The sequence below is a fragment of the Psychrobacter sp. TB55-MNA-CIBAN-0194 genome (assembly GCF_040309505.1).
Taxonomy (GTDB): domain Bacteria; phylum Pseudomonadota; class Gammaproteobacteria; order Pseudomonadales; family Moraxellaceae; genus Psychrobacter; species Psychrobacter fozii.
On record NZ_JBEOOW010000010.1, the window covers coordinates 114,487 to 164,645 of the forward strand.

General features: G+C 42.2%; 48 protein-coding genes (1 of these 48 running past the window's edge). 35 read left to right on the top strand and 13 right to left on the bottom strand.

Annotation, left to right across the window (positions count from 1 at the left end; genetic code table 11):
• The 4 genes from rpsK to rplQ form a co-directional block, all read left to right on the top strand.
• Positions 1-358 carry the 3' portion of a 30S ribosomal protein S11 gene (gene rpsK / locus AAEY75_RS12250; protein WP_058368279.1) on the top strand. The gene continues 32 nt to the left of window position 1, outside the view, so the window shows 358 of its 390 coding nt (coding positions 33-390); its start codon lies beyond the left edge, outside the window; its stop codon occupies positions 356-358.
• Between the two features lie 48 nt (positions 359-406).
• Positions 407-1,048: a 30S ribosomal protein S4 gene (rpsD, locus tag AAEY75_RS12255; protein ID WP_110923954.1), complete on the top strand. Its 642-nt coding sequence runs from the start codon at positions 407-409 to the stop codon at positions 1,046-1,048.
• Positions 1,049-1,129: 81 nt separating this feature from the next.
• Positions 1,130-2,137, top strand: a complete 1,008-nt coding sequence (locus tag AAEY75_RS12260; protein ID WP_011279808.1) for a DNA-directed RNA polymerase subunit alpha — start codon at positions 1,130-1,132, stop codon at positions 2,135-2,137.
• A 19-nt stretch (positions 2,138-2,156) separates the two neighbouring features.
• The gene (gene rplQ / locus AAEY75_RS12265; RefSeq protein WP_010196736.1) at positions 2,157-2,516 is read left to right on the top strand and encodes a 50S ribosomal protein L17; all 360 of its coding nucleotides are present in this window, start codon (positions 2,157-2,159) and stop codon (positions 2,514-2,516) included.
• Positions 2,517-2,608: 92 nt separating this feature from the next.
• On the opposite strand, the gene AAEY75_RS12270 is transcribed toward rplQ, so the two are convergent.
• Both AAEY75_RS12270 and AAEY75_RS12275 read right to left on the bottom strand, forming a co-directional pair.
• Complete coding sequence (locus AAEY75_RS12270; RefSeq protein ID WP_197102320.1) at positions 2,609-3,229, bottom strand: L-threonylcarbamoyladenylate synthase; 621 nt, start codon at positions 3,227-3,229, stop codon at positions 2,609-2,611.
• A 249-nt stretch (positions 3,230-3,478) separates the two neighbouring features.
• Positions 3,479-4,225 carry an elongation factor P hydroxylase gene (locus AAEY75_RS12275; protein WP_352259714.1) on the bottom strand — a complete coding sequence of 249 codons (747 nt, stop codon included), beginning with the start codon at positions 4,223-4,225 and terminating at the stop codon, positions 3,479-3,481.
• Positions 4,226-4,410: 185 nt separating this feature from the next.
• On the opposite strand from AAEY75_RS12275, the gene AAEY75_RS12280 reads away from it, so the two are divergent.
• From AAEY75_RS12280 to lysM, 6 genes are all read left to right on the top strand, one after another.
• Positions 4,411-5,004, top strand: coding sequence for a YceD family protein (locus AAEY75_RS12280; protein WP_201592628.1), 594 nt, complete (start codon positions 4,411-4,413; stop codon positions 5,002-5,004).
• Between the two features lie 336 nt (positions 5,005-5,340).
• Positions 5,341-5,523, top strand: a complete 183-nt coding sequence (gene rpmF / locus AAEY75_RS12285) for a 50S ribosomal protein L32 (RefSeq protein ID WP_068408434.1) — start codon at positions 5,341-5,343, stop codon at positions 5,521-5,523.
• Between the two features lie 415 nt (positions 5,524-5,938).
• Positions 5,939-6,907: an ACP S-malonyltransferase gene (fabD, locus tag AAEY75_RS12290; RefSeq protein WP_197102314.1), complete on the top strand. Its 969-nt coding sequence runs from the start codon at positions 5,939-5,941 to the stop codon at positions 6,905-6,907.
• A complete protein-coding gene (gene fabG / locus AAEY75_RS12295) occupies positions 6,898-7,632 on the top strand; it encodes a 3-oxoacyl-ACP reductase FabG (RefSeq protein ID WP_245905717.1) in 735 nt (244 codons plus the stop codon). Before fabD ends, fabG begins: the two co-directional genes overlap by 10 nt.
• Before the next feature lie 269 nt (positions 7,633-7,901).
• Positions 7,902-8,138 (top strand): acyl carrier protein, encoded by a 237-nt coding sequence (gene acpP, locus AAEY75_RS12300; protein ID WP_010196746.1) that lies wholly within the window; start codon positions 7,902-7,904, stop codon positions 8,136-8,138.
• A 290-nt stretch (positions 8,139-8,428) separates the two neighbouring features.
• Positions 8,429-8,938 carry a peptidoglycan-binding protein LysM gene (lysM, locus tag AAEY75_RS12305; RefSeq protein WP_110923960.1) on the top strand — a complete coding sequence of 170 codons (510 nt, stop codon included), beginning with the start codon at positions 8,429-8,431 and terminating at the stop codon, positions 8,936-8,938.
• Positions 8,939-9,025: 87 nt separating this feature from the next.
• Here lysM and queG read toward each other — a convergent pair whose 3' ends face one another.
• Positions 9,026-10,264, bottom strand: a complete 1,239-nt coding sequence (gene queG / locus AAEY75_RS12310; RefSeq protein WP_201592626.1) for a tRNA epoxyqueuosine(34) reductase QueG — start codon at positions 10,262-10,264, stop codon at positions 9,026-9,028.
• A 207-nt stretch (positions 10,265-10,471) separates the two neighbouring features.
• Here queG and AAEY75_RS12315 point away from each other — a divergent pair, with 207 nt between their 5' ends.
• Positions 10,472-12,271 (top strand): NAD(P)H-hydrate dehydratase, encoded by a 1,800-nt coding sequence (locus AAEY75_RS12315; RefSeq protein ID WP_197217854.1) that lies wholly within the window; start codon positions 10,472-10,474, stop codon positions 12,269-12,271.
• A gap of 14 nt (positions 12,272-12,285) precedes the next feature.
• Here the strand turns inward: AAEY75_RS12315 and AAEY75_RS12320 are convergent, their stop codons facing one another.
• Positions 12,286-12,786 (bottom strand): DUF4124 domain-containing protein, encoded by a 501-nt coding sequence (locus AAEY75_RS12320; RefSeq protein ID WP_110923963.1) that lies wholly within the window; start codon positions 12,784-12,786, stop codon positions 12,286-12,288.
• Between the two features lie 990 nt (positions 12,787-13,776).
• On the opposite strand from AAEY75_RS12320, the gene AAEY75_RS12325 reads away from it, so the two are divergent.
• The 7 genes from AAEY75_RS12325 (at position 13,777) to AAEY75_RS12355 (ending at position 20,948) form a co-directional block, all read left to right on the top strand.
• Positions 13,777-15,489: an acetolactate synthase 3 large subunit gene (locus AAEY75_RS12325; protein ID WP_197217974.1), complete on the top strand. Its 1,713-nt coding sequence runs from the start codon at positions 13,777-13,779 to the stop codon at positions 15,487-15,489.
• Positions 15,489-15,986, top strand: coding sequence for an acetolactate synthase small subunit (gene ilvN / locus AAEY75_RS12330; protein ID WP_110923965.1), 498 nt, complete (start codon positions 15,489-15,491; stop codon positions 15,984-15,986). The genes AAEY75_RS12325 and ilvN overlap by 1 nt, the downstream gene beginning before the upstream one ends.
• 153 nt (positions 15,987-16,139) lie before the next feature.
• Positions 16,140-17,156, top strand: coding sequence for a ketol-acid reductoisomerase (gene ilvC / locus AAEY75_RS12335; protein WP_110923966.1), 1,017 nt, complete (start codon positions 16,140-16,142; stop codon positions 17,154-17,156).
• Positions 17,157-17,435: 279 nt separating this feature from the next.
• Positions 17,436-17,861, top strand: a complete 426-nt coding sequence (locus tag AAEY75_RS12340) for a hypothetical protein (RefSeq protein WP_197217852.1) — start codon at positions 17,436-17,438, stop codon at positions 17,859-17,861.
• A gap of 379 nt (positions 17,862-18,240) precedes the next feature.
• A complete protein-coding gene (locus AAEY75_RS12345; protein ID WP_010196799.1) occupies positions 18,241-18,453 on the top strand; it encodes a cold-shock protein in 213 nt (70 codons plus the stop codon).
• A gap of 677 nt (positions 18,454-19,130) precedes the next feature.
• Positions 19,131-19,880: an electron transfer flavoprotein subunit beta/FixA family protein gene (locus AAEY75_RS12350; RefSeq protein ID WP_110923967.1), complete on the top strand. Its 750-nt coding sequence runs from the start codon at positions 19,131-19,133 to the stop codon at positions 19,878-19,880.
• Between the two features lie 135 nt (positions 19,881-20,015).
• Entirely contained in the window at positions 20,016-20,948 is a 933-nt protein-coding gene (locus tag AAEY75_RS12355) for an electron transfer flavoprotein subunit alpha/FixB family protein (protein WP_201548754.1), read from the top strand.
• 205 nt (positions 20,949-21,153) lie between these two features.
• Here AAEY75_RS12355 and AAEY75_RS12360 read toward each other — a convergent pair whose 3' ends face one another.
• Both AAEY75_RS12360 and AAEY75_RS12365 read right to left on the bottom strand, forming a co-directional pair.
• A complete protein-coding gene (locus AAEY75_RS12360) occupies positions 21,154-21,948 on the bottom strand; it encodes a TrmH family RNA methyltransferase (RefSeq protein ID WP_197217850.1) in 795 nt (264 codons plus the stop codon).
• A 105-nt stretch (positions 21,949-22,053) separates the two neighbouring features.
• Positions 22,054-23,037 (bottom strand): class 1 fructose-bisphosphatase, encoded by a 984-nt coding sequence (locus tag AAEY75_RS12365; protein ID WP_197217849.1) that lies wholly within the window; start codon positions 23,035-23,037, stop codon positions 22,054-22,056.
• Positions 23,038-23,430: 393 nt separating this feature from the next.
• On the opposite strand from AAEY75_RS12365, the gene AAEY75_RS12370 reads away from it, so the two are divergent.
• The 3 genes from AAEY75_RS12370 (at position 23,431) to AAEY75_RS12380 (ending at position 26,316) form a co-directional block, all read left to right on the top strand.
• Positions 23,431-24,504, top strand: coding sequence for an aspartate carbamoyltransferase catalytic subunit (locus AAEY75_RS12370; protein WP_197217848.1), 1,074 nt, complete (start codon positions 23,431-23,433; stop codon positions 24,502-24,504).
• Positions 24,505-24,617: 113 nt separating this feature from the next.
• Positions 24,618-25,775 (top strand): dihydroorotase, encoded by a 1,158-nt coding sequence (locus AAEY75_RS12375; protein ID WP_197217972.1) that lies wholly within the window; start codon positions 24,618-24,620, stop codon positions 25,773-25,775.
• Complete coding sequence (locus AAEY75_RS12380) at positions 25,768-26,316, top strand: DUF2127 domain-containing protein (protein WP_197217847.1); 549 nt, start codon at positions 25,768-25,770, stop codon at positions 26,314-26,316. The genes AAEY75_RS12375 and AAEY75_RS12380 overlap by 8 nt, the downstream gene beginning before the upstream one ends.
• Positions 26,317-26,405: 89 nt before the next feature.
• On the opposite strand, the gene AAEY75_RS12385 is transcribed toward AAEY75_RS12380, so the two are convergent.
• The 3 genes from AAEY75_RS12385 to AAEY75_RS12395 form a co-directional block, all read right to left on the bottom strand.
• Entirely contained in the window at positions 26,406-27,674 is a 1,269-nt protein-coding gene (locus AAEY75_RS12385; RefSeq protein ID WP_197217846.1) for a cation:proton antiporter, read from the bottom strand.
• Positions 27,675-27,804: 130 nt separating this feature from the next.
• Entirely contained in the window at positions 27,805-29,424 is a 1,620-nt protein-coding gene (locus tag AAEY75_RS12390; RefSeq protein WP_197217845.1) for a DUF2254 domain-containing protein, read from the bottom strand.
• A gap of 278 nt (positions 29,425-29,702) precedes the next feature.
• Positions 29,703-31,244: a YihY/virulence factor BrkB family protein gene (locus tag AAEY75_RS12395; protein WP_197217843.1), complete on the bottom strand. Its 1,542-nt coding sequence runs from the start codon at positions 31,242-31,244 to the stop codon at positions 29,703-29,705.
• 246 nt (positions 31,245-31,490) lie between these two features.
• On the opposite strand from AAEY75_RS12395, the gene wrbA reads away from it, so the two are divergent.
• Together wrbA and AAEY75_RS12405 are read left to right on the top strand one after the other, a co-directional pair.
• On the top strand, positions 31,491-32,108 hold the full coding sequence (wrbA, locus tag AAEY75_RS12400; protein WP_197217841.1) for an NAD(P)H:quinone oxidoreductase: 618 nt from the start codon (positions 31,491-31,493) through the stop codon (positions 32,106-32,108).
• Positions 32,109-32,199: 91 nt separating this feature from the next.
• A complete protein-coding gene (locus tag AAEY75_RS12405) occupies positions 32,200-32,685 on the top strand; it encodes a hypothetical protein (protein WP_197217840.1) in 486 nt (161 codons plus the stop codon).
• Between the two features lie 152 nt (positions 32,686-32,837).
• Here AAEY75_RS12405 and AAEY75_RS12410 read toward each other — a convergent pair whose 3' ends face one another.
• Positions 32,838-33,593 (bottom strand): DUF3108 domain-containing protein, encoded by a 756-nt coding sequence (locus tag AAEY75_RS12410; protein WP_197217838.1) that lies wholly within the window; start codon positions 33,591-33,593, stop codon positions 32,838-32,840.
• A gap of 416 nt (positions 33,594-34,009) precedes the next feature.
• Between AAEY75_RS12410 and AAEY75_RS12415 the strand changes: the two genes are divergently transcribed.
• The 3 genes from AAEY75_RS12415 (at position 34,010) to AAEY75_RS12425 (ending at position 36,961) form a co-directional block, all read left to right on the top strand.
• Entirely contained in the window at positions 34,010-34,300 is a 291-nt protein-coding gene (locus AAEY75_RS12415; RefSeq protein WP_010196840.1) for a co-chaperone GroES, read from the top strand.
• Positions 34,301-34,409: 109 nt separating this feature from the next.
• On the top strand, positions 34,410-36,059 hold the full coding sequence (gene groL / locus AAEY75_RS12420) for a chaperonin GroEL (RefSeq protein ID WP_110923978.1): 1,650 nt from the start codon (positions 34,410-34,412) through the stop codon (positions 36,057-36,059).
• 389 nt (positions 36,060-36,448) lie between these two features.
• Complete coding sequence (locus AAEY75_RS12425) at positions 36,449-36,961, top strand: hypothetical protein (protein WP_352259715.1); 513 nt, start codon at positions 36,449-36,451, stop codon at positions 36,959-36,961.
• A 147-nt stretch (positions 36,962-37,108) separates the two neighbouring features.
• Here the strand turns inward: AAEY75_RS12425 and yaaA are convergent, their stop codons facing one another.
• Entirely contained in the window at positions 37,109-37,915 is an 807-nt protein-coding gene (gene yaaA, locus AAEY75_RS12430) for a peroxide stress protein YaaA (protein WP_352259716.1), read from the bottom strand.
• 620 nt (positions 37,916-38,535) lie between these two features.
• On the opposite strand from yaaA, the gene AAEY75_RS12435 reads away from it, so the two are divergent.
• The 6 genes from AAEY75_RS12435 (at position 38,536) to AAEY75_RS12460 (ending at position 43,204) form a co-directional block, all read left to right on the top strand.
• On the top strand, positions 38,536-39,702 hold the full coding sequence (locus tag AAEY75_RS12435) for an NAD(P) transhydrogenase subunit alpha (RefSeq protein WP_352259717.1): 1,167 nt from the start codon (positions 38,536-38,538) through the stop codon (positions 39,700-39,702).
• Positions 39,703-39,844: 142 nt separating this feature from the next.
• Entirely contained in the window at positions 39,845-40,183 is a 339-nt protein-coding gene (locus AAEY75_RS12440) for a proton-translocating transhydrogenase family protein (protein ID WP_352259723.1), read from the top strand.
• Complete coding sequence (locus tag AAEY75_RS12445; protein WP_502944406.1) at positions 40,180-41,580, top strand: NAD(P)(+) transhydrogenase (Re/Si-specific) subunit beta; 1,401 nt, start codon at positions 40,180-40,182, stop codon at positions 41,578-41,580. Before AAEY75_RS12440 ends, AAEY75_RS12445 begins: the two co-directional genes overlap by 4 nt.
• A 145-nt stretch (positions 41,581-41,725) precedes the next feature.
• Positions 41,726-42,262 (top strand): acyl-CoA thioesterase, encoded by a 537-nt coding sequence (locus AAEY75_RS12450; RefSeq protein WP_197217832.1) that lies wholly within the window; start codon positions 41,726-41,728, stop codon positions 42,260-42,262.
• A 136-nt stretch (positions 42,263-42,398) separates the two neighbouring features.
• On the top strand, positions 42,399-42,608 hold the full coding sequence (iscX, locus tag AAEY75_RS12455; protein WP_010196865.1) for a Fe-S cluster assembly protein IscX: 210 nt from the start codon (positions 42,399-42,401) through the stop codon (positions 42,606-42,608).
• Between the two features lie 95 nt (positions 42,609-42,703).
• Positions 42,704-43,204, top strand: a complete 501-nt coding sequence (locus tag AAEY75_RS12460) for a GyrI-like domain-containing protein (RefSeq protein ID WP_110923984.1) — start codon at positions 42,704-42,706, stop codon at positions 43,202-43,204.
• An 89-nt stretch (positions 43,205-43,293) separates the two neighbouring features.
• On the opposite strand, the gene dapE is transcribed toward AAEY75_RS12460, so the two are convergent.
• Positions 43,294-44,511, bottom strand: coding sequence for a succinyl-diaminopimelate desuccinylase (dapE, locus tag AAEY75_RS12465; protein ID WP_352259718.1), 1,218 nt, complete (start codon positions 44,509-44,511; stop codon positions 43,294-43,296).
• 126 nt (positions 44,512-44,637) lie between these two features.
• Entirely contained in the window at positions 44,638-45,393 is a 756-nt protein-coding gene (locus tag AAEY75_RS12470) for a 2OG-Fe(II) oxygenase (protein ID WP_201548707.1), read from the bottom strand.
• 141 nt (positions 45,394-45,534) lie between these two features.
• Between AAEY75_RS12470 and AAEY75_RS12475 the strand changes: the two genes are divergently transcribed.
• From AAEY75_RS12475 to AAEY75_RS12485, 3 genes are all read left to right on the top strand, one after another.
• Positions 45,535-46,410 (top strand): 23S rRNA (adenine(2030)-N(6))-methyltransferase RlmJ, encoded by an 876-nt coding sequence (locus AAEY75_RS12475; protein WP_110923987.1) that lies wholly within the window; start codon positions 45,535-45,537, stop codon positions 46,408-46,410.
• Positions 46,411-46,452: 42 nt separating this feature from the next.
• Complete coding sequence (gene pssA / locus AAEY75_RS12480; RefSeq protein WP_227680941.1) at positions 46,453-47,370, top strand: CDP-diacylglycerol--serine O-phosphatidyltransferase; 918 nt, start codon at positions 46,453-46,455, stop codon at positions 47,368-47,370.
• A 534-nt stretch (positions 47,371-47,904) separates the two neighbouring features.
• The coding region (locus AAEY75_RS12485) for an ESPR-type extended signal peptide-containing protein (RefSeq protein ID WP_352259720.1) at positions 47,905-50,159 on the top strand (2,255 nt) is incomplete at its 3' end.

The following is a 50,159-nucleotide window of genomic DNA, read 5'->3' on the forward strand; positions in this document are numbered from 1 at the left end:
GACTCGCCGTTCAGTATCGGAGGGCGTAGCCCATATCCATGCGTCTTTTAATAACACCATTGTTACGATTACCGATCGTCAGGGTAATGCATTGGCTTGGGCCACTTCAGGTGGACAAGGCTTCCGTGGTTCACGTAAATCTACACCATTTGCAGCTCAGGTTGCAGCTGAAGTCGCTGGTAAAGCGGCCCAAGAATATGGTGTTAAGAATATCGACGTTTTGGTCAAAGGACCAGGACCGGGTCGTGAGTCTGCGGTAAGAGCACTAGGTGCATTGGGTTATAAAGTCAACAGCATCTCTGATGTAACCCCAATCCCACACAATGGTTGCCGTGCGCCGAAAAAGCGCCGCGTCTAATATTAAAGACGAAGCTTTTTATATTGAAAGCTTATAGGAGACATAACAATGGCCCGCTATATTGGACCAAAACTAAAATTATCACGTCGTGAAGGTACGGATTTAGGCCTTAAGTCTGGCGTTAAACCATACGACGTAAAAACGAAAAAAGCTGGTCGTCCACCAGGTCAACATGGCGTAAGCCGTAACAAGACCTCTGAATATGCTCTACAGCTGCGTGAAAAGCAGAAAGTTAAGCGTATTTATGGTGTACTAGAGCGTCAATTCGCTAATTACTATAAAGAATCTGCTCGTAAGCGCGGTGCTACAGGTGAAAACCTACTAGCCATGCTTGAGAGCCGTCTAGATAACGTTGTATATCGCATGGGCTTTGGCTCAACTCGCGCAGAAGCACGTCAGCTAGTCAGTCATCGTACTGTTATGGTAAAAAAAGCTGGCCGTGATGAGTTTGTTCGTGTGAACATTCCATCAATTCAGCTTCAAGATGGTGATGTCATCGCTATCCAAGAGAAGTCTCGCGAACAACTACGTATTAAAAACGCTATTGAACTAGCGACACAACGTGGTATTCCAGAATGGCTAGATGTTGATCACAGCAAACTACAAGGCACGTTTAAACATGCGCCTGATCGTATTGATCTACCTGCTGAAATCAACGAAAGCTTGATCGTTGAGCTATACTCTAAGTAAATGACGTACTGCTCGATGTCATGAAAATGGCATTGAGCAATTAACGTTAATTAAACCAGTTTAATAAATCGAGGTGACATCATGATGCTAAATGCAACTGAGTTTCTAACGCCGAATGCCATTAACGTGGATACGGTTAACGAAACGATTGCGAAAGTCACGCTCGAACCGTTAGAACGCGGCTTTGGGCATACCCTAGGTAATGCCTTACGTCGTATCTTGTTATCTTCATTACCTGGTGCTGCAGTCATTGAAGCCGAGATTGATGGTGTTGACCATGAATACTCTACGCTTGAAGGGCTACAAGAAGATGTACTTGACTTGCTTTTGAACTTAAAAGGCTTGGCAATTACGCTTCATGACCAAAATGAAGTATTTTTGACCTTGGATAAACAAGGTCCAGGCACTATTACTGCTGCAGATATCACGTTACCGCACAATGTTGACATCATCAATCCAGAATTGGTATTGGGTACATTGAGTGATCGTGGTCATCTTAAGATGCGTTTGCGCGTAGTAATGGGTCGTGGATATGAGCCAGCAAACCAGCGCCGTGAAGATGGTGATACTAAAGCAATTGGACGCTTAAAGCTTGATGCAAGTTTTAGTCCTGTGCTTCGTGTTGCTTATCAGGTTGAGAACGCTCGTGTAGAGCAGCGTACTGATCTTGATCGTCTTATCATTGAGCTTGAAACTAATGGCACTATAGATCCAGAAGAAGCAATTCGTAAAGCAGCCACTATTTTACAACAACAGATTTCTATCTTTGTTGACCTAGAAGCTGAAGAAGCGCCTGAGCCTGTGAAAGAGAAAGAAGAGGTTGATCCGGTGCTATTACGCCCTGTGGACGATCTTGAACTAACGGTTCGCTCAGCCAACTGCTTGAAAGCTGAAAACATTTACTATATCGGTGATTTGGTACAACGTTCAGAGACTGAACTTCTAAAAACCCCAAATCTTGGTAAGAAATCATTAACTGAAATCAAAGACGTTTTAGCGTCTAAAGATTTAGAGCTCGGTATGCGCCTAGATAACTGGCCACCAGCTGATTTACGTGTTGATGATCGCTTTTCTTATCGTAGCCGTTAAACTTTAAGGATTTTTGACTATGCGCCATCGTAAGAGTGGAGTCAAGCTGGGTCGTACCGGCAGTCATCGTAAGGCAATGTTTCAGAACATGACTAACTCATTATTTGAGCATGAACTGATCAAAACAACTTTACCAAAAGCAAAAGAGTTACGTCGCGTTGCCGAGCCATTAATCACTATGGCTAAAGAAGACAGCGTTGCTAACCGTCGTTTAGCATTCAGCCGTATGCGTAGCAAAGCTATGGTAGGCAAATTATTTGGCACGTTAGGTCCTCGTTACCAGACTCGTCCAGGTGGTTATTTGCGTATCGTAAAATGCGGTCATCGTGATGGTGACAATGCGCCAATGGCATATGTAGAATTAGTTGATCGTGACTAGTTTTATACTGAATATATGATTCATAAAAAAGCTCCAATTAATTGGAGCTTTTTTTTATGTCTTGAATTTGGTTAATCACATTATTCATTTTATTAGAGCAGTAGTGAATCAACATCAGCAGCACCTTGCCTGACAATCTCAGGTTGGCTGCTAGTCATATCTACAATGGTGGTTAGCTTGGTTGTTTTTATACCTGCATTGATTAGACCATCAATTTGATTGCCTAAGATATCCTCAATCTCGAATGGATCGTCAAGTATGTCATCACGGTTAGGTAAGATTAGTGAGCTGGTCAATATTGGTTCATCCATAGCTTCTAAAAGTGCTTGAGCAATAGCGTTACTCGGTACTCGGATACCGATTGTTTTTTTCTTGGCATGAGACAGTTTCTTTGGTACATCTTTTGTTGCGTTTAGGATGAATGTAATAGGTGCTGGGGTATGTGCTTTTAGCTGTTTAAACTGCACATTATCTACTGTAGCGTAATTAGCAATCTCACTTAGGTCACGGCATAATAAGGTAAATTGGTGTTTATCATCAAGCTCGCGAATTTGTTTAAGTTTTTCTAACGCATCTTTGGCACCCAGACGACAACCAAAGGCATAGCTGGTATCGGTAGGGTAGATGATCAGTTGGTCTTTACGTAGCAGGTCAGCCACTTGCTCAATCAATCGAGGCTGTGGATTGTCTGGGTGAATATAGAATACTTGCATAGTGCTTCCTTATCTTATAATTATGAGGTTTTTCTTCATTTAAATAAGTGTTTCGGTGGCTGAGTTAAGTCTGTTTAATACAGAGGATAATTCATAAAGTACATTTTAAACGTTAATAAAGTTTATTGGTTTAAAATATGGATTTGATTATTAGTATAGCGCATAGTACATGTAACTTTAGTGGCAAGGCGTTATTGTTCGTATGAGATCCTTAACCATTCACGTTATAAAAAATCACATCATTGAAAGCTATATTGCCACTGCTTTAGTCGGATTTGGTGTAGAAACCTCAAGTAAAGTAAGTAATAAGGTTTTAGCATCACGTGGTAGTGTCTGAGGCTCAGCAATATACTTTTCTGCTTGTCGATAAACATCATGTTCGAAGGTGCTATCACTCGTATCAAACGATGCAAATAAATTGTCCTGTGATACTTGGAAAGGTCGCCCGCAAGCTAAAGTAAAAAGACACTCCAATGCCTGCGGCTTAATTTCAACGCGTTCAAAAGACTGCTGCTGAGCTGCTGATCGTCCATCTGGTGCATACCAGTAGCCAAAGTCAGGCAACCTTCTACGAGCTTCTCCGGCCACACACCAATGGCTGACTTCATGCAATGCACTGGCAAAAAACCCATGAGCAAATTCAATTCTTGCGGGTTCATTGTTTTGGGCAGGAAAGTATTCGGGTTCACCTTCACTACGAACCAATATAACCTTTTGATCGGCAAATAAAGTATTGAATAATTGAATGAGCCAGTCGGTAGCTACTCGCTCATTATTATCAGCTAATTGTTGGTCGTTATCGTCAGTTTCGGTAGTAGATAAGCATTGCCATTCATTTCTCAGGCGCTCTAACGCTCTATTCTTCTCAAGATTTGATGAATCGGTAGAAGTGGAGTTCATATCACTGGCCAACTCGGTAAGACATTTCAATAGTATTTTTGCTTTAGAGGATGAGAGTAAGTTAGCAAAGTCAATTTTATTGTTAAACGAATTCATAAGTGAAATACTGGTCAGATAAGTGGTAAAAATGAAAACTATCACCTTAGTATAAAGGCGAAGAACAGGTCATGTTAAATCGTGCCAATATCAAAAATATTAACATACTAGCGCTAGCGTCATTCAATGCTTTCCGTTAGTATGGCAGGCAATATTATACACCGTTTTGATGAATGAGGCCGCGCATGTCAAGCACTCCAGAAAGTAAACCGTCAGCAATGCATACTGATAACAAAAAAGTGCCGTTACCTACCAGCATGCCCGATTCTATTTCTTTAGATAAGTGGGCAGATACTGGTTATGAATGGTCAGGAGAAGTAGAGCCAAGTGCGTTCAAACGTCTGGCGCTTATTCTAGCTACCGAACACGAGCAAGAAAAAATACAGCTTAGTGCTAGCTTGTATCGCCGTAATAATGTCTTACATTTGGCATTTACATTGACTGGTCAGGTTTGGCTAACTTGTCAGCGCTGTCTGCAGCCAGTGGCTATCGATTTGTCTGATGATTTTAATATTGCTTTGCTTGAAAAAGAGAGCCAAGTACGCTTAGTGAATGAAGAGCAAGATTATTTATTACTTGATGAAATCATTACAGAGCAATCACCAGAGAAGCTATTGCCATTCAAGAAATTGGTTGAAGACGAGATACTACTCAAGACGCCAATGTCACCAAAGCATGATGACTGTGAGATGACGGTAGAGCAATTTGGTGAGATTCCAGAAGAAGAAGAAACAGAAAATCCTTTTGCCGCTTTAGCCTCGCTAAAAGGCAAGTTGTAGTTTCATTAAAAGCAATTCACATATAAATGTACTACTTAATGAATTTGTGATACCTTTCATCAGCTTTCTACAGAAGAGTGAGATGCAGGGCTTTATTAATCCATTAAACATGCGTATAATGTCCGGTTTATTGCATTCTAGCAACAAGTTGCTTGCTGATAGAAGCTGACTATGCAAATTTACTATAGATTTTAGACATAGTTAGCATTTTATGTGAGTGGCAATCTATTTAACTAATGATGCGTAAGACTTAGGTTGTTGTGATTATATGGCCTCTGTCAGTATCGATTAAAGCTGAATTTCAAGCTTATCCCTTTTAAGTATAGGAGCTATATCATGGCTGTTCAAAAAAGTCGTAAAAGCCGTTCTCGTCGTGACATGCGCCGTTCACACCATCGTATGGAAGTGGCTGAGCTGAGCATTGATGCTACTACTGGTGAAAAACATCGTCGTCATCACATGACTAAAGATGGTTTTTACCGTGGTCGTCAGTTGTTCAAGGTAAGTCAAGACGCCTAAGTTGTTTGTTAGCTAATGCAAAAGTAGTCATAGTACTGGTGACTATTATTGCTTTTGCATAGCTGTATCAAGCAATGAGTTTTGAGCTAAAGAAAGCCAAGTTATTTCGCTATCATATATTATGTGGCTAGATAACTTGGCTTTTTGCTATGGTTTTTTAAAATAAATATTTTATTTTTAGCCTTTAGTAAATATGAAAGTGAACTGATACAATCTATTATTACAATTTTAGTGATATTCTCTGCTACACCAGTTTAGGTGGCACTCACTATGATAATAGAGCCTGTCAGTGTATAGTTCACTAACAGCTAATTTTTCGAAAAATAACGAACGCAACGGCTCTGTGTCGTACCTAATAATATAACAACTCCCATTATTTTTAGGGATGTTTCCAATTGAATAAGGAATATTGGTTATGGCCTCTGTACCCGATATGGCAAAAAAGCAGCCTTCGCGGATCGCGGTAATTTTCCCTGGTCAAGGATCACAAGTCGTTGGTATGACGAGTGAGCTTGCTGAAACCTATCCAGAGATTCGTGATACTTTCGCTGAAGCAAGTGATGCACTTGGTGAAGACTTATGGGCAATCTGTCAGGATGAAGAAAAGCTCAATCAAACCCACTATACTCAGCCAGCATTATTGACGGCTAGCATAGCTATCTGGCGAATCTTGAAACAGAAAGTAGTCACAGAGCCTTGTTATTTAGCAGGGCACTCTCTAGGTGAGTATAGCGCGCTCTGTGCAGCTGATGTGATATCGCTTGCTGATGCAGTAAGACTGGTTCATAAACGTGGTCAGTTAATGCAAGAGGCTGTTGTAGGAATTGATACAGCGATGGCAGCAGTATTAGGTCTTGAAGACAATCGGGTCGAAAATTTATGTGAGCAAGCGACTGAACATGTTGATGGCGCGATTGTTGGTGCAGCCAACTTTAATAGCCCAGGCCAAGTCGTTATATCAGGTAATGCCGATGGCGTTAATGCTGTTATTGATAAAGTAAAAAATACCGGTAAGAAATCTGTTCCGCTAAAGGTTAGTGTTCCATCGCATTGCGCACTAATGGAGCCAGCGAGTAGTGCTTTGGCTGAAATTTTGGCAGACATCAAATTTGAGCAAGCCACGATTCCTGTTATTCAAAATCGTCATGCACGTGTCGAAACCAGTGCGTTGGGTATCAAGCAAGCATTGACTGAACAGCTAAGCCAACCTGTATTATGGTCAAAAACCATGCAAGAGCTGGCTGACAAGCAAATTAATATTTTAATCGAGTGTGGCAGTGGTAATGTATTGAGTAATTTGGCGAAGCGTCAAGCCCAGCCAATTGCCAGCTATCCTACTGACAAACCTGCCCGCCTTGAGAAATTAATGGAGTTATTATCATGAGCCGTACGATTACATTAGTAACAGGCGCGAGCCGTGGCATTGGCAAAGCTGTTGCCAAACGTTTTGCTAAAGAAGGTCATTTTGTCATTGGTACAGCGACGACTGAAAAAGGCGCTGAGCTTATCGATGACTATCTTCATGACAGTGGTGGTATTGGTCGAGTCTTAGATGTACGTGATACGGCGCAAATTGATAAATTGTTTGAAGAGATCGAAAGCGTCTATGGTGCGGTACAGGTACTGGTCAATAATGCTGGTATCACGCAAGACGGCTTGCTAATGCGCATGAAAGATGATGACTGGGGCAATGTCATAGACACTAACTTAACGTCAGTATATCGCATGAGCAAACGTGCTGTACGCGGCATGATGAAAGCCCGCCGTGGCCGCATCATTAATATTACCTCTGTAGTCGCGCAGATGGGTAATGCAGGTCAATCTAACTATGCTGCAACCAAAGCAGGTGTAGAAGGGTTTAGCCGTACCTTAGCGCGTGAAATTGGCTCACGTCAAGTGACTATTAACTGTGTCGCTCCGGGTTTGATTGAAACAGATATGACGGATGAGCTTGATGAGCGTCTGCTAAACTCGATGTTAGATGCTGTCCCTATTAGCCGTTTAGGGCAGCCAGAAGACATCGCCGCAGCAGTGCATTTCTTGGCCAGCGATGAGGCCAGCTATATCACAGGCGCTGTTATTCCTGTCAATGGCGGCATGTATATGTAAGTGACGCACAAGTGTTACATAGTGATAATAAAAAACTGTGTGAACGAGTGTAAACTATAATAAAGGGTGCTATAATGACGGACACTTTTAGGCCAAAGCACTGTATGATAGCAGAGCTTTACCAGACATTAGTCAAAACGTATAATCCGTTATAAAGCATTCAGATAGCTATACTAATCTGAAAGTCTCACTTATATACAATGCTATAGAATCTAATAATAGAACTATAGTGGTTTGTCAAAATAATAGATCAAAAAGGAGAAATCTACATGAGTAATGATACCGAGCTAAGAGTTAAAGCTGCAGTAGCTGAGCAATTGGGTATGAACGTTGAAGAAATCAGCAACGATGCTTCATTTATGGAAGACTTAGGTGCAGATTCATTGGATCTAGTTGAATTGGTTATGTCATTCGAAAGCGATTTTGGCATCACTATTCCTGATGAAGATTCAGCAGAACTAACGACTGTTCAAAAAGCAATTGATTACGTACAAGCACAGCTATAATTCTATATTAGCTTAGCAAGTTTTGTATTGCCGCTTATCTTAATTGATAAGCGGTTTTTTTATGTCTTGTAAAATGAGCTTTCCATATGAGTAAATTGTATTTATTAACATAAGCTACGTCGATTCAACATTATTCAACATACTATTACTAGCCAGTTCAACTACCTTTGTCTATACTCATCTTGGTAAGCAGTAATAAAGTATGACGAAAATTAGATATGTACCCCATTATCTGATTTTATACGTCATCGAAAATAATGATTAATAATAATATTTTAAGGAGCAGTTACATGGGTATGTTCAGTTTTGCAAAAGACATCGGTGATAAGATATTCAATCGTGATGAAGCCGAGCATGATGCTAAGTCAGAAACCAAAGCAGATGCTAACACACCAGTACAGAGTAGTGAGCCTTCAGCGCAGTCAGTCGCTAATATCTTGCTTCGTCGTGTTCAGCAGCAGAATCTAAATATTAGCGATCTAAAGATTAAATACAATGGCTCAACGGATACTGCTGAGATCAGTGGTAAAGCCAAAACACAAGCAGACCGCGAAAAAGCAATCATCGCAATTGGTAACGTACAGAACGTTGCGAAAGTTATTGATAATATTGATATCGAAGAAGATGCCCCTGAGTCAACCATGTACACAGTAAAGTCTGGTGACAATCTATCTAAAATCGCCAAAGATGTTTATGGTTCAGCCAGTGATTATATGAAGATTTTTGAAGCGAATAAGCCAATGCTTTCTGACCCTGATAAAATTTATCCAGGCCAAGTATTACGTATCCCTAAGCCATAATATTAGCAATGAATAGTACAAAAATATGCGCCAATAAAAATGCCTCTTATTCGTAAGAGGCATTTTTTTGTTTAGACAAATATAAGCCTAAGACTCAATTGTCTTCAACTTATCTTGTTGCTCAGCTATTGCCCAAAGGATATGCTCATCTAATATCTCATTGTGTACACCCAGTTTTGATTGTAATTGGGTAATAGTGTCTGTACTGGCGTTAGCGTTCCCAAGGCCAATAGCGATATTGCGTAAAAAGCTAACATAACCTGTGCGTCTGAGTGGGCTGCCTTCGGTCTTTTTCATAAAGTCAGCTTCTTGCCACTGCCATAGTTCAAGTAAGCTACTACTATCAAGGTTGTGCCGTGGTGCGAAGTCTTCCACAGGTGTGATATTAGCATAGCGATTCCAAGGACAGATAAGCTGACAGTCATCACAACCGAAGACGCGATTACCAATCGCCCGGCGGTACTTAGTATCAATGGTACCTTTATGCTCGATAGTGAGGTAGGAGATGCAGGCTGAAGCGTTGAGCTCATAGGGTGCAACAATCGCTTGGGTAGGGCAAATATCAATACAGGCACTACAGCTACCACAATGCTCTTTGATAGGTTGGTCATCTGGCAACTCAAGGCTAATAAATAGCTCGCCCAACACAAAAAACGAGCCTGCTTGTTTATTAATGAGTAGCGTGTGCTTACCTGTCCATCCAAGGCCAGCAGCATCAGCGATAGGGCGCTCAAAGATAGGTGCAGAGTCGCTAAATGGCCGAAAGATAAAATCTCGCTCTGACCCAATATTGAGGTGTTGCCACTCAGGAAGCATTGTTTCTATTTTTAATGCCAATTGCTTTAAACGACTACGCATTGTTTTGTGATAATCACGTCCTCTGGCATAACGCGCAATGATACCTTGGTTGGGAAGGTCATTGTCAGTGACAGCACGAGGTTTCGGTGCTTGAGTTAGGTAATCCATACGAACGCTGATGATAGTTCTTGCACCATCGACCAATTGCTCAGGGTTCGCCCGTAGTTCATGATTGCTGTGCATAAACTGTAGCTGTCCCTCGTAACCTTTCTCTAGCCATTGCTGCAGTTGTACAATTTGTTTAGCAAACAAAGGATGGTGCACGGATAGAAAGCCGCAGTCAGCAAACCCTAGCGCCTGTGCTTGAGTCTTGATCCACTGTTTGACGTCTGCTGTGGTGGCGAATGTTGAGGTATTATTAATTTCAATCTTGTTTGCGAGTGCATCATCAATAGTAGCGGTTCGTTGTTGGCTAGCTGCCTGCTTGGTAGAAGATATTGGTAGGCTTGGTGTAGATGAGTTATTCATGTGTAATAGTAAGCGTTGATGTGAGTACCGTTATGATAAGCGAGTGAGCCAATAGCGCAAGCATAAAAGAAAATAAACTCGCATTCATATTGATACACAAGTCAAAGCTGGCTTTTGCTAAGCTAGGATATGTCTTCATATCAATGAGGCAATATTAAGCGTCAGAATAATATAAAACAATCTAATAAAAACAGTTGAGGGCAAGTCATGCGAATACACGGTCATTCATTCATCAATAAGAAACACCCTGTAGCGCTATATAGTAGTAAACAGCTCTACGCAATGGAGCAAGCATGGTTTGATGAAGGTCATGATAGTTTCGGACTAATGCAACAAGCAGCTTGGCAAATGGCGAAGCATATCGAGCAGCTTTATGAGAAAAAATATTCAAACCATCATTCATCAGAATCTGCTAATTTTTTTCATCGTCATAACGTTCAGTATCGGGTGAGTATCTGGGTAGGAAAAGGCAACAATGGCGGTGATGGTTGGCTGATTGCATACTATCTCAAGCAAGCTGGCTGGCAGGTACAGGTAGTCACAGTGGGTTTTGAGGATAGTGATTTTAGCAATAGCGACTCTGATCAAGTTAGTTTTGATAAAAGTGATATAACGAAAAATTCTAATAGCAAAAATTCAATAACAGATGCCCAAAAGGCTTTACAGGTAGCACGATCTGCTAATTGCAAGTATGAGCGCTTTGAAGATAGCCAAAATGATTTGAGAGCAACAGCGCTACAAACTGATGTCTATATCGATGCACTATTTGGTATAGGGCTGGATCGTAAACCTGAAGGTATCTATAAGCAGGTAATTAGAGCTTTTAATGAATTAACGGAGCAAAATAATGGGCTGGCCATTGCGGTTGATATTCCAAGTGGTGTGGTTGCTTCGACTGGTGAAGTGTTCGACCGTATAGCGATACAGGCGGATGCAACTTTATGTTTGATTGCGCGGAAATTTGGATTGCATACTAAAGACGGGGTAGATTATAGCGGGCAGGTAACCGATATACCGCTGATACCTTATCAGGTAGGCAATGTAGCGTTTGAGCCAGTAGCCAAATTGATTACTACTGGATATGCTCTCAGTCCACGGCGTCAAAATAGCTACAAAGGGAGCTACGGCCACGTACTGGTCATCGGTGGTAATCGTGTTGATGGCTCACAAGGTATGGGCGGGGCAGCGATACTGTCTGCCTCAAGTTCGATGGCGGCAGGAGCGGGTAAAATCACTGTTGCCTGCCACGAAGCCTTTCATAACGCACTGTTGACGTCACTACCAGATGCCATGACTATCAATTTGCATGATACTCAAGGTGTGCAGCACTTAATCAAGGCAGCCAGTGTGGTAGCTATTGGTATGGGGTTGGGCCGTGACGATAAAGCACAGGCATTATTCGTAAATTATATACAAGCTGCTATGACAGCGAAAAAGCCAATAGTTATAGATGCTGACGGGCTTTATCACTTGGCATCGTTACAGTTGAAAAGTGATAAATTCATCACCCAATTGCGAGAGTATAGTACTGATAATGAGGTTTTTTTAACACCGCACAGTGGTGAAGCTGCTAAGTTGCTGAATAAAAAAATACATGAGATAGAGTCAGATAGATTATCAGCCATCAAACTATGTGCGAAGACGTATGGTGGCAATTGGGTGCTCAAAGGTGCAGGGTCTTTGGTTTTAGAGAGTGGCTTAGATCAACAGCAGATCTATGTTTGTGGTGTTGGTAATGCTGGCATGGCAACCGCTGGTATGGGCGATGTGTTGTCTGGTGTCATTGCTGGGTTGTTAGCACAACAGGATTTGGAGCCGGAGATGCGCAGTTTGCATCAAGCGGTTATCATACATGGGTTAGCAGGGGATATATTGGTTAGTCAGACGAATCAATATAATAGTGGCAAGAGTGATCGCGGTCATCTCTTGATAGGACAACGAGGGCTACAAGCTCAAGATATGCCAGTAGCCATTCGTCATGTTATGCAGTTGCTGGTTGATTCCTAAAACTAGCGTTGAGACTAGGTAGTAGGATTGCCACAATACTGGTCAATCGCTTGCTGTACGCGCTCACGCTTAAGCTCAATCTCGCGGCCATCTAGATACTGACGTTTGCCACTGGCATCCATTTCATAGATACGGCCGCCAACATTTAGATTGGTCAAGTTGCTGCGTAATGATTGGCAACGCTGTGCATTGGCTTGTGCCTCTTGCTCTTTAATACGTGTCTCAAGTGCTGCCACTCTTTGTTCTTCTGCACTAGGGGCATTACTCTGATTGGCATCTGTTTTGCCAGCTAAATTTCCTGCGTTGTTCTGTCTACCGTCACTACGGAACTCAATCAGTTCGATATTTTTGCCATTCTGTGGAGAATGTTGGCTATATTTTACTTCGCCGTGTGCACCAACAGACTTATAAACCTGAATAGCATGACTGGCATTCATGGACAGCATTAGCATACACGCCGTACTCATACTCACAAGCAGTTTGGCAGCAGTATTTATCTTAGATGCATATGCCATTGTAGCAATCCTCTTAATTGGTAAAAAAACAGATGTTTATATATGTGTCAATATAACATTTTAGTGTTTGAATGGTACTAAAAATGTACCAGCGTTTGATTTTAGCAAATAATTCTTATGAATGTATATTATTTAATAACTAATAGTTAGGGATGGGCTTTAGAAGTTTTTCTTGACAATGGCTCGTAAACCGCCGAATATAATAGGAGTTGATTGGTCAGTGAGCGGCTTTTATGATATTGCCGTGGCACTTGAAAACGAGAACTACGGGTTACTTATCAGTGGCTTATACCGTTCTTTTTTCTTTGTGATAATGATATAGCAACGGTAGTAGTCGTTATGAATGACAGCTATTGATAACTGTATACATTGTCTCCGGACTTATCTGTCTACAATGACTAAGATAAACTTGTTATTTGAAATGCGCTAAGTATCGTTTTAGCGATTGTATTAAACACGGCTCAAGATTTAGGGAAGAGATATCTTCAATCAGCCTATTGTAATATCTAATGATATTGCGATGTGTTACTGGCTATCAAAGTTATTTTTCCACCTATTCTAATGCCTACGTATATATCAATCGAGTATAGATACTGGTTCGTGTTAATGATCAATAATAAGCCTCTTTTATAGATGCATTCGCATCTTGTCACTGTACATCGATAAACTCCTATCACAGAGCTGACCCTACATATATTGCTGTGTTTAAGTACTATGTTGTCTTATAAAACAGCATGACTGAAATATAGCGGGCACACATTCTTGATATGGATAAGTATTAGCACTCATTTTTACGAGCTGAATAACCATGTGCAAACGTCGTTGTTTTCTTTTATAAAATACTGCTACTGCTTACCAAAAAAAAAGGTGATGACAGTGACGCAAACCACGCAAAGTCCGAATATGACTGGACATACCCAAACGGGTAATGCTGCCAAAAATTTTGAAGAAAAGCAACAACGCCTTGCTGAAGGTAGTGCACAGCCTGTAATGCTGTCTGGTGCTGAGATGCTGGTGCAATCGCTGACGGATGAAGGTGTCAAATATATCTTTGGCTATCCAGGCGGTGCAGTTCTTCATATCTATGATGCCTTGTTTCAACAAGAGAATATTGAGCACATCTTGGTGCGTCATGAGCAAGCAGCAGGCCACATGGCAGATGCTTATTCGCGAGTGACTGGTAATACTGGCGTCGTGCTGGCAACATCAGGCCCTGGTGCGACCAATACTGTGACCGCTATTGCTACTGCCTTTATGGACTCTGTACCAATGGTTGTCATCGCAGGTCAGGTGCCAAGCAGCCTCATCGGTGAAGATGCTTTCCAAGAAACAGATATGGTCGGTGTATCACGTCCTATCGTTAAGCATAGCTTCCAAGTACGCCATGCTAGCGAAATTCCAATGATTGTTAAAAAAGCCTTTCACATTGCACAGTCTGGACGTCCAGGCCCTGTCGTAATCGATGTGCCAAAAGACATGACGGCACCTAGCGAAAAGTTTGCTTATGAATATCCAAAAGAAGTATTTATACGCTCATATCAGCCATCTCTAAAAGGCCATAGTGGTCAAATTAAGAAAGCAGTAGAGACGCTACTAGCCGCACAGCGTCCTATCATCTACGCTGGTGGTGGTGTGATTTGGAGTAAGGCTCACGAAGAGCTGAGAGATATTGCTCATCGTCTAAACCTACCAGTGACCAATACATTGATGGGCCTTGGTACGTTCCCCGGTTCTGATAATCAGTTCTTGGGAATGCTTGGCATGCATGGTACCTACGAAGCCAACATGAGTATGCATCATGCTGATGTGATTTTGGCAGTGGGCGCGCGTTTCGATGATCGTGTGACCAACAATGTCAAAAAATTCTGCCCTAACGCGACTATTATCCATATTGATATCGATCCTGCGTCAATTTCAAAAACGATTCTTGCTCACATTCCAATCGTGGGTGATGTGAAGTCAGTATTGACTGATATGTTAGATATTATCGGTGAAGACAAACAACTTGAGCAACATGCATTGCTTGACTGGTGGTCGCAGATTAACGAATGGCGTAAGCGTCATGGTTTGCGTTATGACACCAGTACCGACAATGGCATCAAGCCACAGAGCGTCGTACAAGCTCTAGATAAAGTGACTAATAGTAACGCTATTATCACGAGTGACGTCGGTCAGCATCAGATGTTTGCCGCGCTTTACTATACCTATAATGAGCCACGTCAATGGCTGAACTCAGGTGGTCTTGGTACCATGGGTGTTGGTCTGCCGTATGCAATGGCTGCTAAACTTGCCAACCCTGAGCGTGATGTGGTTTGTATTACTGGCGAAGGCTCTATTCAGATGAATATCCAAGAGCTATCGACCTGCTTGCAATATAACTTACCAGTTAAAATTCTGAACATTAACAATGCTCAATTGGGTATGGTTAAGCAGTGGCAAGACATGCTATATGAAGGTCGTCACGCACAGTCATATATGAATTCACTGCCAGACTTCGTTAAATTGGCCGAAAGCTATGGTCACGTCGGTATCAAAATTACTGACCCTGCAACTATGGAAGCACAGATAGCAGAAGCGATGGCAATGAAAGACAAGCTAGTATTTATTGACGTTTATGTCGATCGTAATGAGCATGTATATCCGATGCAAATTGCTGGACAGACAATGCGTGATATGTGGTTAACAAAAGGGGAGCGTACCTAATGCAACAACAACATCTGATTTCGGTATTAATGGAAAACGAAGCGGGTTCGTTGTCGCGTTTAGTCGGTTTGTTCTCACAACGTGGTTATAATATCGAAACGCTAAACGTCGCACCAACTGATGACCCAAGTATTTCACGTCTGACTGTGACGACTATTACTTCACCTGAAAGAATTGAGCAGATCACCAAGCAATTGCATAAATTGATTGAAGTGGTTAAAGTGCTGAACCTATCAGAAAACGTACACGTTGAACGCGAATTAATGCTAGTAAAAGTTCGAGCGTCTGGTAGTGTACGTGAAGAGATTAAACGCAGTGCAGACATTTTCCGCGCACAAATCGTTGACGTCAATTCTAACTTATATACGATTCAAATCGTCGGTGATAAAGCCAAGCTTGATGGCTTTATTGATGTGATTGGTCGCGAACGTATCATGGAAGTGGTACGCTCGGGCGTCATCGGTATTTCACGCGGTGAAAAGACGCTTAGCCTTTAATCGGTTGAGTGTCTAATAACAGAATATTTTAGTTAAATCATATTGATTTAAAATCAACAAAACGCTTATCTTAGTGACCATTTTACGATAGTGGCTATTGCATAAGCGTTTACTATCCATGGCAAACCATGATTGAGAAAAAGGACTGTATTTATGAACGTTTATTATGACAAAGATTGTGATTTATCAATTATCCAAGGTAAGAAAGTTGCTATTATTGGTTACGGTTCACAAGGCCATGCCCATGCGCTTAATCTACAAGATTCAGACGTCGATGTGACTGTTGGCCTACGTGCCAATTCAGGTTCATGGAAAAAAGCTGAAAATGCGGGCCTAAAAGTTGCTGAAGTAGAAGAAGCGGTAAAAGCTGCTGACGTTATCATGATTTTGACGCCTGATGAGTTTCAAAAAGAGCTTTATAACGATGTAATCGAACCAAACATCAAAGAAGGCGCTACATTAGCTTTTGCTCATGGTTTTGCGATTCATTATAACCAAGTCGTGCCACGTGGCGATCTTGATGTCATCATGGTGGCACCAAAAGCACCAGGTCATACTGTACGTTCAGAGTTTGCTAAAGGCGGCGGTATTCCAGATTTGATCGCTATCTATCAAGACGCTTCAGGTCAAGCCAAAAACTTAGCACTATCGTATGCTGCTGGCGTTGGTGGTGGTCGTTCAGGTATCATCGAAACAACGTTTAAAGATGAAACTGAAACGGATCTATTTGGCGAGCAAGCAGTACTTTGTGGCGGCGCAGTAGAGCTGGTTAAAATGGGCTTTGAGACGCTAACGGAAGCGGGCTATGCACCAGAAATGGCTTACTTTGAGTGTTTGCATGAGCTTAAGCTTATCGTTGACTTGATGTATGAAGGCGGCATCGCTGACATGAACTACTCAATCAGTAACAACGCTGAGTACGGCGAATACGTTACAGGCCCTGAAGTCATCAACGAGCAATCACGTGAAGCGATGCGTAATGCGCTAAAACGCATCCAGTCTGGTGAATACGCGAAGATGTTTATCTCTGAAGGCGCAACCAACTATCCATCAATGACCGCGCGTCGTCGTAACAATGCTGAGCACGAGATCGAAATTACTGGTGCTAAGCTGCGTGGTATGATGCCATGGATCGGTGGTAATAAAATCATCGATAAAGAAAAGAACTAAAACAGTATTAAGTTATAGAAAGACTGTTTAGTTTTAAAGAATCCCATGTTATCGACTGATAGCATGGGTTTTTTAATGCACTCTGTTTGCTCAATGCTTTTATGGTAGGCTATCTACGGGTTGAAAACCCATGGTAGCCCCCAATATAGACAGGCATTATTACATTAACTAACGGTTTGTTCGGTTAGGCGATTATTGTTATTTCCGTTCGTCTTTGAGCTATCAAACAAATCAAATAATTTCCGTTCTTCTTTTCCTATAGATTACAGGTTGTATGTTGTGCAAATATCTTATTCTGACTGGCTAACGCCGCAATTCATATATGTTCTTCTTAGTGCTGTGATCGCTGTTTTAATTTGGATAGAAGGGGAGATGCTCAAAACAACAGATGGCAAATTGCCTCAATCTAAGTTTTTTAAAATCAGTTCACTTTTGGATACCTCATGGTTCTTTATTTCCGTGGTCATGTTATATGTGATTGATCTAACACCATTGGCAGTTGCGGTACCTGCAGCCTATGGTCTCTATACTACTTTTGGTTGGGTATACGGAACGCGTCTACTGAAACGTAAGGGTATTCCTGACTCTCCGAAAGACTTAGTAATACCAGCTAAATATATCGCTTATAGCCAGTCATTTTCATTGGTATTCTTTGCATTATGCTTGCTAGTATTAAGCTCACAGTGGCTACCAATAGCTCAGTAAAGGCCAGTCTAAATTATAGCTTGCTAACAATTTTTGACCTTGCGATTTATAAACTTATCTGGATTATTGCCTTTGATTGTAGATAGTATTGAATAAAAAATATTATTTATATCAATATGTTATGTGGTTAATGAGTGCTTGAACTAACTTCAAAAAATTGGTTTTAATTATTTACAAAAATCATCAATTTAAACTGTTGTCATTATGAAAAGCTGCTATAATCAAGCTGTACTTACAATATTTTAGGTAAAAAATTCAAGTCATCCGAGGATGATTTAGTAGATTTTACTGCCGCATTCTGCAAAAAAATATTTGGGTATATATCAATTAATCGGTGATGACACACGTCTCGCCAACAGTTAAAGAGTTAGGAAAATTTATGTCAGATAAAGTTGAAGGCACTGTAAAGTGGTTTAATGAAGCTAAAGGTTTTGGTTTTATCGCTCAAGACAATGGCGGACAAGACGTATTCGCTCACTACAGCGCTATCCAAGGTGGCGGTTTCAAAACCCTAGCTGAAGGCCAAAAAGTGTCTTTCATCTTAGGTGATGGCAAAAAAGGCCCACAAGCTGAGCAAATCGAAGCTATCTAATTTCTACTAGTGATTGAGTAGACTGCTTGTCAGTAAGCTTGATTGCAATGAAATTATCAATACGCATTGATTACTTTGTTTGTTAAAACAATAAAAATACTGTTTCAACTTTAAAAAAAAGCAACCTCTCATCAGGTTGCTTTTTTTATATAAATTTTTCTTGTCATCATATAGTATGAGGGAAGTATCTTTAGCTAAGCACTGTTAGCAGGGCTCATTTATCTTGTAAAGAAATGGGAAAATATTTACATTCATTATGAGATCTTCTTTTAAAGAAATAAGTAATAACAAAATGTTAAGTAATTAAAGTACCTACAATGCTATAAAGGTTGAAGATATTTAAAATATAGGTGAAAGCTAGCCGTAAACTTGTTCGCTTATAAACTATTTGTAATAGAATAGTGATAAATTTATGACGCATTATTCACGGCGTTGTCTTGACCTTATGCTCGTGCTCACGCAAGATACATAGGTCTGATAATAACGGTTGGCTTAGCTTTAACGGATTTTGTCGATAGAGAATATGATATAAATATATTTTTTAGTATTGTTTCATTTTTTCGATTATTGACTGTCTGTTGATGCACTAACAACCTTCAATGCTATTTTGAACAACAATGAACCTTTGGTTCTTAATTGATAATTTTTAATTCATAACATTAATAAACGAGGAACGTATGAAAGCATTAGTAGCGGTCAAGCGTGTCATTGATTATAACGTAAAAGTTCGTGTAAAAGCCGATAACTCTGGCGTTGATCTATCAAACACCAAAATGTCAATCAACCCTTTTGATGAAATCGCAGTAGAAGAAGCGGTTCGTCTAAAAGAAGCTGGTGTGATTGATGAAATCATTGTTGCGTCAATCGGTCCAAAAGAATCACAAGAGCAGATTCGTGCTGCACTAGCATTGGGTGCTGATCGTGGTGTGTTAGTTTTGACTGATGAAAAACCGTATCCACTACAAATCGCTAAGATACTAAAAAGTATCGCTGAGTCTGAAGCTACAGACATTATCCTATTGGGTAAGCAAGCGATTGATGATGACAACAACCAAACTGGTCAGATGCTAGCAGCATTGATGGGTATCGGTCAGGGTACGTTTGCATCAGAAGTAAAAGTTGAAGGCGATAAAGTAAATGTAACTCGTGAAATCGATGGTGGATTACAAACAGTTGCGCTTGATTTGCCAGCAGTCATCACGACTGATTTGCGTTTGAATGAGCCACGTTATGCAAAACTGCCTAACATCATGAAAGCGAAGAAAAAACCGCTTGATGAAAAGACACCAGCTGATTTCGGTGTTGATATGGCATCTAAGCAAGAGATTATTAAAGTTGTGCCACCTGCTGAACGCAAAGCTGGTATTACAGTAGGTTCAGTGGATGAGTTGGTTGATAAGCTAAAGAACGAAGCTAAAGTAATCTAAGACTTCGCTACGGCATATCATGTACAAAGTTACATGTTTAATTTGGCTGATTCAGTATTCGCCACACCAGTAACTTTGTACACAGACAACCTCATGACATGAATAGACGATACGAATAAATAAAGGATTAGAACCATGGCAATTTTGGTATATGCAGAACATGACAATGCCAGTCTAAAAAAGGCAACTTTGAATACTATCGCTGCTGCTAAGCAAATGGGCGATGATATTCATGTATTGGTCGCTGGTAGTGGTGCACAAGCAGTTGCTGATGAAGCCGCTAAAGCTGAAGGCGTATCTAAAGTATTGCTAGCAGACAACGCAGCTTATGAGCATCAATTGGCGGGTAACGTTGCGTTACTCGTTGCGGATGTCGCTAAAGACTACAGCCATATCATCGCACCAGCAACAACGACCGGTAAGAACTTTATGCCACGTGTTGCAGCATTACTTGATGTTAGCATGTTGTCAGAAGTTTCTGCTGTAGTAGATGCTCAAACGTTTGAGCGTCCTATCTATGCAGGTAACGCGACGGCAACAGTTAAAACTTCAGAAGACAAAGTAGTGTTGACTGTACGTACTACTGCATTTGATCCAGTGGCGAGTGAAGGTGGATCAGCAGCTGTTGAGACTATCGACAATGTACAAGAGACTGGTAAAGCAAGCTTCGTTAATGAAGAGATGGCCAAATCGGATCGTCCAGAGTTAACGTCAGCAAGTATCGTTGTATCTGGTGGTCGTGCATTAGCAAATGGTGAGAACTTCACTAAATATATTGAACCATTGGCTGACAAATTGGGCGCTGCTGTTGGTGCATCACGTGCTGCAGTAGATGCAGGCTATGTACCAAACGATATGCAGGTTGGTCAAACAGGTAAAATTGTTGCCCCAGACTTATATATCGCAGCAGGTATCTCAGGCGCGATTCAGCATTTAGCGGGTATGAAAGATTCTAAAGTTATCGTTGCTATCAACAATGACCCAGAAGCACCTATCGCTAGCGTTGCTGATTACTTCCTAGAAGCGGATTTGTTTGAAGCGCTACCTGAGTTAACCAGCAAGGTTTAATATATAGTCACAGAACTACTAAACGGCTACGGCGTTACCCTCCTTAGATGTACGACTTGTACAATCTGCAGTTGGCGGCCTTGTATCCGTTTTAGATTTCTTGGACTATATCAGTAGTAGATAGATAATAAAAAACCCACTATTAAATGATAGTGGGTTTTTTATGCTTTATAGATAAGCTTTTAATTGCAGTTATAAACCAAAGCTAAGAGTAATTTCTTTGACGCAAAGTCTCATATAGACATAATGAGCCTGCAATCGCTACATTTAGACTTTCTTGACCGTTCGGCTGTGGTAAGGCTATAGGCGTGGCACATTGCATCAATTCATCGCTGACACCTTGACCTTCATGACCCATAATCCAAGCCGTTGGAGTGGTTAGGTTGTGATCGTAAATTAAAGTGTCGGTATGTGAGCTGGTGGCTAAAAGTGGCACTTGTACATAATCTAAGATGTCTTGTGTGCTTAAACCCTCATAAATAGTGAGTGCAAACTGTGCACCCATACCTGCTCGTAGCGTCTTCGGAGACCAAGCTTGTGCAGTCGCACTGGTGCATAAGATGTTATTGATACCGACTGCTGCTGCCGTACGTAGTAACGTACCAACATTACCGCTATCTTGTACGTCATTGAGAATTAGGCAGTCCTCATTGATCATCGATAGACCCGGCATTGGTACTTTAATAACCGCCATAATGTCGATGCCTGTACCTAAGCTTCGAATGCTCTCATAGAGCGAATCTGAAAGCGTCATAATAGGTGTATAGGTCGGCAGGCGAGACAATACTTGCTGAACTTCAGGATGGTTGTGCGCTGACTCTGCTAGTAGCATTTGGGCGAACGGATAGTCACTACGTAGGGCAGCATCGATAAGATGTATGCCTTCAATGACCGTCTGACCATGCTTGTTACGCTGGCGAGACTGTGTCAACAGGGCTTTCACCAACTTGACCGTTGTATTTTTATCTGAAGTAATCAGCTCGGTGGGATTTGTTACCATAGTGGATCGCTTAGAGTAGACTGAAGGAATCGTTTGGACAATTAGCAGAATGCTTATTATTGATTTAGCATTCTACTGATTATCTTTAACATGTGCTCAAATCAATTATTTTTCAGAATAATTTTCGTGCAAGTCTTTAACGTAATTGACTTCGTTTTTGCTTCCCAGTACGACAGGGACACGTTGATGAATATCAGTCGGTTCGATATCTAAGATACGGTTGACAGCATCCGTGGCTCCGCCGCCAGCACGCTCAATCAATAAGCTCATTGGGTTGGCTTCATACATCAAACGTAACTTGCCCGCTTTGTGAGCGTATTTGGTATCAAACGGATAGGTAAATAGACCACCGCGGCATAAGATGCGATGCACATCACCAACCATGGCAGCGACCCAGCGTGTATTAAAATCGCGACCACGTATACCAGCTTCACCAGCGATCAGCTCGTCGATGTATTGTTGCATTGGTGCGCGCCAGTAGCGATAGTTTGAGCTATTGATAGCATATTCACTGGTATCAGCATCAATTTGTACATTGTCTTCTATGAGTACATAATCACCCGTATCTGGATCTAGGCTGAACATCACAACATTTTCAGTTATCGTTAGTGCAAGTACAGTAGAGGTGCCATATAACAAATAGCCTGCTGCCAATTGCTGATTGCCTGCTTGCAAGAAATCGCTGTTTTTGCTTGTTTGACCTTGGCGTTGGTACGGCAAGATAGAAAAAATAGTACCGACGGCCATATTGATATCGATGTTTGATGACCCATCCAGTGGATCAAACAATACCAGTAGACTGCCATCAGCGTTGGCAGGGGTAGCATTGTCTAACTCTTCTGACGCAACACCTGCACAATGCGTATTTTCTGCCAATGCATCTAACAATAAGTCATTAGCCAGTACATCCAATTTCTTCTGATCTTCGCCTTGCACATTTTGATTACCAGCTTCGCCTAGGATATCGGCTAAAGCACCTTTTCTAAGTAGCTGTGAAATGGTTTTGCCAACGTTAGTAACAGTAGTAATCACGTCGTTCAGTTCAGTGTTGGTTGAATGTTGGTCTAGATAACTGGTTAGAGTCGTCATAAAGCTTCCTAATAAATGGTATTGATAAGTCGTATTGAGAGTAAAAGAATAAGCAGTGATAAGCGCACTCTAGGCGGGCAAATTTTTAAATAGCGATACCGTGTCTTTGTCCTGACCGTAAAATCAGCTACACTATATGTATTATTATTCGTTAATATCTTTGGTAAGCTTGTTTTCGCTCATGATCGCTACACTGATATTGCACAGTCGCTACGCGAATATTGCCTAGCAGGTGGCTGAGTGTATTTATAGGACTGGTGTCATTGGGGTAAATTGTATCAAATAAGCGCCAAAATGTCCTTGTATCTATGTATATCTACGATAAATGCTCGAACAAAGATGAATAAATGATTAATATAGACACATACCAACCCACAATGAAGACTTGCCATTATGTCAAATTCTCTCGATAGCAGCTCACTACATACGATCTCGCCGACTGACTACGCAAAATTCGACCCCAGTACTATTCATCAAAGGCTCAATACATCATTGAGTCGTCCACAGCTCAATACCGATGGCAGTATCCGTCATTTTTTGGGTGTAGAAGGCCTCAATAAACAGCAATTACAGGCGATTATCGCAAAAGCAGAAACGTTCTTTGATAAAAACGGACAATTAATCAATCGGCCTGAGCTCGAAGGCTATACGGTGATGAACTTGTTTTTTGAGCCGTCAACGCGTACACGTACGACATTTGAAGTAGCCGAGAAACGTCTGGGTGCCAATGTACTCAATATCGATATCGAGCGCTCTAGCGCTAAAAAGGGCGAAAGTCTACGCGATACACTGTGGAATTTGCAAGCCATGACAGCAGATATCTTTGTGGTGCGTCATTCAGCATCAGGTGCTGCGCATTTTATGGCAACGGAAGTCACACCTAATATTGCCATTATCAATGGCGGTGATGGCTGGCATGCGCATCCAACGCAAGGCATGCTCGACATGCTGACCATTCATCGTGAAGCGCCGCGTCCTTTTGAAGAGTTATCAGTGGCTATCGTGGGTGATATTAAGCACTCACGGGTGGCACGCTCTGATATCAATGCGCTACAAACCTTAGGGGTCAAAGACATCCGTGTCTGTGCACCGCGCACTTTATTACCTAAAGGTATTGAGCGTTATGGTGTGCGAGTTTATGAAAATATGAATGAGTGTGTCACGGAATGTGATGTCATCATGGGACTAAGAATTCAAAACGAGCGTATCGGATCGCCATTGCTAGCGTCATCGAGTGAATACTACAAACACTATGGTATTACGCCAGAGCGCGTGGCACTTGCAAAGCCTGACGCATTGGTTATGCATCCGGGACCGATGAACCGCGGTGTTGAGATTGCTTCGAGCGTGGCTGATGGCGCGCAGTCTGTCATCTTAAAGCAGGTAAATAACGGTATTGCCATTCGTATGGCTGTACTGTCTCTTGCGATGGAAGGGCAGCGCGCTCATCAAGCGGCTGGTAATTAACCTGTCGCCACGCTGTTTTGTTCTTCATTATTTCATTTATTGATACGGTAATAACGCTCATGTCTAATACGATAAACACTGATGCACCGATATTTGACCATCTTCCTAAAGCTATTAAAAATACATTGCCAACCGCAGTAACAGACAAACTGGCGTCGCTTGAAGCTGGTCGTGAAATGTGGCTGCTACCACCGCTGGTTGATTTGTGCGCACGCCTACGTGAACCAGGCCAGCAGCAGCATGGTACGTTGGAGTCAGAAGGACTTGCTGCTCGCGGTAATGGTTTTTTGCATGTTGTGATTCCACCTGATACCAATCCTATTCTAGAAAACGGCTCACTGCTCAAAGGGTTGCGTGAGCGCGCGCTTGATGATGGCGGAATTTATTTGCATGTATTGGGTGCGTTGACCGCAGGGTTAGAAGGAGAGCGTCCTTCTAACATTGCGGGATTGAAAAAAGGTGGCTGTATTGCAGTATCTAACGCTCGTAGACCTTTTCGCAATGATTTGGTCTTATTGCGTACGTTAGAGTACGCTGCAACTTTTGGTATGAAAGTATTCTTTTATCCTGATGAGCCAAGTCTGTCCGGAGATGGGGTAGCACATGAAGGCTATATTGCTTCATATCATGGCTTACAAGGCATCCCTTGGATCGCTGAGACGGTAGCTCTATCTACTCAGCTATTGATGGTCGAAGAAACAGGTATCGCGGCTCACTTTAGCCAGTTATCTTGCAAATCATCAGTTGAGCTGATGCGCTGGGCAAAAGACAAAGGTCTACCAGTGACTTGCGATGTAGCGATGCATCAATTGTACCTAACCGATGATAACTTAGAAGGCTTTAACGCCCAAGCCTATGTGTTACCGCCACTGCGTAGTAACACTGATCAGCAGGCCATTCGCCGTGGATTGAAAGACGGCACGATTGATGCAATCTGTAGTCATCATGAACCGCTAAACAGTACGGCCAAAAAAGCGCCGTTTGCTGAGAGCACCCCAGGCATCTCAAACTTCGATACCTTTATGGCGCTGGCATGTCAGCTAGTACATGATGAGGTGTTAACTTTGGAGCAACTCGTCGATAAAATCTGTCTTAATCCTGCAAAAATCGCTGGTATCGGTGAGCAGTATGAAAGTATCGGCGGTGTGGTATTAGTCGATCCTAATCTAGAGTGGCAGGTGACAGCGCAATCTATGCTATCAAACGGTAAGAACACACCGTTTTTTAATCAGCAGTTGCAAGGTCGCGTTGTGGAGACATTCTTTGGCTAATTTGCCCCGACAGAATGACAGTCCACCACCATCTACAAAAGATAATGCTATGGACTTAATTGGCCGGAAACAAAAGCCACGAAGCACTTCTAGTGAATCTATCAAAGCAGTGGCAATCTATGAGATGGTAAAAGGGTTGGGCGCATTGCTCGGTGCTGTTGCGTTATGGTCATGGCATACCAATCTTGCGCGTTGGCTGACGACGGCAACAGCCTCTTGGCAACATAGCTTTGGTCACTTGTTTGCACCGCAATTTGATAGTGTGGTACGAATTGCCCAACAGGCTAGCAAAAACTGGCCGTTGTTTTTATTATTGATTTTTGCCTATGCCAGTCTGCGCTTTCTTGAAGCATATGGCCTATGGCAAGACAGAACATGGGCTTATTGGTTTGGTGTGCTTGGCTATGGGATATTCATCCCTATTGAGATTTACTATTTAATTGCACGCCCATTTGACTGGTTTAAATTGGGCATATTGATCTTAAATATTTTCATCGTCATTGTGGTTTATCGCAATATGAAACGAAAAGGTCTGATATAAAAACGTACGACAAAATATATAGGCATAAAAAAGGCCAGCATAAGACATCTTCTTATGCTGGCCTTTATGTCACTTAGTACATCTACCGTTTATATCTCTGTGGCATCCGTACGAATGCTTTTCGCCACTTTACCAACGCTCAAGCCTTGTACCAATATAGAGAATATGACGACAGCATAAGTGAGTGCCAATAAGATATCACGCTCAGTGCCCATAGGTAGTTGCAACACTAGGGCAACGGAGATACCACCACGCAATCCACCCCATGTCAGCACCTTCCATGCGCCAGTTGGTAAATCTAGCTGACGGCTAAAGGTCTTAGTGGTCATACCCACGACAATAAATCGAGCAAGCAGTGCTATTATAATCGTCAGCCCAGCGGCGATAAACAGGTTACCTGAGTAAGCAATCATGACCACTTCTAGACCAATTAACACGAACAAAATAGCGTTTAAGATCTCATCGATTAACTCCCAAAATAAATCAATGTAATGACGAGTCTTATCGCTCATCGCTAATGCGCGCCCACGATTACCAACCATTAGTCCCATCATCACCATCGCGAGTGGTCCTGATAGGTGCCAATGGCTGGCCAACGCATAACCGCCTATTACCCCTGCAAGCGTTAACAACACTTCCTCTTGGTAGCTGTCGATGCTTTTGAGCATATAATACAAAATTGCCCCAAGTACCAAACCAAAGACAATGCCGCCACCTGCTTCCACGGCCAAAGTATGCGCCACATAATTGGCTGTCGGAATGTCGCCGCTCGATAAAATACCAAGTAGCAGCACAAAGATAACCACGCCGATACCGTCATTGAATAATGATTCACCGGCAATAACAGTTTCGATGCTCTTTGGGGCGCCCGCTGATGAGAGAATACCCATCACCGCAATGGGATCGGTCGGTGATATCAACGCACCAAATAATAGGCACCACAGAAATGGCAAGCCAAAACCGAGCAGCGGCAACATAAAGTACAGGGCAGTGGCAATAAGCATCGCTGATACAATAGTGCCAATACAGGCAAGGATGCCAATAGGCAATTTATAGCGTTTTAAGTCGCTAATATTGACATGTAAAGCACCTGCGAATAACAGCATAGAAAGCATGCCATCCAATAAGACTTCGGTAAAATCGAGCTGTGCTAATAAGCTTACTTCGTAATCAATAAGCTGATCAAAGCCTAAAAATCCTAAAAATATGGCGCCAATAGACAATAAGATGGAGATAACCATTACGCCAATTGTGGTCGGCAGACCAATAAAGCGATGATTGACGTAGGTGAGTAAGGCTGTGATGGATAAAAATATCGCGCTGATTTCAAGTATGGTCAGGCTGCTTGTGGGGGCCATGAAAGAAGTCTCAAATAATGATGAAAAGTATTCTTAAACGTAGAGCTAATAAGAATTAAATGGTTTCGATTGTAGTTATATTCTTGCTTTGGCACCAGTGATGAATGTCAATTTATGGGTCTTGATATTATTATCTCGATTGTGTTTGCAGGGCTTTACGGATATGAGCATCAAACTCACTCACGTAGTCAAAATATCGATGCTGAGCATCATTACTCAGAATAAATTGCTTGGCTTGCTTGGACATGGCGATTAAATCATCGATCAATTCTTGATAGTTTAGGTTTTCTTCACCTGCACGCTCAATTAATGTCAGTTCATGCAATAGTGTCTGCTGCTGTGCGCTATTGACTTGCGCATAATTGAGATTGACCATTGCCTGACACAGTGCTTTTAAGACCATCAAATCAGCGGCTGCATAACGACGTATTTCGCCAAGCGATGTATTAATAAAGTCAGAAATTTTTGGCGTATGAGTGACCACGGCTAATATGGCCAGTCGTTGCTGCTTAACTTCGGCATTTGATGCATCATCATTTGGTGCCGGTACATAAAAGTGATAAGGGCTGGGTGGTTGACAGCGCATCATAATACTCAAGCAGCTCGTCAGTGATTGTACGCAGTTGACCGCTGTTTTTGGGTCATTGATACCAGGAGACAATGCGCGCACAGCGATTTCAGTCATTTGTCCTAAGCTATAAGCAATATCATTAGAGTGCACCAATCGCTGTTCGATACGGATACAGCTTGCAAAGCGTTGCCAAAAAACACCATCAGGTGCACGTGGTACAACGGCCAACTGCGATGTTGATGTTTTCTGTCGGTTGTTTGGATGCTCTGTTGGACGCTGGTAAAAATAGCCAATGACGTTTTTATCAGTCACATAATCACCCAGATTGACATGAATCTGTATCACGCCACCATAATCTTGTGTCAGAGTAATCAGCGACTCAAGGTAAATCTGTTGGATATAACCTGAGCGTGGTGGATAGATGGGCATTGATGGCCATTTGTGAAACTGTTCGACATCATGATGCTCGATATCACGTTGATGTTGGATGTCACAATGACTGCCATACCAATAGTGAATATTATGAATGGCATCGTTGCTTGCATTCTGAATGACATGCGATGCTTGGATGGCATGTACCATATGCTGTACGAAGTAAACGAGCAATAGTGCGCAGACAATGGCCATGATAATGGCAAAGGTTACAGCCAGCTGTGGTACACCGAAAGCGACGTCGTATTTATGGATAGACTTGAGTACCAACAAGCTATAACTAAAGGTACCAATGAATGCACCTAATACCAATTGATTGGGTGTGTCTGTCAGAAAATTGCGTAACAATCGTGGCCCAAATTGTGATGAGGCCATCGACAATACGGCAATCGTAATTGAAAAGGTCGTGCCAGCGACCCCTAATACAGCCCCTGCTATCGCTGTCATAATAGCGCGCGCCGCATCATCATCACCCGTAAAGGCAAAGGTAATATCTCTGACTGTTGCACGGTCAAAGTGCTGATCAATCGTCACTAATAAAGGCGCAAGTAGTATACCCACGATGACGCAAGCCGTTGGGATAAACCAGTAAGAGCCAATCAGCTGTTGCCATAAGTTTCGAAGACGATCGGGCAGGTCAGTGAGGGTTTGCAATGACCATAACTGGGCAAACTGTTTTAGCTTGTTTTGGCTTATGTCAAGTGTACGTATCCATAAGCTTTTTTTGTCATCTTTATTCACTGTCATCAGCTTTGAGGTATCCAAAAATCATTATATTAAACTTATAGTGTCATAGCTTATTCATAAATATACGACAGGGCTTTGACTGTCATATTAGGGCGTGTCCTCAATTCAAACGAGTGTTCTCTAAATGGGCTAAAAATAGCTAAATTTTGCCAAACATCGTCAAATAGTTGGTCAATATCTCGATATTATCTGCACTATTTTCCTCGTTTGACGGCAATTTATCTCATTTTTATCGCCATTTTTAAAATGAGGACACGCCCTAGTTCTTTTTATTTTGGTTAGCTCACTTTGGGATTGTCCGCTTCAGTAATAATATCGCCCTTATTATTGGTCTGAGTTTGTTCCTTATCGTCGTTTATATCTTGGGGAATGATGATTTCATTATTACGGTCATCCCATTCTATATCACTGTCTTTGTCATACGACATGGGCTCAAAGTGCGGTGTATTTTGTTTATTTGAGTCATCCTTTGCCAATGGTTTCATCGTCGATGCTGAGGTCTTTCTAAATAAATGGGCATCATTATTTTTATGGCTACCTTTTTTATCAGAAGCGGCCTTTTTACGTGGTTCCGTATTGGTAAATATAGCGCTTAACGGTAGATTTAGTTGTTGTTTAGCATAAGCTTCAGTATGTTCAAAACGCTCTATCAGTAGCCTAATCCAGGGCGTTTGCTCTTCTATTCTTACCTCATCGAATTCATCTTTGATGGGTAATGGGTAAGGTAGGGTGCGGTAAAAATCCCATAATGTCATCTTGCTCAAATCTCTTTTGAGTACATAGTCGTCATCTTCAGTCATAGTGATGAGGTTGCTGTCTTGTAAATAGTTAATATAGGTATACCATTTCGGCAGCTCTTTGCGTCCTAGCATGTTGCGAAGCGCTTGTTCGCTGACGGCCTCACCTTTTAAATGGTGTGTATATACTAAGTTGAGCATGTCTAACAAGCTCAGTAACGGATGGCGTGGCTCCACCTCTTCTGTCCCAAAGATGGTCAGGGTATAGCTAATTTCAACGCCCAGTAGAATTAAATTCCACGACAAATAAATCCATAGCAAAAATATTGGTAAGGCAGCAAAGGCTCCGTAAATAGCTTCATAACTGGTAAAGTTTGCCATCACGGTACCAAAAAGATGCTTCATCATCTCAAAGACGATGGCCACGAATATGCCAGCGATGGCCGCATTTTTGGCCGGCACGCGTGCTTTTGGAATGAACCAGTACATACCGATGAAGCCTGAGACAGTGATGCCAATCGTGACGGCTTGTATCCAGATAGACCAATCAATACCGTAACCAGCGACTTGCTGATTTAAAAAACTAATGCTTTGTATCGCACTTGAGGCGATAAAAGCTGTGCCCAACACTAATGGCCCTAAGGTCACCATCGTCCAATAGCGCAGCATGCTTTTGATGCCACCGGACCGATTCTCTACCCGCCATATTTGGTTAAAAGCTCGCTCAATGGTCGTCAATGTCATAATCGTTGTAAAAAACAGCACCATCGCACCAATAATGGTCAGGTTGGATGATTTTTCAGCGAAGTTGTTGATGTACTCACTAACCTGCATGCTAGATTGAGGTAGTAAGTTGTTATAAATGACTTCATATATTTGTGCTCTGACCGATGAAAGTGCTGGTACTGAAGACAAAATCATCAAGAGTACGGTCAGCATGGGTACGATCGATAGCATGGTCGTATAGGTCAGCGAGGCTGATTTTTGCTGGCAGTTGTCTTCAAAAAAATGCCGAACCAAAAATCGTAAAAACTGAAACCAGCGCTGGTGTAAAAACGGGATTTTCTTTGCTAACTTTTCCATATCGACCATCTAGCAGGTATTAGAGTGACAATAGTGTAACAAACATAGGCGGTTATCATCTGTCCTTTAATTGTGTCAAAATGCACAGTAGTCAACGCGATAGAGTGTTCTGACGATAATGCACAGCTAGGTTGTTTGCATGTCAGTGAATGACTCGGGCATAATGTGCACATATATTGATAGTGTCAGCTGTTGGCTACATATTGCTATCATTAACCACGTGAATGATTTAAGGAAGTGTTGCTAATGAGTCAGACTGCCCCTTATGTATTGGTACTCTATTATTCTAATCATGGTACAACCAAGACATTGGCATACGCTATCGCGCAAGGCATCGAAGACGCTGGCATGACAGCACGTATTCGTACGGTACCAACGGTTGCTCCTGAGACGACATCGAGCAAGCCTGCGATACCTGATGAGGGTGATCTGTATTGCACCATGGAAGATCTCAAAAACTGCAGCGGTCTGGCGCTTGGTAGCCCAACGCACTTTGGTAATATGGCCGCACCCATGAAATACTTTTGGGACAATACAGTGACATTATGGCTGGCAGGTAATTTGCAAAACAAACCTGCCTCCGTATTTACGGTAACGGGTTCGATGCATGGTGGTCAAGAGACGACGTTGCTGACGATGATGTTGCCATTGATGCATCACGGTATGATTATCGTTGGTGTGCCTTATGCGGAGCCTGCGTTAAATCGCACCCAACGTGGCGGCTCACCTTATGGTGCTAGCCATGTCAGTGGGGCATCACATGATCAGCCTATCTCACCTGATGAGCGTGAGCTAGGCATCGCTCAAGGTCGCCGTTTGGCTATCAGTGCGACAGCATTGGCTCAAGCTAACTGGAGTCGCTAAGCGGCCTTTGTATCGTTGAGCCTACAATAATCATTGAGCCTAAAATGCAACAACGTTGTTCACGCTATTAATGAGGAAGTAAATATATCTAATGGCTACAAACCGCTCCGATAGTGAGATGAATGCTGCACCACCAGTAAAGAAAACTGGTAAGCCTGCCAAAGCAAGTAAACCTATTGCGCCTATCCGTCAGCGTTTGCTGGTTACGTGGTTGATTTGGCTCGTCTATAGATTGCTTGGACTGCCTATCTTTATTAACGTATTCAATCCAAGTAGCCCTGATATCGTCGGCGGTGTCGCATGGCAAATGTTGTGGTTGGTACCCGCCTTTATTCTGACACCATCAATACTGCGTGGACGCTCGCCTTATGCGTTGTTAATTAGTAGTATGTTTATACTTGTGTATTTAGGTGCGAGTGGCGTGGTGTTGTTTACGCGGGTTTATGGCAGTAGTGGGGCGGAAATAGTCGTCTACCTACTGGACTTTTTACTGTTGCTGCTTATTAATGTTTGGTTGTTTATTTTGCTCAAACGTCTGCCTTCGATGAATAATGTCGTTAAGAAACCTCGCCAGTGATCTAAGTTGTCTGACGCTTAACTTACCAAATGCTTGGTAGGTAACTCTCAATAAGTAATGTTTGTCAGCTATCAGTATAAAACCAAAAAAAGCGGCGCTCTACATTAGAGCGCCGCTTTTTTTAATATTTTTTCAGTGGTTCAATAAATAGTTTAGTTCACCTTGGTCAATTCTAAATCCATTTTTTTGCCATCATTAATCTGACTCACCTTAACTGGTAGGTAATCTAAGCTTGGTGCTAACCAAAAGCTGGTAGAACGGCTATCGTCATCATGGACACGGTCGACACGTACTGTATCAAAGGTGCCTGCTGGTACAGTTATTTTGGTGTTGCCAGATTTCTTAAATGGGGTCTTTTCGATTTTGTCTTTCTTCGCCATGTAGTAGTTGCCAGAGAATTTACCGTTCAATAAATCCTGACGAATCTGTACTTCGAGGCTTAAGTCATCAAAGGCTTGTTGCGACATGTTCATTGTCGTTGATTTGCCTCGATAGTTGCTCACAACTTTTTTACTACTTGGATTAAAATCCAGTTTGTGTGTACGGCCTACGCCTAGGAGCTTATAAGTTGTGCTGGCTTGTGTTGGCGTGACATTGTTACCGTTGATGGTAAAGGTACTATTCTGCGAGGCGCTAGCGACACCTGCAACTCGTGCATTGACATTGTACTTCCAAGTATCACCTGACTTGTTTAAGGTACGAGTAGCGGTGCCTTTGTACTTGTCTTCGACCGTAAAGCTATAGCTGGCGCTCGATGGTTGGATGGTCTTTGCACTAGCGATGGTAGGTGCAGTCATACTTAATGCTCCGATAGCAGCAATACTGGCGCCTGATGTTAAGGCGGTCAAAATTTTTGACTTACTACGCTTTGTATTATTAGAATTTTTATTCGATGATGAAAAAATCATAGATGTTCCTTAAGTAATATAGTGTTGGTATATCAGATTCTATCTAACACTATTATTGTATTTACAAGCACTATAATGGTCATACTTGGTTACATTTTCAAGAGTGTTTGCTGTCTATGGTGTGTTGCTCTTGTAGTCAATGTTGCTACAAAAATGCTCCATATAAGAATAAATAATAGGTGATTAGCATAACGATGTGAAATCACGACAGCAGTAAGCGGCTCCCCGAGATAATTCTTGTAAAATTTTAGGCTTTACACTTGAAGCGAACACACCTTGCCCCCACTTTTTGATACAAGCTTAATGCTTATCTTCAGAATATTGCTTTTGAGTAGTAGTCCTTGTAGATACTGGCATTGAGACTATTAATTCAAATAAACCCTTAATTTTAATAATCAACTTTTGGAGTCATATCGATGAACATTCGTCCTTTACATGACCGTATTGTCGTCCGCCGCATAGAAGAAGAAACAAAAACGGCTGGTGGCATCTTGCTTCCTGGTTCAGCTCAAGAAAAACCTTCACAAGGTGAAGTATTAGCTACTGGTAACGGTCAGATTCGTGACAACGGCGAAACTCGCGCGTTAGACGTAAAAGCTGGCGACAAAGTTTTGTTCGGTCAATATGCTGGTCAAACGGTAAAAGTTGACGGCGAAGAGCTGCTTATTATGAAAGAATCTGATGTATTGGGTGTGCTAGAAGGCTAATTGCTCACGAGGCCTATTGGCTAAGTCAGTGTTAGCGAAGCGCATTTATAACCATACTATCGAATCATTCAACCGTATTCTCATACTTATAATAGTGGAGTAATTTAACATGGCAAAAGACGTAAAATTCGGCATTGATGCCCGTAAACAAATGATGGACGGCGTAAACGTTCTAGCAAACGCAGTAAAAGTTACGCTAGGCCCTAAAGGTCGTAACGTTGTTATCGATAAATCATTTGGCGCACCTACCATCACTAAAGATGGTGTATCCGTTGCCAAAGAAATCGAACTAGAAAACAAGTTTGAAAACATGGGCGCACAGCTAGTACGTGAAGTTGCTAGCCGTACTAATGATGTTGCTGGTGATGGTACGACCACTGCGACGGTATTGGCTCAGTCAATCCTACAAGAAGGCATGAAGTCAGTGGCTGCTGGCATGAACCCAATGGATCTTAAACGCGGTATCGATAAAGCGGTACGTGCTGCTGTTGAGCAAATCCATTTGTTATCTACACCAGCTGACGACGAAAAAGCCATTGCACAAGTCGGCTCTATCTCTGCTAACTCAGACACCAAAATCGGTGAGTTGATTTCGCAAGCGATGCAAAAAGTCGGTAAGCAAGGCGTTATTACAGTTGAAGAAGGTTCAAGCTTCGAAGATACCTTAGAAGTTGTAGAAGGTATGCAGTTTGATCGTGGTTATATCAGCCCGTACTTCGCGAACAAGCAAGACAGCTTGACGGCTGAGTTTGAAAACCCATATATCTTGCTAGTTGATAAAAAAATCAGCAATATCCGCGAAATCGTGCCATTACTTGAGCAAGTAATGCAGCAAAGCAAACCATTGCTTATCATCGCTGAAGATGTAGAAAACGAAGCGCTAGCGACTTTAGTTGTAAATAACATGCGTGGCGGCTTGAAAACTTGTGCGGTTAAAGCACCTGGTTTCGGTGATCGTCGTAAAGCAATGTTAGAAGACATCGCGACGCTAACTGGCGGTACAGTTATCTCTGAAGAGATTGGTCTGAGCTTAGAGACTGCTACTCTAGAGCAACTGGGTACTGCTAAGAAAGTGACTGTTGGTAAAGAAAACACAGTAATCGTCGATGGTGCTGGTAACAAAGCTGATATCGAAAACCGCGTTGAGTCTATCAACCGTCAAATCGAAGAGTCTACTTCTGACTACGATAAAGAAAAGCTACAAGAGCGTGTTGCAAAACTAGCTGGCGGCGTAGCAGTTATCAAAGTCGGCGCAGCGACCGAAACTGAAATGAAAGAGAAGAAAGATCGTGTGGACGATGCGCTACATGCGACTCGTGCAGCGGTTGAAGAAGGTGTTGTACCTGGTGGTGGTGTTGCGCTAGTACGTGCAATGAACGCATTGTCTGAACTAACAGGCGATAACGATGACCAAAACGCTGGTATCAATATCTTACGTCGTGCGATGGAAGCACCACTACGTCAAATCGTAACTAACGCAGGTGAAGAAGCATCAGTTGTGGTAAACGAAGTGAAAAGCGGTAGTGGTAACTATGGTTACAATGCTGCTTCTGGTGAATACGGCGATATGATCGAGATGGGTATTCTTGACCCAGCTAAAGTAGCACGTTCAGCACTAGAAAACGCTGCATCTGTTGCAGGCCTAATGCTTACCACTGAAGTGATGATTACTGATTTACCGCAAGGTGATGACGGTATGGCTGGCATGGGTGCTGGCGGTGGAATGGGCGGTATGGGTGGAATGGGCGGTATGATGTAATTTATGCCTCGACTAAATTTGTACGACGTTGTTAACCTCGCTCGATGTACTATTAGTACAATCTTTACTTGGTCGCCTAGTCGTACTGCTTTAGTCAATCCATAAAGCGCTTTTCATTGCAGTTATAAGTATTTTTGTGAAAGCGTTTGAACGACTGAAAGCTCTGTTATCGCAAGATAGCAGGGCTTTTTTGTATCTAGTTTAATAGGATAGTGAGCGTCACATAGAAAAACCCCGATAGGCTGAACTTATCTGGGTTTCTTAGGGTTAAGAGATAAATGTTGATCATTAATTTGAAACTCCTAAAATTAATAGTCATAATGTAGAAACAAAATAGTCGTTAAACTTACACATGAGATTGTAATCTTATTTATATTTTTGGAAAATTAATGAAGAAAGTATTATTCACAGCCCTTGTTTCACTTAGTATCATTTTCGTTCCATATAGTTCAAGTATTGCTCAAAGTAATAAGATGAACGATCTCGCGAGTATTGATCAGATGTATGGCTCTAAGTTAGTTGGTACTTGGAACTGCGACTCTGTCGAGATGGAAGTTGAAGATGCAACTGTTACTATGAAAGGAAGCGCTTCGTATTTCACTAATAAACGAAGCAATACATTTGGTACGATGATAATAGATTATCCTATAGAAAACATTACGCTTGAATATGATTATTTCGGTACAGGCACTTGGGAGATAAATAATAAAACATTAGTTGAAATATTAGAAGATATTAAGTTGACTAATATAAGTCATCCATACATGGATCAGTCATTCAACATGACTGATATGTTCCCAAAAAATATAAGTGGATCTTCCACAATTATATCTTTGTCACAATCAAGTATGACTTTAAAAGAGGATACTGAGGGCGTAATATTTACTTGCTCAAAAAAATAGTTAAATAAAGAACTTCTTTCATAAGCCCAAATTATCTATATAGATAAACCTCTAGTTCGAACCCATATAGAAAAACCCCGATAGGCTTAGCTTATCGGGGTTTTCTTATAATCGTTTGGTATTTTTCAACTAATAATAAAATTAAATTTACTGACTCACTGCATCCCGTCTAAACGTCCACGTCTTATCATCAGAATCGGCTTCACAGTAGTAATATCCCGCCAAATCAAACTGCTTTAGCTGCTCAGCATTGGTCAGCTTATTATCTGCCGCATACTTCACCATCAGTCCACGTGCTTTTTTGGCATAAAAGCTAATCACTTTATATTGCCCATTTTTCTCATCTTCAAATCGTGGTGTGATAATGTCAGCTTTCAGTGCTTTCTTTTTTATCGCCTTAAAATATTCATTAGAAGCCAGATTAATCAATGTTTTATCGTCGCTATCAGCCATTCGTGCATTGATAACCTCAGTCACTTCCTCACCCCAAAACTCATATAAGTTATTACCGCGCTCATTTTTCAGTTTGGTACCCATCTCTAAGCGATATGGCTGGATTAAATCTAAAGGTTTTAACACACCATAAAGCCCTGACAAAATGCCTAAGTGCTCATTGACATAGATAGTCGTGTCTTTATCCATGTGATACATATCAAGACCAGTATAAACGTCACCATCGAATAGGTAACCAGCAGGTTTTGCCGCATCAGTATTATCAGTGAATGGTTGTTCTTTACTCCAGTGCCACTGCTGATTACGCGTTGCATTAAGCTGTGCCAAATCATTAGAAATACTCATCAGCTCTTGCAAGTCAATCGGTTCTTTAGACTTCAGTACTTGCATCAATACTTGTGAGTGTTCAATTAGCTCAGGTTGACTATAGTAGTTACCTAGATTTAACGGTATAGCGTCTGTTTCGTTCAAAGATTTGGCAGGGGAGAGTAAAAAATACATCGTTATTCCTTATTATAGTGAGTCATTGACGATTCAATTACCGCGTCAAGCTTACCTATTATACGATACCTATCGCTTGAACTTAACCGGCTCGTTGCTTTTGCACACGATTCTAAAATATATCAATTGTGACTGTTAGAGCTTACCTTCAGTTCAAATATAACCATCAAAACAAGAGAAACAGCACAGATAATATCGAGGGACATATCAGCTGTTTGATGCTGTTTGTCTATTCAGGCAATGGTCTGTGATGTGGGGGTGGCCTAGTGATACAAGGTTATTTTTTGCAAAGCATTAAGAGTGTTAAAAAAGTAAATTTTTTTAATATAACAATAAAAGTTATATAGATGGTACAAATAATTAACTTTTTATTTACTTATGGGTCATCATTAAACAATGAAAGTTGGTGGACGATATACCTATAATAAAAGGGCATGATGGCAAATTCGCTATCATTTATTAAATTGATAAACCTTTGGTCGTAACATTAAACCAATCAAAACCAAAGGTTTTTTTGTCCCCTGTGCTTTTTAGATGTGCGTTGAGGGTATTAAAAGTAGTCGTGAGACATAATTATAGTCACTATAAGTATAGTCATTAGACGTAAGTAAGGAGACGGTATGAAAATCGGTGTAATCAGTGCAGATAGCGCGAGCGAGAGCCGTGTAGCCATAACCCCAGACGCAGTAAAAAAATTGCGTAAACTTGGGTTTGAAGTTGTCATTCAGTCAAATGCAGGTCAAGCAGCGTACTACGCTGATGAGTTGTATCAAGCTGCTGGTGCCGACATTGCCAGTAGTAGCACCGAGGTCATTACTCAGTCTCAGATTATTACCACCGTCAATGACTTACCAGCAGCAGCCATTGATGACTTGTCATCTGGTCAGATTGTCATTGGCATGCTTGATCCTTATCGTAACACTCAGCTTGATAGTTATGCGGCTAAAGGTGCGACAGTCTTTGCGATGGAATTATTGCCCCGCACATTATCACGCGCACAAAATATGGATGTTCTGTCATCACAAGCCAACCTTGCGGGTTATAAAGCAGTGTTGCTAGCAGCCAATGAATACTCACGTCCTTTCCCTATGTTTATGACCTCAGCCGGTACCGTTAAGCCAGCTAAAGTCGTCATCTTAGGTGTCGGTGTGGCAGGTCTGCAAGCCATTGCAACTGCCAAGCGTCTGGGCGCTGTCGTTGAAGCCAGTGACTTACGTCCGACGGCTCGCGAGCAAGTGGAGTCACTCGGTGGTAAATGGCTTGATGTGCCGATGAGTGCAGAGGAAGCTGAGACCGCCAAGTCTACTGGTGGCTATGCTTGGACGCCATCAGAGCAGTATGTCAAAGATCAAGCAGCTGTCGTAGACAAAGCCTTGAGCAACGCTGATATCGTTATTACCACGGCGCAGATTCCTGGTCGTAATGCTCCGCGTCTGGTGCATGGTGCAACCCTTGCTAAAATGAAGGCGGGTTCCGTATTGATCGATATGGCAGCTGGTACCGGTGGTAACGTCGAGGGCAGTGTGCCTGACCAAACCATCACCACGGACAATGGCGTACGTGTTGTCGGTGCTGCTAATATTCCATCGATGCTTGCAGCCCAGTCTTCAGATTTGTATGCCAATAACCTGGTTAACTTTATCACGACCCTAATTGCGCCTGCTGGCGATGACGCTTCAGGAAGTGACGCATCAGCTAAATTGGCACTTAACGTAGACATGGAAGACGAGATTCAGGGCGCACTGGCAGTGACACATGACAATCAAGTACGACTGGCCAAACGCTAGTTTGACGGTCTAAGTTTTTACAGCCTGTCACTACAACATTGTCACCATTAACGTTGTCACCATACATTTGCCAGACATGAATAAATTTTAGGAGGATTAGATGATTGCCACTATTTTAGCGTCAGCACCCGCCGGTGCCGCAATGGCCAGTACGCCATTTGTCGCGATTTTTACCGTATTTGTACTCGCTATTTTTGTCGGATACTACGTGGTTTGGGGCGTTACGCCTGCATTGCACACGCCATTGATGGCCGTCACCAACGCACTATCAAGTATCGTCATCGTTGGTGCCATGCTACAGACCGTCACCATTGATGGTTCTATATTTACACCGACCAGTATACTTGGCGCTTTTGCCGTATTTTTAGCCAGTATCAATATCTTTGGTGGCTTTGCCGTGACCGAGCGTATGCTTGCGATGTTTAAACCAAAAGTAAAAAAAGCACCAGTAGCAAACACTGATGTTGGAGGTGAGGCATGAATGATTTCTCAGCAATGATTGCGGCAAATGCGGATTGGTTCTACCTAGTCGGCGCGATTCTTTTTGTTTTAACCTTACGTGGTTTGTCTAGCCCAAAGACCGCTATTCGTGGTAACCGCTTTGGTATGGTAGCGATGGCGATTGCTGTCGTCACGACATTCTTCTTAGCAGAAGGCCCTGTCCTTTGGTTAATTATTGGCGCGATGATCTTAGGTGCTCTCGTTGGTATGTGGAAGGCAAAGACGGTTGCGATGACCCAAATGCCCGAAACCGTTGCCTTAATGCATTCATTCGTCGGTTTGGCAGCAGTTGCGATTGCATTGGCAACCGTATTGCACACTGAACAACAGCATGGCGCCATTGCCCGAGTTGAGCTGTTTATTGGTTGTTTCATCGGTGCGATTACGTTCTCAGCATCCGTCTTTGCCTTTGGTAAATTGGCAGCAAAAAGCTGGGCTAAAACATTGGTCGGCGGCTGGGTAAAGCCTGTCCAAGCGCTATTGTTCATTGCGATGATTGGTTTCGGTGGCGTCTATTTCGTTACTGACTCATTACCCGCATTTTATGCGATGGCTGTGATTGCCGTTATCTTTGGTTGGATGTGGATTGCCCCAATCGGCGGCGGTGATATGCCAGTAGTAGTCTCACTATTGAACTCATTCTCTGGTTGGGCAGCAGCAGGCATTGGTTTCACTCTGGGCAACTCAATGCTGATTATCGCAGGGTCGCTCGTTGGTTCGTCAGGTGCGATCTTGTCCTACATCATGTGTAAAGCCATGAACCGCTCATTACTCAACGTCTTATTTGGCGGTATGGGTACAGGCGCTGTAGCAGCGGGCGCTGATGATGGTGCTCCTAAGAACTACAAAGCTGGTTCGGCAGAAGATGCTGGTTTCTTAATGGCCAATGCCAGTAGTGTGGTTATCGTGCCAGGCTATGGTATGGCACAGGGCCGTGCACAGAATGCAGTCAAAGAGTTGTACGAGCTGCTAAAAGAAGAAGGTGTGAATGTGCGTTTTGCCATTCATCCGGTCGCGGGTCGTATGCCAGGTCATATGAACGTACTATTGGCTGAAGCCGATGTACCTTATGATGATATTTTAGAGATGGATGAGATTAACTCAGACTTCGCAAGTACGGATGTTGTCTTGGTTATCGGTGCAAATGACGTTGTGAACCCATCTGCGAAAGATGATCCAACCTCACCAATCTTTGGTATGCCGATTCTAGAAGTGACCAAAGCGCAAACGATTATGGTCATCAAGCGTTCAATGAACACGGGTTATGCAGGGCTTGATAACAGTCTGTTCTATATGGACAAAACCATGATGATCTTTGGTGATGCCAAGAAAATGGTCGAAGAGATGGTTCGCAGTATCAATGGCGCAGGTCACTAATCATTAAAATATGTATTTAACTATTAGCTTTTGCCTATAAATTTTTAAGTAAAGAAAGTCACTGAGGTGGCTTTTTTTGCGTTAAAGTAGGCAGCATTTATATGACATCGATATCTATACAAAATAAGAGTTAAGGGAGTTACTTATGAATATGTTGATCCGTTTTTTTATTATGGTTAGCTTGCTAAAACAACAACTAAAACAGCAATCAATGAGCGAGCGCATTAGTATAGAGACGTTGACCGCACCGACTGTCCGTAACTATCGAGTATTGCCGCATGACATGGGGTTTCGTGACCACTTGCCTAACTACCGCTATCTGTCTTTTATTGAATTAAATGTCACTCGCTGGGTAATGGCATGCTGTCATGAAAAAGGCATTAAGAAACTGAATTGGGTGATGTCCATGCAAGAGATGGTTTATCTGAAACCAATCAAGTTTTTGGATAAAGTGACGCTTAGCAGCAAGGTTGCAGGATGGGATCAGAAATACGTATATTTTGAGCATCGTTTCTTTGTGAAAAATCAGCTGATGAGTATGGGTATGACCAAGTTTATCTTTACAGATAAAAAAGGCAAGTGTACACCAGAAGTATTGGATATGGTGGGAGAGCATTTGACCGATACTATTACCACATGGAATAGTAACCAAGCTGCTTTGAAGTCTGCCAAGTCGGCGTAGATAGCATAAGCTACCATATAAAATTAACTTGTCTATAATCATCTGATGAATTTTGGTAAAATAGCACCTATCAAATTGTCAAAATTATTTTATCGAAATCATTTTACCAAAATCGTTTAAAAGATAAGGAGCCGCTATGATCCCGCAAAAATTAAAATGGACAGACAGCTTAGATATCGCTATTGAGTTGTATGAAAAGTTTCCAGAGACCGATCCACAATATATACGCTTTACCGATTTGCATCGTTGGGTGACTGAACTTGAAGGCTTTGATGATGATCCACAAAAATCAAATGAGGGCATTTTAGAAGCCATTCAGATGAATTGGATCGATGAAGCAGATTAGAGTTACTTTGCAACGTTAATGGCTTTTTTAATACTCGCTCATTTCAATACTATCTCACATAAAAAACCGTACAAATATACAGGATATACCGCATCATGACTTCACAAATTAAAGAGCTACCAGAAGCGATAGCTTGCAGTGGCATTAGCGTTCGTACTACCAACAACGCTGAGATTAGCGAAGAAACTGCCAAACTGGGTCGTTTATGGCAGAAGTTTTACCAAAACCATGCCAGTGATCTGCCTAAAGGTGAAGATATTTATGGTGTCTATCATAACTATGAGAGCGATGATTTGGTCGGCGCTTTTGATGTGGTTGCCAGTTGGAAAGTAGTCAGTGAGCAGGAGCCATCAGACAATGAAAAGACTGCTAAATCTACAAACCTAGTAACAGTAGATATTCCTGCAGGGAAGTACATGGTATTCTCTGAAGAGGGTAGAATGCCTTACACTGTGATGAACGCTTGGGAAAAAGCTTGGACTTATTTTAATGATCGCAACTGTGAGCATACCCGAACTTTTGATGTCGATTTTGAGCATTATATTGATGGCAATCTAGAGTATGGTCAAGTTGATGTCTATATCGGTATCGAGTAAAATTAGTATTGAATAAATCAGTAAAAATAATAAAAAAGCGCCAAATCTAATTAAGATTTAGCGCTTTTTTTGCTTTCTTCAATGAATAATTAGTCTAGCAGCAAGTTCTCTAAAATCCCTTCATAAATCTGTGCCAATCTACCCAAGTCATCGACTTCTACCTTTTCGTCAACCTGATGAATTGTCGCATTACGCACACCTAGCTCAACGACTTGCGCACCTGTTGGTGCGATAAAGCGTCCATCAGAGGTACCGCCTGAAGTAGATAGCGTGGTATCAGTATCAGTTACCTTTTTGATTGCTTTTTGACAGGCAGAAACCAATTTACCTTCAGGGGTCAAAAACGGCTGACCAGATAACTTCCAATGAATATCGTAGTTCGCCTTGCTATCGGCAAAGTATTTGTCAAAGATAGCATGCGTTTTAGCCTTCAGCTCATCTTCAGTGGTTTCCGTTGAAAAGCGGAAGTTAAACACTACTTCTAACGTTTCAGGAATGACATTGGTTGCGCCCGTGCCACCATTGATATTTGAGATTTGCAGTGATGTCGCTGGGAAATAGTCATTGCCATTGTCCCATGCAGTCGAGGTCAATTCAGCCAATGCTGACATTGCAGCATGAATAGGATTGCATGCTAGATGCGGATAGGCGACATGACCTTGTTTACCAGTCACTGTGAGCACGGCACCCAATGAGCCACGACGACCATTTTTAATGATATCGCCTAGCGTATCGGTACTTGATGGTTCACCAACCAAGCAATAGGTGATTTTTTCTTGACGCGCTTCTAAGGTTTCAATGACTTTTACTGTGCCGTTGATTGATGGGCCTTCTTCATCTGAGGTGATTAAAAAAGCAATCGAACCATTGTGTTCAGGGTGATTGGCGACAAAACGTTCGGCTGCGACAGTAAAAGCCGCAATACCTGTTTTCATATCAGCCGCACCGCGCGCCCATAGATACCCATCAGCAATGGTCGGGGTAAATGGCGGATAAGTCCAGTTTTTAGCATCACCAGTTGGCACGACATCAGTATGACCGGCAAAGCAAATGACTGGATCAGTCGTGCCGCGACGCGCCCACAAGTTTTTGACTTCAGCGTGTTCGCCCTTTGCCTGTCTATCACCATAATACATAAACTCACAGTTAAAGCCCGCCTGTTCCAATCGCTCTGACAATATATCTTGGCAGCCATCATCATCGGGCGTCACTGAAGGGCGTTCTAGCAGTTCGATGCTTAACTCTAAGGTTTCTTGTTGGTGGCTTGCTGATTGATTATTGGTAGTTTGGTGATTGCTGTCAGACATGGATGAACCTTTTATATGTAAAGTTAACTTTTAAGATTGATATTGCGAAAGTAGTGGACTACTTGTTTGTTTTTATAGTGGCTTACGACTCAAATCACATTATATTGTTTATGAATAAGTGACGATTTAATTATTTTCTTCAACGAACGGTACCAAGCCATCTCGGCGCATCCAAGTAGCGATAGAATAACGCTGACGATGAGCAAGCTGTACCTGATGTCGTAAGTCGCTGTCAAATATCACCAGTCTATTGGCAACAGGCATCACATTATGATGAACGCCATGTTTATCGACAACTTCTAATGCACCACCATCACCAGCAGTCCACTCATCATTCAGATAAAACACGGCCGAAATAACACGTTCGTCACGCCCAGCAGGGTTGTCACTGTGCCATTGATAGCCAAAACCTACCGGATAGCAGGCATAATGCGCTTCACTATGGCGAATACCCGCGAACAAGCTACGATTGAATAAGGCAGCAAGAGTGTTGATACTTTCTAAGTAAAAAAAGCCTGCAAAGAAATTTTCGGTGATCCAGCGTATTTTATCACCGCGAATATCGCTTACCCGAATACCAGCAGTGAGCTGTGCATCACGATATTCAATAAAACCGCTTTCTGCTTGCAAGGCTAGCAACGCGGTACTATTAAAGACATCATCGATAATAATCCAACCATCGTTGACGAACTTATCAAGCTGTACTTCAGTCAGCTTGTCTTCCCAGCTCACAGCAAAATCAGAGGCTTGCAATACATGTTGGGTTGGGATATCTGGGACGTCACTATGACCGTCTGGAAACAGTAATGGTGGATTATCCGGACCTATTGGCTGATCGGCTATCAACTCTGTTACGTTCAGGTTGCTAATAATCTGCGTCATTTCATCTCATTATTGTCGATCAGCTGTCGATATACCGTCATTCAATGCGTTTTTATTGAAAGCACTTACCAAAACCACATTATCTTTTACTCTGCCTATGCTACCATAGATGCAATTTTTCTTATTTAAACTTTTGAGATTATGAACTATAAACACGCCTACCACGCTGGTAACTTTGCTGATGTGGTCAAACACATTTTATTGGTACAATTGCTCAATCAACTAGGGCAAAAAAACAAACCTTTTTATGTGCTTGACGCTTATGGCGGTCGCGGACTGTATTCACTGAGCAGTGAAGAAGCACGCAAGACTGGAGAGGCCAAAGGTGGTATCCAAGCCTTATTGAATGCCGATACTGAAAAGGCACCTGCTGCTGTCAAAGACTATATGGAAGGCATCAAGCAAGCCAGATTCACTTATGACAGTAAAGTCTATCCTGGTTCTCCTTGGTGGATTGCCCATCATGTCGAAAAAAACCCGGAAGCGGGCGTACGTGGCGAGGCTTTTGAAGCCAAAGCCAGCGAATATGATGCGTTGAACTATCAGCTACATAAATTGCCAATCGGTATCCATCACCGTGATGCCTTTGAAGGTATCACTGCAGTTATTCCGCCAAAAGAGAAGCGTGGTCTAATTTTTCTTGATCCTCCTTATGAGCAAGAGCATAAAGACTTTACACGCCTTATCAATTTGTTGGTTAACTCTTATAATAAGTGGCCACAAGGCACTTATGCGCTTTGGTTCCCTATTAAGAACGTCGAAGCTGTAGAACTGTTCTATAAAAAGCTGAAACGTACTGAAATGCGCCGTCAGTTGGTGTGTGAGTTGAATATTTATCCAAACGATGTTGCGGTTGGCCTTAACGGTACAGGTCTGCTGGTTATCAATCCACCTTGGCAGTTTGACAATCATGCGCGTGAGATTGTGCGTTTCTTGCAGCCTGCTTTAAAAGTAGCTGATGCGCCAGACTTAACACCTGATAGCGCGACCAATGTGCGCTGGTTAGTCGGTGAATAACTGGTTCAATGAGTAGCAATGTCGGCAAATAAGGATATTAAGATGACCAATACACCATCATCTACAGGTCAATCAAACCACGTTTCCTCAAAGGATACGGCTCTAAATGATGGATTGCTACAAGACAGTGCAGCAACTCAGCCACCATTTATCGATGAGCATGAGTTCAATATCCGCCTAGCGGAAAATGACAGTTATGACGGTTTGACCTTTGAAGTGATTGAAGCTGAAGTAACAGAAGGTCAGCGAGTGGTCAGTCGCGGTGTGTATTTAGCGCCCAACTTAATTACAACTTTGTCGCTACTGTCAGGCTTTTATTCAATTTTGGCCAGTACACAAGGCGAGTTTTATAAAGCCTCATTGGCTATATTTTTGTCCGCTATTCTTGATGGGGCTGATGGGCGCGTGGCACGTATGCTCAATGCACAGAGCCCATTCGGTGAGCAATACGATTCTTTGGCAGATATGCTAGCGTTTGGTGTTGCACCTGCTATTTTGATTTATAGCTTTGCTTTAGAGCCGTTAGGTCGTATCGGGATTGGCTGTGCATTCGTCTTTACTGCTTGTGCCGCTTTTCGCCTCGCACGTTTCAATGTGCAGGTTGGCATTGTCGATAAAAAATACTTTGTTGGCCTAGCAAGTCCACTTGCCGCTATCTTAGTGACGTCTGCTGTCATGGTCGCAGTCGATCATAATGAGTGGATTGGTCAGTACGATACAGCTGTCATGTTCTTGTTTGCCGCTTGGGTCGTAACTTGTGGTCTACTAATGGTCAGTAACGTCAAGTACTATAGCTTCAAAGAATTTGATAAGAAGAAAGTGCCTTTCGTTGTTCTTATCATCGGTGTGCTGGTCATGAGTATCATACTCTATGATATCCCTGTCGGCCTTTTAGCGATTGGTATTATCTATGCGTTGTCTGGTATTGTTACTACGGTCAAAATAAAATTTAAAATTTAAAACAGATATCTGTCTTATGTTACTTTATACCATTACTAGTCGTTTTCAGGCTGGAGCTAAATCAAAGTAGTCACGTTAGACTAATTATTCAATACATGTAATGAGAGCCGCTTATTTTCTAATAAGCGGCTTTTTTATGCGTGCTATCAAATAGTTGTTTTTACCTTTTAATTCAAACATTTCAATATATTCCTTAAAGTATATGTTCATCTGTTACAAATTAAAAACAAGAACTTTACAAATTTAACATAATATTCCAGAATGTACTTATAACGTTTCTTTTTATGTCTGTATTGCATATAAAATTATTTTTTAGAATCAGAAGAACGGATTTAGTAGGTAGCTTAAGTCAAGAGCAAGTCAATCTAGTGCTTGATTTATCACTTATCAAACGATACGGATATCAAATTCTACAGGTAATTATTCATTCAAATTAACGTTTATATTTTTGATCGACAGTGCAACTGTTGCTCTATTTGTTATAGCCATCATATGGTCGCTTCGATAGCAACTTTATACACACAGGATATTCTCATGTTAAACCATGTTTACCGCGTTGTTTTTAATCGTTCTACGGGTTGCTATACAGCCGTTAGTGAAATCAGCAAGTCGGGTGGAAAGTCTAGCAACACATCAGGTCAAATTGGTACTGTGCCAGCTAGCCAAACAGGCGCATCACTACGTCGACATGCCATTGCCACTGCAATTGGCTCAGTGTTAGGATTAACAGCGATGACTGCTCAGGCAGATGTGTGCTTAACGCAATTCAATGGACCAGGTGGAAATATCGCTTCACAAAATACATCTATAGCTTGCGGATTTGAAAACCAAGCGCAAAATGAATCCAGCTCAGCAGTAGGTTTTCGAAATCAAGCTTTGAATACTAATTCAACAGCAATAGGTTACGTCAATACCGCTTCAGATTTTTCTAGCTCAGCAGTAGGTTCTCAAAATAGAGCTTTGAATACTAATTCAACAGCAATAGGTTATGTCAATACCGCTTCAGGTTCTTCTAGTTCAGCGATTGGCCATAAAAATGAAGCGTCAAGTCTATATAGCTCAGCGGTAGGCAACACTAATATTGCCTCGGGTGAAGGCAGCTCTTCGATAGGTTCTGGTAATAGTGCTTTAGGTAATGCCAGTTCTGCTATAGGATCGCAAAATAGGGCTGATAAGCTAGGAAGTTCCGCATTAGGCATACTGAACCAAGTAGATAATACTTATAGTACGGCGGTAGGGTCTAGCAATATAGTAGATGGGCAAATGGCTTTGGGAGCAGGGCATAGGAACGTAGCTTCTGGTCGTTTTAGCTCAGCAGTAGGTTATATTAATACCTCTGCAGGGGATTATAGCTTGGCAATAGGTAGCGACAACTCAACCGCCAACGAACGTAGTACAGCGGTAGGTAGTCTAAACACAGCCTCAAAGCTGTATAGTTCAGCGGTGGGCTATAGCAATGAGGCAACTGGTGACCGTAGCTCAGCACTAGGTAGCGATAATACTGCTTCGGGTGATGACAGCTCAGCAGTGGGTCGTAGCAACATAGCCTCAGGAAGTTTCAGCTCAGCGTTGGGTTATGGCAACGAAGCCTTAGGAGGTTTCAGCTCGGCAGTGGGTTTTAACAATGAATCCTCAGGTAATGGTAGCTCAGCGATGGGTAGTGGTAATACAGCCTTAGGACTTACCAGTTCAGCGATAGGTAATTTTAACAGAGCCTCAGGAGTTACCAGCTCAGCAGTGGGTTTTGCAAATGAAGCCTCAGGTATTGATAGTTCAGCGATGGGTAGCCGTAACACAGCCTCAGGTTTTAATAGCTCAGCGATGGGTATTCGTAACACAGCTTCAGAATCAGGCGCGACTGCCGTTGGTAGTGGCAGTACTTCTACACAAGTTCCAGTAGTAGATGCAGTGGTGCAAGCTGATTTTACCGCTGCGACCACGCCTATACAGACAGACGCTTACAATCGACGCTTTAAAGACGATGGAAATGGCGGTCAGATCTTTGAGTTTGCAGTGAGTAACTATGAAGCTCTAGGCACAGGCGCGACCGCGAGCGGCATCCGCGCGACCGCTATCGGTAACTCATCAGTTGCAAGCGGTCGTGACAGCCTAGCGATGGGTACAGGGTCAACGGCTGATATTCGTAACAGCATTGCTCTAGGCGCACAGAGCACCACAACAGTTGATGCAGGCGTAGCAGGCTTTGGTGCGGACACCAGAACCACACCAGTATGGCAATCAACGCTAGCGGCAGTGAGTGTGGGTGATACCTCTGATGCTGATCCTGCCAACTGGCAGACCCGTCAAATTACAGGCGTAGCGGCCGGTACATCTGATACTGATGCAGTTAATATTGCTCAATTAAAAAGATTAGAAACAACAGGTATTTCTTATTTCAGTAATGTAGCAACCGCTTTAGGTGGGGGCGCGCAAGTGAACAGTACTGGTGTATTTCAAGCCCCCACATATAGAATAAGCAATGCAGACTACAACAATGTAGGTGCAGCGCTCACCGCAGTTGACGGAAAGTTAACGGATTTACAAACACAGATAAATACGATTGAGCTAACACCTGGACCTAAAGGTGATAAAGGAGAGGTTGGTCCGCAGGGTCCAGCAGGATCTGATGGTATCAATGGAACAAATGGTATTGACGGTCAGAATGGTACGGATGGCATTAACGGCCAAGATGGTGCTGTCGGTGCTCAAGGCCCAGCAGGTCAGAACGGAATAGATGGTTTAAACGGTGCTGATGGTACAAATGGTAAAGACGGCATTGATGGTGCTCA

What these genes read in the sequence shown, in the direction of transcription:
- AAEY75_RS12445 (WP_502944406.1), top strand. Translation starts at nt 40,180, where the DNA reads ATGAATGATTTCTCAGCAATGATTGCGGCAAATGCGGATTGGTTCTAC.
- AAEY75_RS12450 (WP_197217832.1), top strand. Translation starts at nt 41,726, where the DNA reads ATGAATATGTTGATCCGTTTTTTTATTATGGTTAGCTTGCTAAAACAA.
- AAEY75_RS12390 (WP_197217845.1), bottom strand. Translation starts at nt 29,424, where the DNA reads ATGACAGTGAATAAAGATGACAAAAAAAGCTTATGGATACGTACACTT.
- AAEY75_RS12425 (WP_352259715.1), top strand. Translation starts at nt 36,449, where the DNA reads ATGAAGAAAGTATTATTCACAGCCCTTGTTTCACTTAGTATCATTTTC.
- pssA (WP_227680941.1), top strand. Translation starts at nt 46,453, where the DNA reads ATGACCAATACACCATCATCTACAGGTCAATCAAACCACGTTTCCTCA.
- AAEY75_RS12415 (WP_010196840.1), top strand. Translation starts at nt 34,010, where the DNA reads ATGAACATTCGTCCTTTACATGACCGTATTGTCGTCCGCCGCATAGAA.
- yaaA (WP_352259716.1), bottom strand. Translation starts at nt 37,915, where the DNA reads ATGTATTTTTTACTCTCCCCTGCCAAATCTTTGAACGAAACAGACGCT.
- groL (WP_110923978.1), top strand. Translation starts at nt 34,410, where the DNA reads ATGGCAAAAGACGTAAAATTCGGCATTGATGCCCGTAAACAAATGATG.
- AAEY75_RS12435 (WP_352259717.1), top strand. Translation starts at nt 38,536, where the DNA reads ATGAAAATCGGTGTAATCAGTGCAGATAGCGCGAGCGAGAGCCGTGTA.
- AAEY75_RS12315 (WP_197217854.1), top strand. Translation starts at nt 10,472, where the DNA reads ATGCGAATACACGGTCATTCATTCATCAATAAGAAACACCCTGTAGCG.
- AAEY75_RS12260 (WP_011279808.1), top strand. Translation starts at nt 1,130, where the DNA reads ATGATGCTAAATGCAACTGAGTTTCTAACGCCGAATGCCATTAACGTG.
- AAEY75_RS12405 (WP_197217840.1), top strand. Translation starts at nt 32,200, where the DNA reads ATGGCTACAAACCGCTCCGATAGTGAGATGAATGCTGCACCACCAGTA.
- AAEY75_RS12360 (WP_197217850.1), bottom strand. Translation starts at nt 21,948, where the DNA reads ATGGTAACAAATCCCACCGAGCTGATTACTTCAGATAAAAATACAACG.
- rplQ (WP_010196736.1), top strand. Translation starts at nt 2,157, where the DNA reads ATGCGCCATCGTAAGAGTGGAGTCAAGCTGGGTCGTACCGGCAGTCAT.
- AAEY75_RS12470 (WP_201548707.1), bottom strand. Translation starts at nt 45,393, where the DNA reads ATGACGCAGATTATTAGCAACCTGAACGTAACAGAGTTGATAGCCGAT.
- wrbA (WP_197217841.1), top strand. Translation starts at nt 31,491, where the DNA reads ATGAGTCAGACTGCCCCTTATGTATTGGTACTCTATTATTCTAATCAT.
- acpP (WP_010196746.1), top strand. Translation starts at nt 7,902, where the DNA reads ATGAGTAATGATACCGAGCTAAGAGTTAAAGCTGCAGTAGCTGAGCAA.
- AAEY75_RS12460 (WP_110923984.1), top strand. Translation starts at nt 42,704, where the DNA reads ATGACTTCACAAATTAAAGAGCTACCAGAAGCGATAGCTTGCAGTGGC.
- queG (WP_201592626.1), bottom strand. Translation starts at nt 10,264, where the DNA reads ATGAATAACTCATCTACACCAAGCCTACCAATATCTTCTACCAAGCAG.
- AAEY75_RS12355 (WP_201548754.1), top strand. Translation starts at nt 20,016, where the DNA reads ATGGCAATTTTGGTATATGCAGAACATGACAATGCCAGTCTAAAAAAG.
- ilvC (WP_110923966.1), top strand. Translation starts at nt 16,140, where the DNA reads ATGAACGTTTATTATGACAAAGATTGTGATTTATCAATTATCCAAGGT.
- ilvN (WP_110923965.1), top strand. Translation starts at nt 15,489, where the DNA reads ATGCAACAACAACATCTGATTTCGGTATTAATGGAAAACGAAGCGGGT.
- AAEY75_RS12345 (WP_010196799.1), top strand. Translation starts at nt 18,241, where the DNA reads ATGTCAGATAAAGTTGAAGGCACTGTAAAGTGGTTTAATGAAGCTAAA.
- AAEY75_RS12410 (WP_197217838.1), bottom strand. Translation starts at nt 33,593, where the DNA reads ATGATTTTTTCATCATCGAATAAAAATTCTAATAATACAAAGCGTAGT.
- AAEY75_RS12475 (WP_110923987.1), top strand. Translation starts at nt 45,535, where the DNA reads ATGAACTATAAACACGCCTACCACGCTGGTAACTTTGCTGATGTGGTC.
- AAEY75_RS12275 (WP_352259714.1), bottom strand. Translation starts at nt 4,225, where the DNA reads ATGAATTCGTTTAACAATAAAATTGACTTTGCTAACTTACTCTCATCC.
- AAEY75_RS12385 (WP_197217846.1), bottom strand. Translation starts at nt 27,674, where the DNA reads ATGGCCCCCACAAGCAGCCTGACCATACTTGAAATCAGCGCGATATTT.
- AAEY75_RS12280 (WP_201592628.1), top strand. Translation starts at nt 4,411, where the DNA reads ATGTCAAGCACTCCAGAAAGTAAACCGTCAGCAATGCATACTGATAAC.
- fabD (WP_197102314.1), top strand. Translation starts at nt 5,939, where the DNA reads ATGGCCTCTGTACCCGATATGGCAAAAAAGCAGCCTTCGCGGATCGCG.
- AAEY75_RS12370 (WP_197217848.1), top strand. Translation starts at nt 23,431, where the DNA reads ATGTCAAATTCTCTCGATAGCAGCTCACTACATACGATCTCGCCGACT.
- dapE (WP_352259718.1), bottom strand. Translation starts at nt 44,511, where the DNA reads ATGTCTGACAGCAATCACCAAACTACCAATAATCAATCAGCAAGCCAC.
- rpmF (WP_068408434.1), top strand. Translation starts at nt 5,341, where the DNA reads ATGGCTGTTCAAAAAAGTCGTAAAAGCCGTTCTCGTCGTGACATGCGC.
- rpsD (WP_110923954.1), top strand. Translation starts at nt 407, where the DNA reads ATGGCCCGCTATATTGGACCAAAACTAAAATTATCACGTCGTGAAGGT.
- AAEY75_RS12320 (WP_110923963.1), bottom strand. Translation starts at nt 12,786, where the DNA reads ATGGCATATGCATCTAAGATAAATACTGCTGCCAAACTGCTTGTGAGT.
- AAEY75_RS12325 (WP_197217974.1), top strand. Translation starts at nt 13,777, where the DNA reads ATGCTGTCTGGTGCTGAGATGCTGGTGCAATCGCTGACGGATGAAGGT.
- lysM (WP_110923960.1), top strand. Translation starts at nt 8,429, where the DNA reads ATGGGTATGTTCAGTTTTGCAAAAGACATCGGTGATAAGATATTCAAT.
- AAEY75_RS12350 (WP_110923967.1), top strand. Translation starts at nt 19,131, where the DNA reads ATGAAAGCATTAGTAGCGGTCAAGCGTGTCATTGATTATAACGTAAAA.
- AAEY75_RS12395 (WP_197217843.1), bottom strand. Translation starts at nt 31,244, where the DNA reads ATGGAAAAGTTAGCAAAGAAAATCCCGTTTTTACACCAGCGCTGGTTT.
- AAEY75_RS12440 (WP_352259723.1), top strand. Translation starts at nt 39,845, where the DNA reads ATGGCCAGTACGCCATTTGTCGCGATTTTTACCGTATTTGTACTCGCT.
- iscX (WP_010196865.1), top strand. Translation starts at nt 42,399, where the DNA reads ATGATCCCGCAAAAATTAAAATGGACAGACAGCTTAGATATCGCTATT.
- AAEY75_RS12270 (WP_197102320.1), bottom strand. Translation starts at nt 3,229, where the DNA reads ATGCAAGTATTCTATATTCACCCAGACAATCCACAGCCTCGATTGATT.
- AAEY75_RS12365 (WP_197217849.1), bottom strand. Translation starts at nt 23,037, where the DNA reads ATGACGACTCTAACCAGTTATCTAGACCAACATTCAACCAACACTGAA.